The sequence below is a fragment of the Roseburia sp. AM59-24XD genome (genome assembly GCF_003478445.1).
Lineage (GTDB): Bacteria > Bacillota > Clostridia > Lachnospirales > Lachnospiraceae > Jutongia.
On record NZ_QUET01000012.1, the window covers coordinates 1 to 57,671 of the forward strand.

Here is a 57,671-nt window from a genome sequence, read left to right on the forward strand (position 1 = left end):
CATTTTTCAACTGTTATATATAACTAAAGGGCAAAAAGCTCTGACAAAGAATTTTTTGCCTTTCATTATCATAGAAGAATCTTATTTACAGACTTTTTCTCATAGTCTCAACCAGACACAGTACTGAGCTTATCGCAATGGAAAACAACCGAATTACCTTTCTCTGAAATACAGGATTTACATTGACGAAAATCAACATAAAAAAGGATATTAAGATCGTCGCAAAATTCAACTGTAAAAAATAATGAAACATAAACTCCTCCTCCCTTTTCTATCTGTAAATATGCAAATTACACATTATTATAACACAGAAAAGGGAGAATGTCTTTATAGGAACGTTCCTTTTGTCATAAAAAGTGTCCCTCTGTCTTCGTTACTCTCTTTATTTAACGTTGATGCCACTGGCATATTGCTGCAGAAACTGTTTCTTTCCACATGGTCTTCCAAAATAATATCCCTGCAGATAATCAACCTTCATTTCTTTCATTTTCAGAAGCCATTCTTTTTCCTCGATGCCTTCTGCGCATATCCTGACGTTAATACTATGTACCATGGGGATAATATTTTTATATAATTCATAATCCCTGTCATTGTTCATCGCCTTGGCAGTAAAATCCCTATCCATTTTCACGTAACTTGGATTCATATCACGGATACAATGAAGATTCGAATATCCTGTTCCAAAATCATCGATCACAAAGGGAATCCCGTTCTTGTCCAGAGTTTTACGAAATTTACAAAACGAAGGTGTCATATCCATAAATCCGCTTTCTGTCATTTCAACACATAAGCATTCCGGCTGTAATGAATATTTTTGAATTGTATCCAGAATATCCCGCTCCACATTGCCTTGCAGGATCTGAACATAGGATACATTTACATTCATCCGGAAGTCAGGAATATATTTCTGCATTTCACAGCACATTGCTGCAGCTTCGTTCAAAATATATCTTCCAGCGGGAATGATCAATCCGGTCTCTTCCAATAATGGGATAAACTCCATCGGTGAAACAAACTCCCGCCCTTCTTCCGTTATCATGGAAAAACGCATCAGTGCCTCTGCTCCAATGATCTGTTCGGACTGACAGTCCACGATCGGCTGGTAGTATACTTCAAAGCCATCATAATGGTTCACAATAGCATTACGAAGTGTTGCTACGATTCTTCCCTTTCGTAAAAAGACCTCATAGTCATCCTGGTCAAAAATATAGAAGCCATTTTTACCCATGCTTTTTGCCTGTTTCAAGGCAAATTCAAACTTTTTGCGGCATTCTTCGGTTCCCTCACAAAATGTTGCTGCATCTATAACACCAATAGAAATAGAAAATATAGCTTCATACTTTTCGGCTACTATGAAATTATGAAGTTTATCTGTAATCTTTTCTTTCAGTGCCACAGCGTCTTCTGCGGAAGAAGCTTCCAGATCCACGATCACATACTGATCCGCTACCAGATGGTAAATTCTCTGCTTATCTGAAAGGCATTCCTTCATACAGCCGGCTACACTTTTCAGGATATAATTACCATAATCAGCTCCCCTGGAGCTATTGATCGCTCCGAAATCATCAATTCCTACATGCATAAAAAAGCCCTTTGAAATGGGTTCCTTTTGCGAACGCAAGTAAGCAAGGAATTCCGGACCACCAAGCAGTCCGGTGATATTATCAGCCCTTCTCTTGTTGCCGGTCTCATTCAGACACCCGACCAGATATTCCGCATTTCCCTGCTGATCATCGATAACAATACCACGGCAGTTGATCCAGACCGGCATACCTTCTTTATCAAGCCATCTATAATGAAGATTATGTACCTTTTCTCTTCCTTCACATATATCCGCAAGATGCTTTGCAAGCATCTCACGGTCTCCTTCATATACTACCTTCATAACTTCATTAGACATATCTGTCAAGATATTACTCGGTATATTAAATCGTTTCACAGCTGACTGTGAAATCTCAAAGATATTGTTCTGCAGATCAAATATATACAGATAATCGTCCATACATTCTGTAATGATCTCAAATAAAATATCATCTGTCCGCTCTCCAAATAATTGAAATATATGATTAATCACAACAAGAACCTTCCTTCAGACTACTTCACTCTATTCCTGTCATTTTCTAGAATAGCTTAAAGATATTCACGCGGTCATGCATCTTGGCTGCTCCCTCTGCCAGATTAATACTGATTGCAGTATTCTCTTCAGAGGATGCAGCATTGTCCTGTACTACGCCGGACAGCTGTTCAATTCCCTGGCCAATCTGCTCCAAGGACTCTGCCTGGGAGTTGGCTTTCTCCATGGTGTTCTCTGCAAGCTCTGCAAAGGACTGCATATCTGCAATGATCTGATTGAATGCGTCTGCTGTTGTTCTTGTAATCGTATTGCCCTTTTCGATTTCCACTAATGTCTTATCGATCAGATCTCTTGTATTTACAGCAGATTGTGCACTGTCTGCTGCCAGCTTGCCGATCTGATCTGCCACTACTGCAAAGCCTTTTCCTGCTTCTCCTGCTCTGGCAGCTTCAATGGAAGCATTCAGGGATAACAGGTTGGTCTGGGATGCAATATTCTCGATATCTGTGATAATATTACCGATCTCCTTGGAGATTTCTGTAATGTGCTCCATTTCCATCAGCAGATCGTTCATTTTTTCTTTTTCTTCGTTCGCTTTATTTGTAGAGGCTTTTACACGTGCAGATGCGCTCTGTGTTTCCTTCGCTGTATCTGCCGCCAGATCCACGACCGTATCAATGGTGGCATTCAATTCCTCGATGACTCCTGCCTGATCCGTTGCACCGTCCGCCAGGGATTTTGATGCTTTTTCCACCTCGGATGAATTCAATGATACCTCTTCTGCCAGATTGCTGATCTCGGTCAGGGTACTGTTAAACCGTTTCAGAATATACAGCAGTGATGCCTTCAATTCCGAGAAATCGCCTAGGAAATCTGTAATGTCATCACCATTTCTGGTCAGGTCACCCTGCGCTATTGCCTTTACCTCCACAGAGATCTCGCTGACATAATCTGCCAGAATACCCATGGCTTCTTTCAGATTCCTGACGGTATCGCCAAGCTCATCCTCAGACTCATAGGTAAGCATTTCTACATTAGACAGTTCGCCCTTACGCAGGCTGGCAACTGCTGCATCTATCTGTTCTACCGGCTCGGTAATGGAATTGGTAATGATCCTTCCGATCAGTGTCGTCACTACAGCAATCGCAAGACCCGCTGCCACGATCACAATAAATATGATTACAGTGCATACATTAGCCATGGTCTTTGCCTGGTCTAATTCTCCCTGGAACGCGTCACGTAATATAGTTAATTTTTCAGCAAATGACTTATAGTCTTCATACACCTCTCCGGTCATCAGTTTCGATGCTTCCTGCTGTTTACCCTCACGGCTCAACTTCAGGATTTCATCTGAAGCATCCCTGTATTTTTCCCATGCAGCGCTTGCTACTTCGTAATCGTCCTGTCCCTTTTGAGCATCACTGTCTGCATTGATGATCGCATCCAGATTCGCACCGGTATCCTGGATCTGACTCTCCAGCTTCTGAATTTCTTCTTCGCAGGAGTTCATGATTGCTGCATCTGATTCTACCAGATGCTGATACTGTTTAATTCTGTATTTCGCAGTCATTGTCTCTAAATCCTGCAGATATTCCAATGACGGAGACCAGACCTCCGTCATCTTCTCTATATTTGAACGGATCACTAATGTCGAGATCACTGCCACCGACACTAAAAATAATGTCATAACAAGCACTGTCATTCGATATACTTTTAATTTTCCTGCAACCTTTAAGTTAGCTATACGCTTTTTGATCTTTTCCATGATCGTTTTCCCTTCCTTTGTAAATTCACATTTGTTTATCCAGAAATAGTTATAATATAGCATACTTTATTGGAAAAATCTATTAAAAAAGTATTAATTTATTTTCATACATATGCCAATGCCTATAAAAAGAAAGGCACTCCGGTAACGGAGATTTTTCAATACATGTTTCTGCTGATTTTCTCCAACAGAAATATGTATAAAAGAATCGTATCAATGAAGCGGCTGAGTTAGACAAAAGAACCGTTGGTTACAGGCGCAGAAAGCTGTCTATGGAAAAGGAAACCCATGCCATCATGCGTTCCGGCTCATTTGTTTCCCAATCAAAAAATTGTTTTTCTCTTGGGATAATACATAATACTTCACTTCCATGCTTTTATCTCCTTCCATGTTAAAAATTTACAACTCAATTGTTTCTACAATTTTCTTCAATGAATCATTGATTTCTCATCTCTCATGATCACATGCTTAGAATTTATTTTTCTCAATTCTAAGCATACGATATCCGATTCCAATATGTGTCTGGATATATTGTATCCCATTTTTTTCTGGTTCCAGTTTTTTTCGTAGTGTTGCCATAAAGACCCTAAGAGAAGCGACATCGTTTTCCGAACATCGTCCCCAAATCTGCTGGGTAATATAGGTATGTGTCAATACCTTTCCTACATTGCGGGATAAAAGGCAGAGCAACTTATACTCAATGGGAGTCAAATGCAATTCTTCTTCCTTCAGATATGTGCAGCCGGCTGCATAATCTATCTTCAATTCTCCATTTTCAAAAACAGATTTTTCCATTTGTTCCCCTGTCTGCGTTATAGCAAGCCTCCTTTGAGTAACACGGATGCGAGCAAGTAATTCCTCTACGGAAAATGGTTTTGTAATATAATCGTCCGCCCCTGCATCTAATGCTTCTATTTTATCCGCATCCTCACTTCTGGCACTGATCACAATAATCGGCATATTCGACCAAGTTCGAATTTTTTTTATCACCTCTACACCTTCCAGATCAGGAAGTCCCAGATCCAGAAGAACGATATCCGGATTGTGGGATGAAGCCTCCAGAATGGCCGAAGATCCGTTTTCTGCTGCTAGGTATTTATAGTCATGTGTTTTTAATGTAGTGATAATCAGGTTACGTATAGGTCTGTCATCTTCAACCACTAGGATTAATGTCTTATTCATTTAATGTCACCTCGCTCAAGGGTAATGTAAAAATAAAGTTGCATCCGTGTGGATCATGGTCCGTCAGAATCAGTGTTCCGTTATGCGCTTCTATGATAGAGTGGCAAAGTGCCAGACCAAGTCCCAGACTCCGATGACTATCCATAACTGTTGTTTTCCCTGTATAAAACATTTCAAAAATATGCGGTTTCATTTCTTCCGGAATTCCAGGACCATCATCTTCTACACTTATCTGTGCTTTCCCATCTTTTTTGATCCCCCGAATGCAAATAACAGAACCTGACGGCGTATATTTTATCGCATTGTCAATTAAATTTACCAGAACCTGTATAATAAGACGTACATCCATACGTGTAAGAACAAGTTCCTCACAGTCAGCCACAATTTTATAATCATCATGTTTCCTGTTAATATGACGCAGCGACTCTGAAATCACCTCATCTAAAAGCTGATCTGTAAATTTAAATTTCAATCTTCCATCATTCAGCCTGGTAATGGACAGCAGATTCTCCACAACTCCGATCAGCCATTCAGAATCGTCATAAATATCGGTGTAAATCTGATGCTTTGTAGCTTCATCCAGACGGTTACTATTGCTCAGCAACATATCTGCATTGCCGGAAATTGAACAAAGCGGAGTCCGAAGATCATGGGAGATTGCCCGAAGAAGGTCTGCCCGCAGTTGCTCGTTTTTAGCCAAAACCGCATTTTTCTCTTTTTCAGTAGCATTTTTCGCATTCTCCATTGCAAGTGCACATTCATTTATTACAGACAGCAGGATGCTGTATTCAAAAGAATCCAGAATTTCTTCTTGCAGTGGTATTCCAATTACACCGTAAACACTATTTCCGTTTCGGATTGCCAGATATAGACATTTAGCTTGTGGAAAATATTGCGTGGATGCACCGGCACGCTGTCTGTTTTCATAGACCCATCTGGCAATCCGCTGTTCTTCTGGTATTAAAAAATCTTCTGTGTCTTCTTTTTCTTCAGAAAACAGCTTTCCCCCTGATAAAGTTCCATTTTCCACAACATATGCTGTAATATTACGGTTTAGCAAACGGATCAACTGTGTACAGGTAACATCAAGGATCTCTGTTTCTCCTTGGGCCTTTTGCATCAGACGATCTGTATCAAACAGCACCTGTGTGCGAAAGGCAAGCTGTGCGGACATCTTTGCATGCGTCTTTAGCTTTGCCGCAAGTGCTCCCGTAAGTACGGATGAAATAAGCATTATAAAAAAAGTTACCGGATAACCCACCGCATAAGTATGAAAAGACATCCTGGGTTCTGTCAGAAAAAAACGAAATAAAACTACACTTAAGAACGAACCGGCTATACTGCAAAGATAACCATCTGTCACTATTGAAGTAACCAAAACACCCAAGATGTATATCGTTACAATATTCGTATCTGTGAATTTCAGCTTCTGAAACAGCAACCCAATGAAAGTGCATACTGCAAATATAAAAACTGTCAGGAAATAATCTCTTGCAGACGGTTTTTCTACATACCATGTAAATGGCTGTTTCTGATAACTCCTGGTTTTTACCGTATCTGGGATTATATGGATATCAATATCCGGTACAATTTCAATCAACTTTTCCGTCAAAGTTGACTTGCTGAAAAAATGATTCCGTCTGGCATTACTTTGTCCGATCACGATTTTGGTAACATTGGACAGCCTGGCATACTCTGCAATCTGTACTGGTATGTTTTCCCCATGAGTCGTTACAATTTCTGCTCCAAGCATTTCTGCGTACCGAATATGTTCTTCCAGATTTTCTTTATCTAAGGCTTCTGATTTTGTACCAGTCTGCACATACAGAGCTGTAAAACGTGCCTGCAACGCATTCGCCATTTTCGCCGCTGTATCTACTATTTTCTGATTCGAAGGTGCAGCAGACAGACAAACAAGGATGTGTTCATCTGTTTTTTTATTATCTCCTTCGATTCTTAAACTCATCTTTCCTGTCACCTTTTTCTACTGTTTTTGAAATTATATCATGCGACTGCCAACATACCTTCTGCCATTACCTTCACCTCTTTACCAGCCTCTTCATAACAAATAAACTATATGCGAAAGCACTTCTGAAGGGTTCTGTATTCTCCCAACACCAGTAATTTAGTATTCTCTGCCAAATACGTATCCGGAGAAATTGCAATATTGAATTCTCTCTCATTTTTTACTGCCAGAATATTAATGTTGTAGCGTTTTCTGATATCCAATTCGCCTACTGTTTTTCCAGCCCATTCCTCTGGTACTTCCACCTCAAAAATCGCATGGGAAGCATCCACTTCCATATAATCCAGAATATGATCGTCCGTGTAACGGATAGAAGCCCATTTTGCGACCTGCTTTTCTGGATAGACCACCTTATCTGCACCGTTGCGTAAAAGAAATTTTTCCTGAACATCACGCTCAGCTCTGGATATCACCAGTTTTGCTCCCAGTTCTTTCAGAAGGGAAGTTGTTTCAAGAGAATTTTGAAAACTTCCTCCAATGGTCACGAAACAGATATCATAATTTCCAATCCCTAGAGATTGTAAAAATTCAGCATTGGTACTGTCACCAATCTGAGCATTGGTCACAAATGCCAGTACTTTATCCACCCTTTCTTCATTCCAGTCAACTGCCATAATTTCATGTCCCAACTGATTAAGCTGCATGGCAACATGTCTTCCAAATCTTCCAAGCCCGATAATCAATACATTTTTCATAATATTATCTTTCTCCTTCTCATCCAACTGTAATTTTTTCCAAAGGAAGCTTTGCATTCCCCTTGTTTTTTCCGGAAAATACCGCATAAATCAAAGTCAGACCGCCTACACGGCCCAGATACATCAGTATGATCAGCACAACCTGTGAAAAAACATGAAGCCTCGGTGTAATTCCCAGTGTCAGACCTACCGTACCAACAGCCGAGGCAGCTTCATATAGGCAGTCTAAAAGAGGAATTCCCTCGTATACGCTGATTGCAATTCCTCCACAAAAGAACAAGGAAAAATAAAGCATAGCTATTGTCGCTGCATTTTTTATCACGTCATATTCCAGTCTTCGTCCAAAAGCCCCTGCATTTTCCTGGCTTCGAAACGTTGCAATCGCATTTAAAATAAGCACCGTAAACGTTGTTGTTTTCATTCCACCAGCTGTAGAGCCCGGCGATCCACCGATCAGCATTAACAATATCATAACCGCTTTTGATGCCTCACTCATCTCTGAAATATTTATGGTATTAAAACCTGCAGTTCTTGTAGTTACGGATTGAAACACAGCTGCCAACAGCCGCTTCCCCATGGGCAAGTTTTTCAGATCACAGGTAAAGAAAAAAACTGCCGGGAGCAAGATCAGACATGTGGTAGTCATGAGAATAATCTTGCTTTGCATGCGATAACGTTTAAAATTCAGTTTGTTCGTATAAATATCATCCCAGGTAAGGAAACCAATTCCCCCTATAATGATCAGCAGCATAATTACCATATTTATAAGGATGCTCCCATAATATCCTGTCAGAGACGGAAAAGCATGAACTGCTGTTCCCAGTATATCAAATCCGGCATTGCAAAAAGCAGAAACAGAGTGAAAAACTGACAGCCAAATCCCCTTTAACCCATAATCCGATAAAAAAACTGGCAGCAATAACAATGCCCCTGCAGCTTCAGTCAAAAATGTCCCCTTTAAAATAAACCTTGTCAGTCTGACGATTCCTCCAACTTTAGGTGCTGACATCGCATCTTGCATAGTACTTCTTTGCATAAGAGATATTTTTTTCCCGGAAAGAAGAGAAACAGATGCCGCCACAGTTACCACTCCCAGTCCTCCAATTTGTATAAGGACAAGAATAATCGTCTGCCCTGCCTGAGACCAGTAGCTTCCGGTGTCTTTCACCACAAGTCCCGTCACACATACCGCAGAAGTGGCTGTAAAAAGAGCCTCATGAAATGGGGTCAACACTTGCTCCGATGTGGAAATGGGAAGCATAAGCAGAACGGTTCCTAAAAAGATCACGCCTGCAAATCCCAGAATAATTAATCGAAAAGATGTCATGTGCTTTTTCTTACATAAATTTTCCGGCATAATTAATTAAAACTCCTTATTATCAATTCTAATAGCACCACCTTCGTGATGCATTTTATTATATCCAATTGCTTTCAAAGATGGTATAAGAGTCTCTACTTCTGTATTAAGATTATATAAAGACACGGAACACACCTTTATCGGCACGCAACATTTGTACTTACAAGGGGAATGTAAATCAACCTTCGCAACGCCATAAATTATTTAGTAGCCTAAATCCAAATGCTTGATACCATTTTGCAAATCCGCAATGTATCATATCCAAACTTCCTTCATATAATTCTCCTTTACATTTTATCTTCATACTATTTATTCTTTTAACGAAATGCGTTTTTGCTTTGTGTAAGCACTGTACATTTTTTTACCGCCGCTCTTCTTCCAGGTACGCACCCGCACATACAGCGAGCCCTTGGTGGACAGATAACGGATTTTAAAGGTTTCCTTTTTCTTTTTGAGCCGGTTATATTTTAGGGAAAGTCTTGTCCAGGAAGCCTTGGATTTCTTTTTGTAGCAGATTTCTACCCGGTTTCCCTGATACCGCTCCACCCGGAGCACCAGATAACGGATCGATCCCTCTTTTTTCTTCTGCATCTGCACAATGGGAGCCGGAAATTTCTTGGTGCCGGTGTTACCAACATTGGTGATGTTTCCTCCCGTCAGCTTTTCTCCGCCTTCAGGCGTTGCCGCGGGATCTGACGGATCTCCGGATGGTGACAATGGCTGAGCCGTCTGATCTCCGGTTTCCGGCGTGACAGAGGCTTGTGTCCCATCTGTCGGCTGTGGCACATCAGAGGAAACCGTTGGCTGCGGCACTCCGGAGGGCTCTGCCGGATGTGATGTACCGGAAGAGTCCGTCGGCTGCGGTGTGCTTGTGATCACCGGCTGCGGCGTCGCAAGTCTGGCGATCGCCTCCGTCCGTGTTCCTCCACATCGGCTGCAGGTATATGTTCGGACTCCATCCGTCTCACCAGTTGGCTCTGTTGTCACCACACCGTTATCCCATTTGTGACCGGTAGCCGGTATGACAGTGACGTTCTCCTTCTCATTGCAGCCGCTTCGTTTGCAATGATGTGACTTGCTTCCGGACTTCGTACAGGTTGCCTCCTGATCGATCGTCCATTCCTCGGAAATATCATGCCAACGCGGCGTGGCAAGCTCCTCCTTTTGCTCCCCACAGTTCAGACAAACGTACTTTGCCGTTCCATAGGAATCGCAGTCATCCGTGATCCAGATTGTCTCAATAAGCTGCCAGTCATGTGCCGCCTCTTCAATCTCATAAAGGGCTTTCGCCGTAATATCCTCTGTCACAACACCAGGCAGTCTGTCCGCCACACCGTCCCCGTCAAGATCCCACCTGAGATTGATCAGGCTCGTCCCGACAGGCGGATAACAATACGAATCCCCGATCAGCGGATACGGACAGTTTTCCCCTTCCTTTACGATATATTCTGCCTCCATGTAGTGACGGATCAGATAGCGTACCAGATGCCACTCTCCCTGATAGAGTGCTTTATTTCCCTCCAGCAGTGAGGAATCCGCAAGCGCCTGCTTTGCAAACGGAAGATCGATTTCTTCCAGATTATTTAAAAATCCTGTCCCTGCCTCCCGACAGACCGATTCAAAAGCTTCTGCGGAGGTGTCCGTCAAAGCCAGCTTCTTTGACACTGCTTTATCCATCATAATATCACAGACAGACTGTGTCAACTCCGGAAGTACCAAAAGCTCCATCCTCCCCTCCGGTATGTCACTGATAAAATCCTGTCCAAGAGTAACATGCCCGGCATCGATCTGCATGTATTTTAACCCGGTACAGTTCTGAAACGCTCTCGCTCCGATCTCGAGCGACTCTCCGCACAGATATACCTTTTCCAGTTGTGTCGACTGAAATGCTTCCTCCCCGATCAGACGCAGATCATTCCCGGCAAATTCAACACTCTTCAGATACGGGCAGCATGCAAACGCTCCCTCCCCGATATATTTCACACTCTCCGGCATATAAACATAATGAAGCTCTGAACTAAAAATTATAAAATTATCGGCGATCGTCGTTACTCCCTCCGGAATATTGATGATCTCCTGTTCCCATCTGTGTTCGATCGCATACTGTTCTCCCACCATCAGAATGTCATTCTTCCAGTTTGCTTCGTTATCTGTATACATTGTCTGATCGATCACATGATATCCCCATTTCCGGATATTGGGACCAGCCTTAATCTGCGTTAATCCAATGCACACATTAAACGCCTCATCACCGACAGTTTCCAGCGAATCGGGCAATATAATACTTTGGAAGCCACAATGGTAAAACGCCTTGCAGCCAATGGACCGCAGGGTATCCGGAAACTGAACCACTTCTAACTGCCCCTGCTCCTCGAAAGCTCCATCACCGATTGCCGTGATCTTTTTGCCATCAATCTCCGTCATGATCAGCTTTTTAGCATTTCCGGTGTATTTAAGGATCGTGACCTCGTCTTTGTCATCCACACTGTAAATGCAGTCTGCTGCCGTCAATGTGGAAACATCCGAAAGTGTTTGAAAACACCGGTTGTCCACCGCATTGCTTTCCTGCACATGCTCTATCTGTGCATGCACCACCGGTATCATAATGTCCGCGGCTCCTGCCAGACATAAGCCTGCTGTGAGCAGATATGCAATTTTCGCTTTCCATCGTACCTTCATTTACCGTGTCCTCCACAAATCGTCTTTTCCCATTTATCCGTCAGGCGGATCTGCTTTTGTCTCGAATACGCACTGTACACTCTCTTGCTGCCGCTTTTCTTCCAGGTCCGTACCTTCACATACAGCGAGCCCTTTGTCGAAAGATAGCGGATCCGGAATATCTCCTCTTTCTTCTTCAGCGTGTCATACTTCATTGCCAGACGCACCCAGCTCCTGTTTTCTTCTTTCGGTAACAGATTTGCACATGATCCCCCTGATATTTGGTCAATTTGATCACAAGATAGCGTAGCTTCCCCTGCTTTTTCTTTTGGATGCGGATCACCGGCGCAGAAAGTGTTTTTCTACTTATACCACCGCTCTTTTTCAATGAGACACCCGATGTGCTGTTTCTGTTTTTCTTATCGGAGGAAGCCGGCTTTACAGAAGCTGCCGGTAAAGTATTGTCTGTTAATGAACTGCCCGCTCCCGCCGTATTATCCCCGTCAGACGACGTTGTCTGCTCCTGCTGTCTGGTTGGTTCCGTCGACGGCGTTGCAGACTGCTCCGGCGTTCTGACCGGCACCGGCGTCATGGAAGCAGCCGGCGTCATGGAAGCAGCCGGCGGTTTTGTTTCCGGAGCTTTGTCGGCTGCGGTGTCGATGTCCATGAAATCTCCTCGGTGCGGATCTCCCCGCACTGACGGCAGGTATATGTTTTAATGCCCTTTTCTTTCGCGGAAGGCTGCTTCGTCACAACTCCGTTATCCCACTGATGACCCAGACTTGGGATTACCGTAACCGCTCCCAGCTTATCGCATGTACTTCTCCTGCAGTGATGCGATTTGATCCCCGCCTGCGTACAGGTTGCCGCCAGATCAACCGTCCACTCCTTCTCATAGTCATGTCCCAGTGCTGCCAACTTCTCCGTCTTCTCTTCTCCGCAGCCGCCGCAGCGATACCGCGACTCCGACGGCTCCTCACAATCTCCTTCCGGATAGGTTATATCCACTAACTCCCAGGTATGTTCCTTCTCTGCAATCTCATACAGACATTGTATAACCAGATTCTCTGTCACCTTCTCCGGCAGTTCATCCGGCTCACCATCCCCGTTCAGATCATAGCCCTTGTGATAGAGCACAGTACCAATCGGAGGATAACTATATACATCTGCCATTCCAGGCTGTGGACATGTCTCACCATCCCTGACCGCGTAAATCTCTTCCGCATGATTCTGCATCATATAACGTACCAGATGCCACTCTCCCTGATAGAATACATTACTGTCCTCCAGCAGATCGGGATCGGACAGCTCCTCTCTTGCAAACGGAACGTAGACGGCATCTGCCTTTTCCATCAGATCCGCTCCTCCGTTTTCCTTTAAGATCTTCTCAAACTGTCCGGCAGAGACATTAGTAAATGCAAGCTGTTTCGCACCGTTCCCATTTTTTAAGAAGTTGCAAATATCTTTTGTCAGGTCAGGGAGTACAAGCATATCCATTATTTTTTCGGAATCCTTAAAACCATTTTCAGCGATGATCACATTTTTCGCCGCAATCTGAAGAGAATGCACGGAAGAATAACGAAATGCCCCTTCCTGAATCTCTACCGAATCGCCGGACAAATACAATGACCGAATACTTGTCCAAAAAAATGCATCCTTACCGATCACCCGCAGATCATCGGCTGCAATTTCCATTCCCATCAGGCTGGTCATTGCAAATGCTCCTTCGCCAATATAATACAGACTTTTGGGCAGAAAAACATAACGCATATTGGGAGAATACGGTATAAAATAATCTCCCAGAGTCGTAATCCCCTCCGGGATCGTCAATATTTCCGCATCCCCCCGGTACAAGATAAGACTGCCTCCAACGATCAGCATGTCGTCCTTCCAGTTTGCCTCATCATCCATATAAGCAGTATAATCAAGTGCATTACAGCCCCATTCCCGGATGTGGTCTCCCGCCTGAACCGCTGTCAGACTGTAGCAATGGCTGAACGCTTCTTTTCCGACTTTCTCCACAGATTCCGGCAGCGCAATGCTCTCAATACCGCTTTCATAAAATGCCTTCTCTCCGATCTCCCGAAGTGTATCCGGCAGTTCAACTTTCCGCAGGCGCTTTTTCTCCTGAAAGGCTCCCTCCGCAATTGCCGTGACATTCATTCCATCAATCCGGGATATAACCAGATTCTGCGCACTTCCGGTATACTTTAAGATTGTCACCTCATCCTGCTCATTGACACGGTACAGGCAGTCAATCGCAGACATGGTAACCGCAGTCGGAAGAGGCTTTGGATTCGGTGTCACCTTCGGGGAAGCCGTTGGTGCAGCCGTTGGCTCCGGCGTATGCAGCGTCTCCTCCCCCAGAATCTGATAGGTGATCCTGTTCCCTTTACATTCCCTCTCTGCCCCACCTCCGGCGTAACAATGGATCACAAAATCATCTGCATAACAATAGGTATTCATCAGATTGATTTTGTCGTTCATCAGATAGACGTCCTTTACCGCAGGGAAACGATTAAATCCATAGTTAATCATAACCGGGGCATCCACCATGACCACCTGCACATTGTTATTCTCCTGCTGGAAGCGAAGCTCCACATAACGAACCGGATAGCCGCCGATTTCTGACGGCATACGCCAGATTACTTCATCGCCCTCATACCCTTCGATCACAGCATATTCTTCCGTGTCATCCGGATGACATTCACTGACGCCCTTCCGCCAGATCACGCCATTTTCACAGCCGGCATTCGTCGTTGCATGGAGCGAATACTGTATATCGTAATCGGTCACACCGTTCATCCGGGACACCTGAAAAACAAAACGGTATGTCCTTCCCTTACGGAAATAATGATAATGCTCCTGACTCATATGCCATACATTATTCTCATCGAGGCTTGCACCCGGACCGTTAAATATAACCACTTCTTCCCAGCTGTATCCCGTCCACTCATCCAGTTCCACATGGAAAACATACCGCCACTCTCCGGTTCCTTCCGCCTGTACATTCAGACTGAGTGCCTCGTCCTGTCCGGCTGTATAGTATAAATCCGGCATCTCCATTGTAAGCGGCAGACTGCCTGTCTCCTCCTTCGAAAGCCATACTGCATCCGAGGCAATCTCCGGCTCATGTTCTGTTTCCCCCTGCGTGTCTGCCGCCTTGACCTGCTTTGTGATGCTACCCGGATATATCCCACCGGTAATCCATAAAGAGAGTGTCAGCAGCCACACAATGCATCTTTTCCGGATTCGTTTCATGCCGATCCCTCCCTCATTCTATCCATCCTATCTCTGTCTATTCCCATATACCGTCTGTACCCACCGACCCCTCGTTATCTTTATGGTATTACATATATAATTTCCTGTTATTCATGCCCATATTTTATCATACCCCCATGACAATGACAACGTCATGTACGGAATTTACTCTGCTCTATGAGACGATCTCAGCCGCTCTGATCGTATCCTTCATTGTCTATCATCTTGGCATGTTATTTTTCTAATGAAATGTAACCGCAAATACTACGAAAAGCATAAGCTCCACGACAAAGATTACCGGAACACCGATATAAAACTTCGGCTTCTGCGTCTTGTGATGAAACAGATGCATACCGCCATATGCACCGAAAACGCCGAAAACGGCTGCCATCATCAGTGCAGCCTCCGAGACCCGCCATCGGTGGTTCTTCGCTTTCCATTTGTCCAGTCCATAGAGAAGCAGCACGGCAAGATTGATCATAAGATACGCCATTAAACATTTGTAAATCATCGTTTTTCCTTTCCGGTCAAGCTGTCAATTATTCACCTAAACTTTCCACACCCAAAATATCGATTTGCCAATAGTCTTTCAAAGAATAACCCCCGGACACTTGCGTCCGGGGGGTGTTGTTTATTTCTTCTGGTCCAGAAAATAGGACTGCCAGGACTGATGCTGGTTGGCCATATTGTGATAATAACTGTTGGCCACATGATTATTAACCGTAAATTCCTTAATCTCATGTCTGGCACCGGTAAGATACTGCTGGAACGCCGTCTTATTGCGATGTTCCTGTCCCTCTATCTGCACGCCGGTGTCCGTAATGCTGCGGATCAGATTCTGCATCTCGGTGATCTGTGTCTGATACTCATATTTGTTATTCTTGAGCGTATCACCAGCCTTCGCAAATAATGCATCAAATCCCCGATCCAATGTCTCCATATTGTCCAAAAGCTTTGCTTTCTCCTGAATGATCTCATCAAACCGATCCATATCCGGCTCCTTCTCCTTCAGGATCGCACCCTGCTCCTTTGTCAGTTTTAAAAGCTCGAGCAGCACATCCAGCTTCTTCTGTAAGGATTCCTGCAATGCAGAAACATACACTCCTATATTATCCATCATTTTCCTCATTTCCTTTGTTATGAAACATTATTCAGCTTCATAACCTCTCTCCATGTATCCCGCATGGTTTTGATATGCTTCAGTGCTTCCACCAGAATGTCCTTGTCCTTTTTCATGTTGGCTTCCACCAGACGGCGGTAAATATAATCGTAAACCACATCAAAATCCTTTGCCACCGGGTACTTCATATCCAGTGTGGAACGAAACTCTACGATAATGTTCTGTGCCTTCACGATATTATTATGAGCCTTCTCAATATCCCCCGCTTCGATGGCTTCGATCGCAATGTTTGTAAACTTCACTGCTCCATCATAAAGCATGAGGGTAAGCTTTGCCGGCGACGCTGTCTGTACGGCATTTTTCTGATACATCTGTGCTGCTCTGTTAAATGTTGCCATATGTCACTCCATTTCCCGGCAGAGATCCTGCTTTAAAGCTATTCCGAAACTCTGCGAATTATTTCCCTTTTGAATTCCTCTTATACGCACCTGCAAATCCTAGTTGCTGCCAAGATAGCTTGCCAACGAATTCTGCTGCGACTGAAGCTTGGAAAGTGCTGTCTCCATTGCGGAAAACTGCTTGTAATAACGATCCTCCATGTCAGACAGCTTCGTCTCCCACGATTTGATGTCTTTCTTGTACTGCGTCATCTGCTTTGTCATCTCTTTGTCATTGTAGAAGGACAACGCACTCTTCATCGTTGTGGTGGTAGAGATTTTCTTGTTGATATTATTGTACAGGTTCGATGCGATTCCTGACATAACCTCCATGACAATATCCGGATCACTGTTGATCATGGACTGCAATGTATTCTCGGAATCTGCATAATCAGTGTCATCCTCGTCGCCCTTGATATGAAGCAGACCATATTCCTTATAATCCTTACCGGTTGTAATACCGAGGTTTGCAAGAGAATATGTCTTACCATCGGATGCCTTCACCGTAATACCGGTCAGGGAAGTACGGAAGGTCTCCAGAATACCGCTGAGTGTTGAATCACGACGAAGCAGGGAATCCTTGATCTTTGTTTCCCACTTTTCTACCTCCTCATCGGACATTGCTTCCTTCTGATCGTCGGTCAGCGGATCGTATCCTCTGGCAGAATCTGCATAATAATACTTATTCATCTCCGATAATGCGGAGTTATACTGCTCTACAAAGTCCTTGATCGCATCATAAACTGCAGTGCTGTCATTGGATACGGTAACCTTTACTTCCCTGTCAGATGCAGAGACCAGATTCAGTGACAGTCCATTGACATCCAGTGTTGTATTGCTGCTGGTCAGCGTTGCACCATTGACCTGCACAATAGAATCAGCTGCCTCGATAACAACCATGCCGGTACCATCTGCACTCTCTTTGACCGCAGAACCGTCAATATCATCCATACCAAGAAGCTTCAGTGCTGATTCCTTTGACTGCTCTGTGCCATCCTTCATTGCCTGCGCATAACCATTCACGGCAAGACTGATCGTTGCGTAGCGTTCACTCTGCTTCTCGATGCCTGCATCCCCCAGACCGCTTGTCACTGCGTTGTCAATCTTACCGGTATATTCCTCAGAAGCGAGCTTTTCTGTCACGGCAGGCTCGATGATTTTCTGCTTCAGTACGATCAGACGATCACTTTCTGTGTAGACATTATTGTCCAGACCAGCCTCCTGCAATGCCTGCTTCACTTTACTGTAATCGATATCTCCGGCTTTATGTGCATCACCGTTGCCATCCGTGCCATCTGTCTCGTACTTGTACTTGGAAAGCATATCATCCGTAAGCTTGTTCTTATATACTCTGTTGCCTTCTCCTTCGCCGTGCGGTCTGAGATATCCTGCAGACTCTTCTCTGCATCTGCTGCAGCACTGGTATCCTGTGCGTTCTTAAGATCACTGAGGATCTTTTTGACCGTGTCCTGATCACCGGAAGACAAATTCGAGTAATCCACCGAGTCCATCAGCTTGTTCTGTGCTGCAACCTGCTCTCCGGTCATCGTCTTGCTGGTGATCGTAAACTTACCGTCTGCTCCGCTCTCCTTTGCACTGATAAAGAAACGTCCCTGCTTCTCATCAAAGGACGCATTCAGACCGGCATCCTTTAGTGCATTGACAAAATCACGGACTGTGGTAGTTTCATCCACGTTCAGATTGATCGTTTTCTCACCGGCTGTAATCTCAATCGTGGTATCTCCCTCTGTATCAAAGCCAAGAGCAGACAGCTTCGTGTCAGATGTCACCTTGCTCTCTGTTACCTTACCGGAGGCATCGGTTGACTTGGCAGAAACCTTCGCACTTGTCACATACTGTGCAGCTGCAAGCTGGTTAACCTTAACCGTGTAAGAACCGCTGGACGCACTTGACTGTGCTGTTGCTGTCAATATGGAAGCATCGGAAGATGCTGCCTTCTTGGTCTGGTAGCTTGACTGGAAACGCATCTTTCCGGCAGAATCCGTATAAAAGCTGTAGAGCTTTTTGTTGAGACCTGTCCAGATATTCTGTGTCCACTCCAGCTTCGTTTTCTTATTTTCGACCTTTGTCTTCTTGGTTGTCTGTGCCTCCATCAACGCAGAAACAATGGAATCTGTATCGAGTCCTGAAGTCATTCCCGTCATTCTAAGTGCATAATAACCCTCCCTTTCTAAAAAACCTTTATCTCTTCTCATCAACAATGATGCCGGCTAATTCCCAGATCTTCTGTAATGCCTCCAGAGACTTCTCCGGCGGCACCTCGCGGATCAGCTGATCCGTCTCCTTATCATAAACCTTAATAGAAACTCTTCTGGTCGGTTCATCATAGGAATACTCACATCTTGTCTTGCTGAGCTTCTGATTGGCTTCTGACATCATGGCATCAATGGTCTTCTGTGTCGGATCCTTTGCACCGGACTGTTCCGTTTCTCCGCCTTCCTGCCCCCCCATCGGTGCTCCCGTTTCGGTCACTACCTTCGTGACGATCGGCGCCGTTATCGGCGATGCCGTCCCTCTGCCAGTCGTACTTTCTACCGGTTTCACAGTGTCAAAATCTCCTTCCGTGCCTGTCTTAACACTTCCCAATCCTTCGATTTTCATCCCTAACACCTCCGTGTGCTTATCTAAATTTGTTACTTCTGGATACTATATCGGCAAAAAGGAGGGAAATCATTACATCTCCCTCCAAATTTCTCCACAAATACGCCTATTGCTGACCACCAAACAGATTTTTGACAGCTTCTACATCCACCTCCCGAACTGCCTGCCGGTTCTCCTCCTGGATCTGCAGGTAAATCTCCTTACGGTAGATCGGTACTGATTTCGGTGCCTTGATTCCAAGCTTTACCTGATCACCCTTGATCTCCAGAACCGTGATCTCTATGTCATTTCCAAGCATTATGGATTCATTGCTCTTGCGCGCTAATGCCAGCATATCTGCACCTCCTTAATGTTGTGCCATAAGATAATGCTTTATCTCATAGTCCTGATTGTCTGCAACAAGCTGTACACCCTTTCTGGTGCCTGCATTAATAATGAGTGGTGCCTTCAGATTCACCGATGTCTTCTGAACCTCCGGCGGAATCGTTGCCAGTACAAGAACCACCAGATCATCCTCGCCGAACTCACCGAGTGATTTCATCAGCTCATCCTCCACCACCGGATCATAGTCGGACTTTACCTTCAGCGGATTCACGACCGGAAAGGCAAGTGACTTCTCTGTCGTGCACTGCAGCCATGAGAAAAACGGCTCTTTCTCACTCTCCGAATCGTACAGAATCGTATAGTCTTTGTACTCCTCAAAACCGAATAATCCATGTTCAAAATGAACGATCTTCTTCTCGTCCATGTCGATCTCCCCAAAATATCTTGTATCAATTAACATAGTTCACCCTCTTTTCTTTGTAAAATAATACCACGTCTCACTCCATTACCGGGCAATTTGCAACGATCTGCTTTCAGCCCATCATATTAAATATAATCCAACAATGTATTGCCAAGGATCTTTGATGTGGCTGTCAGAGCATACTGATGCAGATTGTCTGCCTGAGTCAGATTGATGTAGGCATCCGAAATATCAACATCCTCATTGTTGGAAAGCTGCTCTTCAACATCAACCTTCTGATCTGCAAGCTTATCGGATGTAAGCTTCAGACGATCATAGCGCGTACCGAGATCTGCCACTGCAACATTCAGCTTCTTCTGTGTTGTATCTACCATGGTCAGTCCCTTGCCAAACGCCTCGGTCATCACCGTGACACGAAGAGACTTCTCCGTCTCCAGCGACTCCTTATACGCATTGAGCTTCTCTAACTCATCCGGATCCGTGGTGTTGGCGATCATCTTGTCTGCATTCGCAATGCGGCTCTCCACCTCATCGACATCGGCGATCGCATTGCTCAGATAATCGATCACACGGTAAATATCCGTATCAATCGCATCTCTCGCCTGTGTATTCACAGTCATATTCTGGCTGAAGTTTACTTCATACTTGATCTCCTGTCCATCCGGATCCGCGTATGTTGTCTCCTTCTTGGAAACCTTATTGTAGCTCTGACACTCGAAGTACATCTCCGGGCGTATATCGCTCTTGTCAAACTCCGTCTTGCAGTAATTTGCCTGGAAATCGGCCTGATTCTCCTGAATCTCTGTATAAACATTCTTGCCAATCAGCATCTCTCCGGTATCATAAAGATAAATGACCTCATCATCGCCAACCTCATAGGCATTCGCATCCGATGAAGCCCTTGTCACCGGGTTATAGACCTCCTCGACATTCTTTCCGTCAGCGCCCTTATAGCTTGTCGTCAGTGTCACATAATTTTCTGCTGCATCTTTGCCATCCTTGACAGAAGCATAGGAGACCGCGGAACAATTCTTATATGCAAGCTGAACTTTATAGAAGGATTTCTTCTCAATGGCAGCCATCTGGTCTGCATAATTCTGCGCATCTGCTCCTTTCTTGTACTCCACCGTACCGGTAACAACATTGACCGTTCCGATATCTGTGTACTTGAAGTTCTCCTTGATGTCATATGCCAGATTCTTCGTGGATTCATCAAACAGAAGTGATGTGTCCGTACGATAACCGGTAAACACATATCTTCCGGAATAATCCGCATTTGCCTCATCCTCAAACACAGAGGAAACATATTGCTTTAATACGGATAATACGGAATTACGCTCGTCCTGCGCCAGATAGTCATTGGCACCCTGATCAAGATATCCCTTCATGTTGACCAGAATGGAGTTGATATTCTTCATGGCAGACTCTGTCGTATCCATCCATGAAAGACCGTCCTCCACGTTCTTCTCCACATACTGCTTGATCTGGGATATGGTACTACGGTACTTTAAGGAACGTACTGCCACCGTCGGATCATCCGATGGTCTCTGGATCTTTTTCTCGGAAGTAAACTGCTCCTCGTATTTCAAAAGACTGCTCTTGGCATTTCCAATATGCGTCTGCGCACTGTTGGATATCATTGAATTGGTTACTCTCATATTTCACACGCTCCTTCTGTCTTATACACCTGTTGAATTGATCAGGCGGTCCAGTACCTCATTCATTACCGAAATGACACGATATTGATATTTCAAAAGATTCTGATACTCGATCATGTTCTTTCCTTCTTCGTCTTCATCAACGCCGGACTTGGATAAACGGCGGTTCTCGACCCCATCCACAATATTCTTGGAATTGGTGGTGCAGTCATTGATCTTTGTACCATCGACACCGACTGCTGCCGTCATAATCGCAAGGAAGTTGGATGGCATTCCCTGCTTGAACATAGTATTATCCTCCCGCAGTGCCGAAAATCTGCTGAGATTATCAAAGGAAGCTACACCGGCATTGGCTTCCGTAGAAAACGCCAGCTTCTTTCCATCGCTCAACACATCCTCCGATACCTGTACATTTAATGCGGTCATGCTGTAGTAAGACAGCTTCTGTCCTTTCTGCGTCTTCGAAGAGAAGGTATAGACCACATCCGCGCCGGCAAGACCCTTCTGTGCCTCGCCGTTCAGATAATAACAGCCCTCCGTCTTATTGTACAAAAGCTCTGCCATCTCATACTCTGTTCCATCCGCAAGCGGAGCCGCCACGAAAAGATCACAGCCCTTTTCCTGATAAAGATCATATCCGGTATTCTGGATCTGATTGACATTGGCAGAGAAGGTACGCACAAACTCATTCAGCTGTGCCATATAATAAGGAATGCCTCGAAATCCAACATCGTCTCCGATTGTGGAGGTAGTCTTGTCTCTGTTCAAGGCGGTTTCTAAATGACCACTCTGTCCTTCATTTAACGACTTCTTTAAAGTAAATGTATATTCATAACTTCCATCGGCGCTGACAGATACCTCAAAGGAATCATATTCAAATTCATAATTGTAGATCTTAAGCTTTCCGTCGCTCTCCGGAATATTAAGCTTCGACAGATCCCAGGAGCTGTCACTGCATGCGCCGTCAGCCTGGGAAGCCTTCAGCGTGATCGTTCCCGCTTTTTGTGCAGAACCCTTTGTATATCCGGTCAGCGTTGCCGAAAAGTTCTCGGAATTATTACCGTCTCTCATCTCCAACAGTGCCTGCAGCTCTCCTCCGAGAATGCTGCTGCGCATATTGAAATCCTGTCCGTTCTTCCAGCGAAGTTCATAAAGACCATCGTAATCCGTCTGGTTGTCCTTGGTCGTTTTGGCCACAAGCTCGATCTGATTCGTCATATACGTATCGACAAGTACACTGTCACCGATAAATACAAGAAATTCTTCTGTGCCCTGTCCGTCTTTCGGGACAGATGTTTCGACCTCCACATCAACCAGAGCAGAAAGATCATCAATCACCTTTGCTCTCTGGTCTCTCAGATCGTTTGCAGAACCACCATTTACCTCCAGTGTATTGATCTGCTTATTCAGGGAAGCAATCTGTCCGGCATAGGAATTGATCTTGTCCACGGCGCTTTTCACCTGTGCATTGATCTCCTTCTGTGCCGTCTGCAGATTATCGGCTGTCTCACGGATAAAATTCATCAGCGTATCGGCGGATCCGGATACCTGACGACGCATCGTGGTATCAGATGCATCTGTTGTCTGCTGCGTCACGGTCTTAAAGAAATCATCCAGTGCATTGGTAATACCGCCGGACTCTGCATCCTTTGAATAAAGATATCCCTGAATATCCTGCAGATAATGATCTAACGTACTGTATCTTCCATAAACCGAATTGCTCTTACGGTACTTATAGTCATAGTAATCATCACGGCTGCTGACAATATCCATAACCTCCACACCGGTACCAAGCATACCGTATGAAGTGCGCAGACTCAGCGGAATCCCTGCCTTCTGCTCAACAGACTGCTTACTGTATCCCTTGGTGTTGCGGTTGGAAATGTTATGCGCCGTTGTATTTAAGCCCATGTTATAGGCATTCATGCCCGATGTCGCTATATTTAATCCAAAAAATGTAGATGGCATATTCTTCCTCCTATCCGAGTCGTTCGATCAGCGTCTCTAACATACTGTCGATGGTATTAATATAACGGGACGCCGCATTGTATGCATGCTGATACTTCATCATATTGACAAGCTCCTCATCCGAGGAAACACCGGCCACCTGCTGCCTCTTGTCCTCTATGCTCTCCGCCAGAGACGTCTGGTAATCGACCATGTTATTCCAGTCGTTTCCGCGAATGCCAAGACCACCGATCATATTGGTGTAATAATCGTCGAAATTGTAGGATGCCTGTGAGTTCGGATCAAGAACTCCCAGATCCTCATCCCAGGAATGTAAAAGATCCTGAAACAGATTCTGTCCGAATGCATACGCTCCATCCAGTCCCAGCTCCGGATTCGCCTTAACCTCCAGCAGGGAGTAATCGGCGGTCAGCTCCTTGTTGATCACCATACTGTTAAGCGTGTACATCCAGTCGATATCGCTTTCATTCTCTTCATTATACAGATACAATGTATATGTCTCATTGCCGTCCGCATCTACGGTCTTTTGTGCCAGTGGAATATCGTTGCCGTCCGCATCCTTTCCATAAATCTGTCCGTTCAGGGTAATCTTCTGATAACGGTCGATCTGACCTCTTGAAAATACCTCTGTGCCGATTGTCTCATGATCATCCGCTCCGACCGGACAATTGATCACATCCAACACCTTGTACTTTCCGCCGGTAAGCTTTGTCATATCAAAGGCTTCCCCGTCTGCAGTCGTACCTGTCGTTACTGTACCAAGATTCACTTGATTGCCCTTAATCTCGATATTGGGCGCAAATGCATCATTGATCTTTGTCACAACATTATGGATCAGACGGTCAAACTGTGCCTGGATCTGCGTAATGATCGAATTGCCCGTTGTATTATTGTAAGCGGAAACCGCCGCCTCGTATTTATTCTGTGCAACCTTGTATGCGGTCTCGTCAAACACACCCTTGTTGTCAATGAAATCCTCTTTCTGCGGCTGATCCGGAATATCCGAGTAGTTAGCGATTTTAAGACCTCTTGCCGTCAAGATACCACGCAGAGAGCCGACATCAGTCTTTCGCTCCGTGGAATATGCCTCTGAGGTATCAAACGCATCACCATATCCGTTATCCATCCAGCGCACCGTGTAGAAGCCATTCTCCGGAATCTTCTCACAGCCAAGATGATAGCTGACTCCCGCATCCACAAACAATGCATTCTCGATATACACCTGAATGCTGCCCTTCTCATCCTCCTGATAATTGAAGTTCGTGTAGGTTGCCAGCTCATCCAGAAGAAGGTTTCTTGCATCACGGTAATCGTTGGCATTCTCCACGCCGCCTGCCTCGATCTTCGCAATCTCCTTATTGTAATAAGCAATTGTCTCGCCAATCGTATTGATCCGGTCGACCTGATCACTGATCTCCTTATTCAGACTGACCTGATATGTATTGAGCTGGGTGTAGATGTTCTGTGCCGTCTCCAGGAAAGACTCTGCCGTTGAAACAAAAAGCCGTCTCTTGGTGATGTCCTCCGGATTGTTTGCCATCTCCTGCATCACATTCCACAGAGACTGGAGATTATTACGAAACTCCATGCCCTCCGTCTCGCCGAAAATATCCTCGATCTCTCCAGATGTCTCTGACAACTTCTCGTAAAATGCCTTACGTCCTGTTTCCAGATGGTACTCCTTGTCCAGAAACGCATCCCTGATCTGGCGGATGGCAGAAACGGTTGTTCCAAGTCCCGTCTGGATCTGTGAGCCATCGACTGCCACCTTGACATTCTGGTAATAACGATCCGTCTGTATATTCTGCTGTCTCGTATATCCCTTTGTCTTGACATTGGCAAGATTATGGGATGTGGTATTTAATCCCGACTGGGCTGTGTGAAGCCCAGACACACCGGTATTAAAGCTGGTAAATAAGCTTCCCATACGATTACCTGCACCTTTCTATCTCTATCTTAAATTCTCCCTTATAAATGGAAAAAGCGAATGCCTCCAGCGCCCAAAATCATTGGTCTGAACCAGCGAAAGTGCTGGTTCGGAATAATTACTGCTTGGCATCAAAAGCGCCCGGCCCCATATCGATCCCGTAGCTGCTTGACGCATTGCGGTTGTAATTATTGCTCCCCGGTGACATCCGTGTACTTTGAATAAAATTCATATTGAATTCAATCATTTCAAGGGAATTTTCGATTAATTCTTTATTGCGCTGATTGACATTGACAAGCTGCTGCATCACCGGCTTCAGTGAATCATGAAGCTCGCTGAGCCGTTTCTTCTCTGCAGGCTGCCTCGCCATCAGCTTTGCCAGTGTTGTAAGATCCAGTTCCTTTGGATCCCTGTTTAAAACAACACCGATATCCGCGATGATCTTCTCCCGCTTCCTGTCTGCTGCGTATGCCGCATCCAGCAGGCTCTGCTCCTCGTCCGTAATCTTCTGAAGCTCCGGCAGATCCTCCCTGATCAATATTGCCGTCTTACGCTCGGAGATAGGGATCAGCTTCTCGTAGATCTCCTTCTCCTGTCCGAGAACAGTAATCAATTCTTCCATTAAACTCGCCAATGGGTTACCTCATTCCTCATCAGATGCTAGAATCAAAAAACTTGCTCACAACAGAATCTGCAATCTCCTGAGCAGACACATTGTAGCTGCCGGATGCAATCTGTTCCTTTAATGCTGCAACCTTCTCCTCTCTGATGTCAGGAGCTGCTGCAAGTGCCTTCTTCGCAGTCTGGTAATCCTTGCCTTTGCTGGATACCGTAAACTGATCCCTTACAGTGGTTTCGCTTTTCTTTGCGACCTTCTGCGGTCTGGATGCCTGATAAATCTGACTGACCTGATTATATGCATCAATTCTCATAAATATCACCACCTAAATTTATACATTTTCATGATCTCTATATGTGTATCGGAGTTTTTTGCAAAAAATTTAACACCTTTTTGAAAAAAGGTGTTAAATTTGAAACATTATTCCATTGGAATATGATCTTATTTCAGAATATCACAGAAATCAAAAGTTGCAAAATAGTCAGCCGGCGTTTCTGCACGACGGATCATCTGCACACTTCCATCTTCCTTCAGAAGAAGCTCTGCAGAACGAAGGCGTCCATTGTAGTTATATCCCATTGCAAAGCCATGTGCTCCTGCATCATGGATAAACAGATAATCACCCATGTCGATCTTCGGAAGCATACGGTCAATGGCAAACTTATCATTGTTCTCGCACAGAGATCCCGTTACATCATACTTGTGATCGCATGGTGCATCTTCCTTTCCGAGTACGGTAATATGATGATATGCACCATACATTGCCGGACGCATCAGATTTGCCGCACAGGCATCTACACCAATATATTCCTTATAGATATGCTTCTCATGAATCGCCTTTGTTACAAGACCTCCATAAGGTGCCAGCATGAAACGACCAAGCTCGGTAAAGATCGCAGCATCACCAAGACCTGCCGGAACCATGATCTCCTCAAACTTCTGACGCACACCGTCGCCGATGATCTCGATATTATTTGGCTCCTTATCCGGTGTATATGGAATACCTACACCGCCGGAAAGATTGATAAATGCAATATCTACACCGGTCTTTTCCTTTAACTCAACAGCAAGCTCAAACAGAATACCTGCCAATGTCGGATAATAATCGTTGGATACGGTATTGCTGGCAAGGAAAGAATGGATACCAAAACGCTTTGCGCCAAGCTCCTTCAGACGCTTAAATGCCTCGATCATCTGCTCCTTTGTCATACCGTACTTGGCATCTCCCGGGTTATCCATGATATCTGTTCCAAGTTGGAATACTCCACCCGGATTATAACGGCAACAGATCGTCTCAGGAATGCCTGCACAGTCCTTCAGGAAATCAATATGTGTAATATCATCCAGATTGATAAATGCACCAAGCTGCTTTGCCTTTACATATTCTTCTGCCGGTGTCACATTGGAAGAAAACATAATGTCACTGCCTGAAAAACCGCACTTTTCAGACATCATCAATTCTGTCAGGGATGAACAGTCAACGCCACAGCCTTCCTCCTGAAGAACCTTCAGAATGAACGGATTCGGTGTTGCCTTTACCGCAAAGTACTCTCTGTAGCCTTTATTCCATGCAAATGCTGCCTTAAGGCGTCTTGCATTCTCTCTGATCCCCTTTTCATCATAAATATGGAAAGGGGTCGGATATGTCTTTGCAATCTCCTCGACCTGTTCCTTCGTCACAAATGGTATCTTTTTCATCCGTAAAACTTCCTTCCTTTATATAATTGCACGCTTAACAAACACGGAGAAGCATTTCATTCATGCTCCCGCATCATAATATACCAAAAACATTCTCCGCTTGCAAGATAAAACACGGGCGGATCATGCGTTTTGTTGCTTTTTTTTCATTTTTATGGTATGGTGGATGACGAATGTATGTTTGCACGAAACAGAAAAGGAGTACAGTATGAGTGAGTATACCGGAAAAGAAATCGTAGTATTGGAAGGGCTGGAAGCTGTCCGGAAACGTCCCGGCATGTATATCGGCTCCACCGGTTCCCGCGGTCTGCACCATTTGATCTGGGAGATTTTAGACAATTCCATTGATGAGCAGCTTGCAGGCTTTTGCAGCGAGATACATATTACCCTGCAAAGGGACGGTGGCATCTGCATTGAGGATAACGGACGAGGCGTCCCTGTAGACATCCATCCAACCCAGAAGATCCCTACCGTTCGCGTTGTCTATACCGTTCTTCATGCCGGCGGCAAGTTTAACAGCACGGTATATAAGGTATCCGGTGGTCTCCACGGCGTTGGTTCTTCCGTGGTCAATGCCCTCTCCTCCCATATGATCGTAGAGGTCCGCAGAGACGGGAAGCTTTACCGCGATGAATACCGTGATGGAGGACATCCCGTGACGAAGCTTGAGGGCGGTCAGCTTCCTGTCATCGGCAAGTGTGCCAAATCCAACACCGGTACAAAGGTCATCTTCTATCCGGATGCCGAGATTTTCGAGACGATCACCTTTAAACCGGATGTCATCAAGAAAAAGCTCAAGGAGATTGCTTTTCTGAATAAGAACCTAAAGCTGATCTATACGAACGAGGCAGAGAACGAAACCATCACCTATCAGGAGGAGTTTGGTATTCAGAGCTTTGTCAGCTATATCAACCGCGATGCCGTCACACTTCACCCGACACCGATATATATTGAAGGAACCAGCGGCGATATTGAGGTAGAGGTCGCATTTCAGTACACGACCAGCTTCACGGAGCAGATCAATCCATACTGTAACCGTATCAACGTTGTGGACGGCGGTACTCTTGTGACCGGCTTTAAAACTGCTCTCACCCGCGTGATGAACCAATATGCCAGAGAGCTCGGCATACTGAAGGATAAGGACGAGAACTTCGACGGCAAGGACATCCGTAACGGTCTTGTTGCGATCATATCCATCAAGCATCCGGATCCGCAGTTCGAGGGCCAGACGAAGACAAAGTTAGGCAACACCGACGCCAAGACTGCCGTGGATGATGTATTCAGCACCGAGGTCCAGCGCTATTTCGATAAGAATGTTGAGATCCTGCGTACGATTCTCGAAAACTCCATGAAATCCTACAACGCCCGTAAGGCGGGCGACAAGGCAAGAACCGCTGTCTTAAAACAGCTCAACGATGTCGACACAAAGAGCAAGCTTGCCGCCTGCACCTCCCGTAAGCCGGAAGAATGCGAGGTCTATATCGTTGAGGGAGATTCTGCGGGCGGTACTGTTAAGACAGCCCGTAACCGCAAGACACAGGCTGTACTTCCGCTGCGTGGTAAGATCCTGAACGTCGAGAAGGCAACGCTTGAGAAGATCCTTCTGAATAATGAGATCAAATCTATGATCGCCGCTTTCGGCTGCGGCATTGGCGACGATTTTGATATCAGTAAGCTCCGTTATGATAAGATCATCATCCTGACCGATGCCGACGTAGACGGAGCCCATATCAGTACACTTCTGCTGACCTTCTTCTACCGCTTTATGCCGGAGCTTATTTACGCCGGCAAGATATACCGCGGTCTGCCGCCTCTTTACAAGGTCGACTATGAGACAGTCAGCCAGGCAGCAAAGCAGCGCGAGGAGGATATCGCGCTCGGACTGATCTCGCCGGATGAGGAGCCGGACGAGCCGGTCACCACAAAGAAAAAGGGCAAAAAGAAATTATCACGTTATGTTTTTAACGATTTTGAGCTGGAGAAGTTCCGCAAGAACAAATCCTACAAGATCACGGGTATCCAGCGTTACAAAGGACTTGGTGAGATGGACGCAGAACAGCTCTGGGAGACAACGCTCGATCCGGAAAGCCGTATCCTTGCCCAGATCTCGATCAGTGACACGGTCGATGCCGATGAGGTAACCACCACACTGATGAGCAGCAACGTTCCACCGAGACGTGAATTTATCATGTCTGAAGCCAAATACGCCAATCTTGATATTTAAAATGAGGTATGATTATGAAAACAACGGATTCATCCATTATACAATTAGACTTTTCTGAGGAGATGCGCAACTCCTACCGCGACTACGCCGTGAGCGTTATCATCGCCCGCGCGCTGCCGGATATCCGGGACGGCTTAAAGCCTGTTCAGAGACGTATCCTCTACGCTATGAAGGAACTTGGTCTTGCACCGGACAAGCCACATCGTAAAAGTGCCCGTATCGTCGGTGATACGATGGGTAAGTATCACCCACACGGTGACAGCTCGATCTACGATGCACTGGTACATATGACAGAAGATTTCTCTCTGTCGATCCCTCTGGTAGACGGACACGGTAACTTCGGTTCCATTGACGGTGACAGTGCCGCAGCGATGCGATACACAGAGGCACGTCTTTCCTTCGGAGCCATGACAATGCTAGACAATCTCGATAAAGGACTCGTCCCGTTTGGTCCAAACTTTGACGAAAGCGAGAAGGAGCCGCTTGTACTTCCTGCAACTCTTCCGAATCTTCTGTTGAACGGTACGACCGGCATCGCCGTTGGTATGGCAACCAACATTCCGCCACACAACCCTTCCGAAGTGATCGATGGCGTGATCGCTTATATGGATGACCCGGATATTTCCACCTATGAGCTGATGCAGTACATTAAGGGTCCCGACTTCCCGACCGGAGCGATCATTACCAATGCCGATGACATCCGCACGATCTATGAAACCGGCGAAGGTAAGCTAAAACTTCGCGCCAGAACCGAGATTGAGGACAGCGACTATGGCCGTAAGAACATCGTGATCACCGAGATTCCATATACCGTCGCCGGCAACAAGCAGAAACTTTTGGAATCCCTTGTGACTCTCACGAAGGATAAGGTTTTTGATGAGATCTATGACGTCCGCGATGAATCCTCCAAGGAAGGTATCCGTCTTGTCGTTGAGGTCAAGAAGGACCGCAACGTCGAGAACCTTCTGAATGGTCTTTACAAAAAGACAGCACTGGAGGATACCTACGGTGTCAATTTCCTTGCTGTTAAGGACAAACAGCCGTTTACATTCACGTTGAAGGGTGTGATTGATGAATTTGTTCACTTCCAGGAGGAGCTTTACACAAAGGAATATGAGCATCTTCTTGCCAAAGCAAAGGATCGTCAGGAAATCGTCACCGGTCTGATCGTTGCCACAGATGTGATCGATCTGATCATCGAGATCCTCCGCGGCAGTAATTCCGTTAAGCAGGCGAAACTCTGTCTGACATTCGGCATCACAGACGGTATCAATTTCCGCAATCCGGATTCTGAATATCAGGCACAGACACTTACCTTCACAGAGAGACAGGCAGATGCGATCCTCGCGATGCCACTCAGCCGCCTCGTTGGTCTTGAGCTGATGAAACTGCATCAGGAGAATGAAACACTGCTTGCCAACATCGCCGAGTACGAAGATATCCTTGGCAGCATCCCGAAGCTTCACAAGGTCATCAAAAAGCGTCTGACGACCTACAAAAAGCAGTTTGGCAGACCGAGACGCACCGAGCTTTGCAATATGACGGTTGCCAATTATGTGGAGGAGGTCAAGGAGGAGGATATCTATGTTCTGGTTGACCGCTTCGGCTATGCCAAGTCCATGGACAGTGCTTCCTACGGTCGTCTTGCTCCGGAAACCCTGCAGGAGATCCCGCATACGGTTATGATGAAGAATACCGACAAACTCTGTGCCTTTACCGATCAGGGCAATATGTACCAGATCAAGGCAAAGGATATCCCGAAGGGCAAAGCCCGTGACAAGGGTACTCTCGTCCATAATCTCTGTAAGATGAACAACGAGGAGAATGCTCTGTTACTCATCTCCTTCGAGGAGCTTTTCAATTCGCAGCTCTTATTCATCACGAAAAAAGGCTTCGTCAAACAGGTATCGGGCATTGAGTTTGAGACAACCAGATATATGGTCAATGCCTCCAAGCTTGACAAGGATGACTGCCTGATCGCTGTAGATCAGGTTATGCCGGAGGATGCAATCTTCGGCGACCGCAAGGTTATCATGATCACGAAGAAGGGCATGTCCCTTGGATTCCCGCTGGCAGAGGTCAACGAATTCAAAAAAACAAGCCGCGGTCTTAAGGGAATCACACTTGCCGACGGCGATGAAGTAATGTACGGTGCCCTGGTACAGCCTGACACCGACATCAAGGTATTCGATGGTAAGAAATATAATGTCAAAAAGATCCGGCTCCGCAAACGAAACGACAAACCGATGAAGAGCCAGATCCTTGTAAAGTGATAAAGAAAAGATGTGTCCTAAAAAGTGGACACATCTTTTCTTTTTGGATGATTCAATTTTGGCAAATTCTATCAAAAGTCTTCCCGATAATTTTCGAGAATGTGATTATACATGGAACGCACTGCCGGTGCCATAAACTCCGGATGAAGCGTTGCAAGCCCGATCACGCGCTCTGCATACGGCTGAACCGGATAACAGTCTACCTCATATGGAATATCGCGCATAACCATCTGCGGCATCAGACAGATTCCAAATCCGTTCGCAACCATCGCAATGGTCGACAGATCATCTACCACATGATAATTTGACTGCACATTTAACGAATTTTCTTTAAGGAAGTTCTGGATATCTGCATCAGTTGACTCTCTCTGAGTCACAAACTGATGATTCTGCATCTCCTCGATATCCATAAAATCGGACTCCTTCTGCTTCTGCATTCCTTTCGGCACAATACATAACAGAGGATCTCTCCACAATGGTTCTATCGGAATATCCTTTGCACTGGAGGTTGACAAAAATCCGAGATCAACGACTCCGTTTTTCAGCCAGTAGACCACATCATCATATGTTCCCTGAAATACCTCGATCTCGATATCCGGGTACTTCTTCTGAAAGGAACGCATGATGTCCGGAAGCCAGTTGGTACATACACTCGAGAAGCAGCCAAGCTTCACTTTTCCGCGCTTCAAACCATTAAACTCAGAGACTGCCTGCTGCAGGCTCTCATCGCTGTTTAATACGGCATTCACATAGGGGAGCAAATGCTCCCCGTAATTCGTCAGTGTCACTCCGTTTTTGCTGCGGTTTAGAACGGTAAAGCCAAGTTCTCCCTCCATCGCGGAAACAGCGTGGCTTATAGCTGATGGTGTCAGCCCAAGAATATCCGCTGCCTTGCGGAAGCTTCCCTGCTCTGCCACCGTCTTAAATACCTGATATGTCAGAAGTGTCATGATATTCCTCTCTATCTAGCACATTTGTACAACAGATCCTCCCAGCGTCTGTCAACTTCCTCCTGGAACTGTACGATCAAATCCTCGTTTCCCTTCTTGAACAGATGCTTAAATCTGCCCTGTGGACGAAGGAAATCCTCGATCGGCAGCTTCTTCTTCGGCTCATAGGTCAGCTTCCACTTGCCATGATCCACCTCAAACATTGGCCAGTAGCAGGTATCTATTGCCAGCTTACAGATCTTCATGATATCCGGCGTGTCGTATCTCCAGCCTCGCGGACATGGTGTCATGATATTTAAGAAGGAAGGCCCCTCTGTGTAGATTGCCTTGTTGGCTTTGCTATGAAGATCTTTGAAGTCAGCAGTAAATGTTGTCTGACCCACATAAGCCACATCATGGTCTGCAATAATGCTTGCCAGATCCTTGCGGTTCTGCATCTTACCATCGGACTGCTTGCCAACCGGTGTTGTCGTTGTATCCGCATACATTGGTGTTGCAGAGGAACGCTGGATACCGGTATTCATGTAAGCTCCATTGTCATAGCAGACATATACCATATCGTGACCACGCTCCATTGCTCCTGACAGGGACTGGAAGCCAATGTCATATGTACCACCGTCACCACCGAAGGTAATAAACTTAAACGTTGCATCCTCCGGAAGCTTTCCTCTCTTTTTCAATGCATTGTAAGCTGTCTCCACACCGCTTAAGGTTGCTCCGGCATTCTCAAAGGCGTTGTGGATGTAGCTGTCCTCCCATGCCGTGTAAGGATACATGAAGGAGGATACCTCCAAACATCCTGTTGCATTACCGATCACGGCATGATCATCCTCATGCAGCGCACGAAGCACCGCACGGACAGCGATTGTTGCACCACATCCGGCACACATACGATGTCCCGGTGCCAGACGCTCCGGTTTATTCATTATATTTTTCAAACTGTAATCGCTCATATTTTCCCTCTTTCTGCTGTTTCGTCTTATGATTTACAGATCCGGCTGCGATTAACGCAGACGGATATACTGGAACTGTTCAATCTCTTTGCCATTGACTACGGCATCCTCCAGCTCCTCAAATACATGAACCGCATCGCTGACGGTAAAATCACGCCCTGCCAGTCCATAAATATAATTGACTGCCTCGATCATCACCTTATGACGGAACAGACCTGCAGTTACCTCACTGCCAAGAGGTCCTCCGTTGCCGTTGTAGCTCTCGCAGCGGTCAAGGATTGCAACTGCCTTGCAGTTCTTTAACGCCTCTGCAATCTCCCTTGCCGGAAACGGACGGAACACACGAAGCTTTAAGACACCGACTTTCTTGCCCTGCTCACGCATTTCATCCACTGCCTGCTTTGCCGTACCTGCGGCAGATCCCATCAACAGCATGATATAATCCGCATCCTCTGTGCGATACTCCTCAAAAAGACCAAAGCCTCTTCCGGAAAGCTCCTTAAACTTCTCTGCCACCTCCAAGATGACCTCCTTAGAATTTTCCAGTGCGATCTCCTGATTCTTCTTGGCTTCCATCGCATAATTGGAAATAGAATACGGTCCGACGGCGATCGGCTTGCCCGGATTGAGAAGATATTCCTCCGGCTCATACTCGCCAACGAAATCCTTGACAAGCTCATCCTCGAGAAGCTCGATATTCTCTACGGCGTGGCTTGTAATAAAACCATCCTGGCAGATCATGATCGGCAGATGTACTCTCTTATCCTCCGCGATCGGATATGCCTGAATGAAGTTATCATACGCTTCCTGATTATTCTCTGCATAGATCTGGATCCATCCGGTATCTCTTGCTCCCATTCCATCGGAGTGGTCACAGTTGATATTGATCGGTCCGGAAAGTGTTCTGTTGACTAATGTAAGTGCTAACGGCATACGATTTGATGCAGCCAGCAAAAGCTCCTCCCACATCAGCGCCAGACCTGCGGAAGAGGTGGCTGTTAAGCTTCTTGCACCTGCTGCCTCTGCTCCTATCGCAGCACTCATGGAAGAATGCTCACTCTCCACCGGAATAAACTCTGTATCCATCTCTCCATTTGCAATATAGGTTGAAACCATCTGCGGAATCTCTGTAGATGGAGTGATCGGGAATGCCGGCATAACATCCGGATTCACCTGACGGATGGCGTAAGCCACCGCTTCATTACCTGACATACGTTCCTTAATTGCCATTTACGTTGCCCTCCTTCATCTCGATCGCACCAAACGGACAGACTCTCTCACAGATGCCGCATCCCTTGCAGTGGTCGTAATCAAATGCCCCTCGCTTGCTGTCCTTTACCGGAATGCTTCCATCCGGACAGACCGGCGCACAAAGCAGGCACTGCTTACATAAATCTTCATGAAAGATCGGTGTATTTGTTCTCCATTCACCGGTCTGAAACATCTTGGATGTTCCACCGGCAAATACCATCAACCTTCGGTCAGTTCGGTATGCGGAGATTTCTCGTTTATCTTTGTAATATCTGTTCTCATTGTATTCTCCATTTCGTTAATGTTTATGATATCGGCAGCAAAAGACATTCCGCCCTCAACGGATACCACAGACTGCTGTCTGCTTTTGTACCCTGTTTCCTGTTATGCTGAAATCTGATTATCTTCCTCGATAGCTGCCTCAACCACGTCATATGCACACTCAAGCGCCTTCATATTGCCCTCGATCACTTCCGGCTTCTTGGCAAACTTGTGCTGGTAAGAGGCTCTCATCTCATGGATGAACTTCTCTCTCGGCATGATGTCACTGACTGCAACGGCTGCTGCAAGCATCGGTGAGTTCGGGAAATTCTTGCCGAGTGTCTCTACAGAGATTTTTCGTGCATCGACCGTGTAAACTCTGCCCTCATAGCTGCCCAGCTCGTCCATAACTTCCTCTCTGGACTTCGGTGTGTTGATAATAATGGCACCGGTCTTCTTAAGACCTGCAGTCACGTCAACAGACGCAAGAAGTGTCTCATCAACCACAACCACATAATCCGGATGATATATATTAGAATGAACACGGATCTTGTCAGAGCTGATACGATTATATGCCGTGATCGGCGCTCCCATTCGCTCCGGACCGTACTCCGGGAAACCCTGTACATTCTGTCCTGTCTTGAATGCAACATCTGCCAGCAGAAGCGCTGCTGTCTTTGCTCCCTGACCACCACGGCCATGCCATCTGATCTCAATTCCATTTTTCATGCTGATAACCAAACCTTTCTATCAATTGATAAACTCTCTCAAATCTGCTGCTTCATTGACAAAAATGATGCAACATTAACTATTATATATGGCTCAGGCAAATTGTAAAGCGAAAATGCTTAAATTCATTCACTTTATAAATGAATAAGTTTCATTTATTTCTTTGAAACAGATATTTCCGCCCCAAATGTACAAAATCAAAGTTCAAAAAAGCTATACGATTTCAGACTGTTTTGTTATAATAGACACAGAAAAATTATATGCCGTCTGCCAGAAAAGACACCGGCTTATGCATTTAAGGAGGTTATATCATGCAGTTTAAAACATTACAGCAGGCGATGATCGCCGCAATGAAGGCAAGAGAGAAAGAACGTAAGGAGGCTATTTCCGTACTGGTATCCGCGGCTAAGAAGCTTGCGATCGATGAGGGATGCCGTGATGACATTCCTGAGGAGTTAGTCGACCGCGCAATCCTTAAGGAGATCAAGAGTGTCAAGGAGCAGATCGACACCTGCCCTGCTGACCGTACCGATCTGAAGGACGAGTATACATTTACCCTCTCCGTCATGGAGGAGTATGCACCAAAGCAATTATCTGAGGATGAGATCCGTGCAATCATCATCGATAAGTTTACCGATGTGATTGCTACCGGCAACAAGGGACAGATCATGAAGGCTGTTATGGGTGAGCTGAAGGGCAAGGCCGACGGCAAGGTGATCAATCAGGTCGTGACAAACCTTTGCAAATAAAAGAATCGGAGGATTATCTATGAATCTACAAACCGCACCAATGGGCTGGAACAGCTGGGACTGCTATGGTGCCGCTGTCACGGAAGATATTGTCCGTGACAACGCAGCCTTTATGGCAGAGCATCTCAAGCAGTACGGCTGGGAATATATTACCGTGGATATCCAGTGGGCAGAACCAACGGCACAGAACCATGAATATCATCCGTTTACAGAGCTTTGCATGGACGAATATTCCCGCCTGATCCCCGCTGTTAACCGTTTTCCTTCTTCGGCAGACGGTAAGGGCTTCGCTCCGCTGGCAGAGTATGTTCACTCTCTCGGCTTGAAGTTCGGTATCCACATTATGCGTGGAATTCCACGTCAGGCCGTTCATCAGAACACGCCGATCAAAGGAAGCACACAGACCGCCAGACAGATTGCCAAGACAGACAGCATCTGTCACTGGAATACAGATATGTACGGTGTCAACCCGGATGCCGATGGTGCCAAAGCATATTACGACAGCCTGTTTGAGCTTTACGCTTCCTGGGGCGTTGATTTTATCAAGTGCGATGACATCGCAAGAGAGCTTCCTCATGAGGAGTCTGAGCTGATCCTTTTGTCTCAGTCGCTAAAGGATTGTGGCAGAGACATGGTCTTAAGCCTGTCACCGGGACCGGCTCTGATCGAGAAAGCTGAGCTTTATAAGCAGACATCCAACATGTGGCGTATCACCGATGATTTCTGGGATTCCTGGCCGCAGCTTTATGATATGTTTGACCGTGCAAGGCAGTGGTGCATCCACACCGGCCATGGCTGTTATCCGGATGCGGACATGCTGCCGATCGGTCCGATCAAGCAGGACTATGACCCGGCTCTTCGCACCGAGTTTACGCAGGATGAACAGATCACAATGATGTCTCTGTGGAGCATCTTCCGCTCTCCTCTGATCATCGGCGGTGAGATGACCGGATTTGATGATTTCACAATGGGACTGATCACCAACGAGGAGATTCTGAAAATGCACCGCAATGCCCGCCATTCCCACCCGGTATGGCAGAAGCTGATCGACGGCACCGAACACATCCTCTGGACCGCTGTCAGCAGCGAGGGCGGACAGTATGCCGCTATCTTTAACACCGACGAGAAGGACAGTGAGATCCGGATTCCACTGGAGGATCTTGAAATCTACCATCCGGTACGATCCACAGAGCTTTGGAGCGGACAGACCGCCGAGGCAATAGAGACGATCAATGTCTCCTTGAAAAAGCACGGAGCTGCTGTTTTCTATTTAAGTTAAGGAGATACAAGCATTTTCCTTGACATGTAAGAACAAGAAGCGCGAAACAGTTTGAAATTGTTTCGCGCTTCTTATTCTTACATGCCATTAATATCCGCGGACACCGTCCAGGGAATCGTCATGGTCGATCCATTCCTGCACCATGATCTCTCTGTAATCATCCTGCGTATCACGGATCACAACCTTTTCAATGCCTGCGTTAATGATCATTTTCTTGCACATCGAGCAGCTGTTGGAGTTTTTCACATAGCGTCCGGTTGCCACCTCGCGCCCGGACAGATAAAGCGTACTCCCGATCATTTTCTCACGCTCCGCACTGATGATCGCATTGGCTTCTGCATGAACGCTGCGGCAAAGCTCATATCGCTCTCCTCTCGGAATCTCCATTTCCTGACGGATACATCTTCCCAGATCACTGCAGTTCTTCCGTCCTCTCGGCGCTCCCACATAACCTGTAGAAATGACCTCGTCATTCTTGACGATCACCGCACCGTAATGACGTCGCAAACAGGTTCCCCTTTTCGATACGACATCTGCCAGATCCAGATAATAATTTGTCTTATCTCTTCTTGCCATATTTACCAAGCCTTTCCCAAAATCTGAAATCTCCCAGCTATATTCAAAGCAAAACTTCTTACTTGTATTGCCTCAGTGCTTTCATCATATCACCCGGTTACCGGTCAACAATCTCAACGATATTACCGTCCGGATCTGCCACACATGCGGTAAACTCGCCCCACTCATTGCCAGCCGGTCCGGTCACATGCTGTGCACCGCAGCCGAGACATTTCTGATATAAACTCTCCACATCTCCGGTCAGAATACGCAGATGGAAATGATTCGTCACACCACCGCCATAACCATAACCACGGCAGGTAAGACGCTCATAATCTCTTCGTCCAACCATCGTAAGCACCATATCATCTTTCTTACAATACGCTCTGCTTCCCTGCTGTTCCATCTCAAAGCCAAGTGCATTACGGTAGAAATCCATCATCCGTCCCATATCCTCTGTCATCAGAATGATTCCTGCTATTTGAGGAGTGTTCTGTGTGTCCGTATTTTTGGACACTACGGCCTGTCCCGATACATTTTGATCAGCCTTGCTTTCTACGGCTTCTGCGTTTTCCACTGTCTCCTGTGCAGCTTCCGTCTTACCTGCTGCATCCTCCTGCGCATTTTCATTATCTTCACAGGCTGTCACCGGGTTCTCCTGTCCATTCACCGACTCTGTATCTTGATTCGCAACTGTGCCCTCCGGCTGCGTGGACATCTCTGTCTTTGAGACAGGCTGCGCGTTCCACAATCCATCATCTGCCTGCTCCGTCTCTCTCTGTCCAACATATAGTACAGTACCTGTATTGGCAGGCAGCGTCACACAAAGTCTTCCATCCTGAAGTCTGACATTCTCTGCACAACCAAGCAGGTCTGTAACCTTGCCGTCCACCGGCACGCCAAACTCCAGCACTGCCGTATTATCATCACAATTCAATGCTGTCACCATACAGCTTCCGTCTAACACTCTGCCATATGCAAACTGGCGGTTGGTCAGATGCAGTTCCTGATATGCTCCATCGGTCAGCTCCGGATATTGCTTCTTCATTGCTCCAAGCTTCGCACAAAGTGCCGTCACCGGATTCTTCTCTACGGTGTCCACAAAATCGGACAGTTCCAGATACGGACGTAAATTCCAGTCAGAGCCCTGCTCCTTCTTTCCTTCAATGCCAAACTCAGATCCATAATAAACAGAGGGAATTCCATACAACGTATAAACCAGAAGTGTTACCAGCTTTAGGTGCTCCTTCTGATTCAGCTTCGTATAAATCCTCTCCACGTCGTGATTGTCCGCAAAGGTATACAGACGGCTGCCACGGCAGATGTCATTTAAACGTCGGATCGTATGAGCGATCTCGAAATAATTGTGATCATTGTGACCGGAATAAAGTCCTTTATGCAGTTCATAATTTGTGACACAATGAAGCGTCTGGTCATTGACCCATCTGCTGTAATCGCCATGGATCACTTCGCCCATCAGCCAGAAATCCTCCTTCATCTGAGCAGTCTCATGACGCATTCCCTTCATGAAATCAAAATCAAGCACATCTGCCGCATCCAGACGGATTCCATCGATATCAAACGTATCGATCCAGAAACGAATCACATCATAAAGATACTGCATTACCGCAGGATTACGCTGATTCAGCTTCACCAGAAGATTGTAGCCGCCCCAGTTCTCATAGGAAAAGCCATCGTTATACTCATTATTGCCACCAAAATTCACATTACAGAACCAATCACGGTACTGGGAAGTTTCACGGTTCTTCTGCAGATCCTCAAAGGCAAAGAAGCGTCGTCCGACATGATTAAACACACCGTCCACAACGACCTTTACTCCCATATCATGACAATAGTCCACAAAGTCTCTGAAATCCTCATTGGTACCAAGGCGGATGTCCACCTTCTTGTAATCCGTTGTCTCATAGCCATGTCCCACCGACTCAAAAAGCGGTCCGATGTAAATTGCCGTAAAGCCCAGATCACAGGCATGCTTTGCCCACTGTTTCAACTGCCCGAAATGGCTCTCTGGGACTCCTGTGTTCTCTTTGCTGCATCCGCAAAGTCCCAACGGATAGATGTGATAAAATACTGCACTGTCATACCATGCCATAGTTTTCCTCTTTCTGCGCTCCCTGCGCGCTTTATATTATGTAGTTCATTCTGTCATTAAAATACTACCGGCTGATCGAGACATTTCTGCTCAAACTCTTCTGCCGGAACCGGCCGGGAGAAATAATATCCCTGAATATAATCCGGTTTCAGACCAAGGACACATTTAAAATCCTCCTCCGTCTCCACACCCTCATAGCACACAGTCAGATTCAGAGAATGTGCCAGCTCGGTAAACTGCTTCACCACAAGATAATCATACTTGCTGTGTGTGATATTCCGGATAAAGGACTGATCGATCTTTACCAGATCAAACGTCATATCCTTCACATAGCGAAGATTCGAATAGCCTGTGCCGAAATCATCGATTGCTAACGGGATGGATTCATCCTTAAAGGAACGCAAGACTCTTGCAGCCACGCCGCTCTCAATCTCTCCGCTCTCCGTCACCTCGATCATCAGAACGCTCTTGTCCACATTGAGCGTATCGATCAGAAACAGAATATCCTGCAGTGCATTACTCTTCTTAATCTGCACAAAGGAAAGATTTACATTCATCCGGAACCCCGGCACAACCTTCTGCCACTTCACACACTGCTGTATTGCCGTCCGCGTGATCCAGCGCCCCAGCGGAATAATAAGACCTGTCTCCTCCAGCATCGGAATAAACTGTCCCGGTGACATGAAACCAAACTTCTTGCTGTGCCAGCGGATCAATGCCTCGGCTCCAAGGATCTTTTTCTTTGCAATATTGACCACCGGCTGATAGTACAGTTCAAAGCCCTGAAAATCATTTTCAATGTCCTTTCGAAGCTCCTCCTGAACATCCAGCGCATGGACATATTCCTCGTAAACGGCATACGAATATCTCATACAGTTATTCTTGCCGCTGATCTTCGCCTGATGCAATGCAAAGCCAACATACTCGATCAGCTTTCCGACATCCCGGTCCTCCTTATGGAAATAAACACTTCCGGCAGAAATCGTGAAATAGATCATATGACCGCCCTCTGAAAAAATCTGGTCGATCTTATCACGGATTTTCTTGTACAATGCTTTAGCCGGATCCTCTTTCTTCTCATGAAAGATCCCCGGAACAAGGATTGCCATCTCATCTCCGCCCATACGGTATACCTTGCCGGTATCTCCGACAACCTTTTTGATACATTCTGCCATATTCAGCAGAACCTCATTGCCGACCTCACTGCCGCATTTCTCATTGATCTCCTTGAAATTATCGATACCGATCTGCAGCAGATATCCCTCCAGCCGATCCTCCTCAGACATTCTCCGAAGCTGATTCTTCAGGGAATGTTCCCGGTACAGACCGGTCACACCATCAATCTTACTCTTCTTGCCGATATCGGTAATTCTTCCGATCAGAAATTCCGGCTTTCCATCTGCGTCATTGACAACCTGTCCACGGCAGGATATCCATACCGGCTTTCCATTCCTTCCTACCCATCTATATTCCATATCATGTTCTGTTGACCGTCCGGTAATAATATCCTGCAGATTCTGCTCCAGCATCGGATAATCCTGCGGATATACGATACTTTCCAGTGCTTTAAACGCATTCGACATCTCTGTCGCTTCAAACGGAAAAATCTTAGTTGCACTGTCCGAAATCATATACCGGTTGTTCTGCAGATCCAGTACAAACAAATAATCATCCGTGCATTTTCCGAGAACAGAAAACACATGACTGTACATTTGCATTTCATCGCTGACTGTTTTATCTCCCATGACAACACCCGCCTTTCCTCACCGCACAGACATTGCGGTATTTATTTAATTCTTCTTCATAAGTTCATTGATTCAGAATCGTCCCTGCCCATCCAGCGTAAGCCCTGAACCCTTTATACTCTGCGTCTTGCCCGTATGCTATGATGTCTCACCTTACAATCATACATATTATCATCCGCCTTCTTCATCAGCTCGTCGATATCATCTACATCATGGATCGGCTCCAGGATCACGCCCGTGCTTGCTCCCAGCTCATACGGCTTATTCTCTGCCTGATTCCAGTCATCGATCCACAGTAGCAACCGCTTCTGAAAGCCTGCCACAAAGTCCTCCGGAACCTTTCCTTCATTCCAGAGACAGACTGCGACATACTCGTCTCCGCCAAATCTCGCACAGATTCCATTGTCTCCTGCCGCCTCGACAAGTGCATCTGCTACTGCCCGGATCGCAACATCTCCCTCTCCGTGGCCATGTGTGTCATTGATGCTCTTAAGATGGTCCAGATCCACAGATGCAAGAAAGATATAGCATTTCTTTCCTTTTAACGACTTCATGCGGCTTGCAAGCTCTCCATAAAAGCCCCTGCGGTTGTACAGCCCGGTCAGCGAATCCCTGATATACATATCATATAGCTGCGACTGGTTTCTGACAATACCAAGGATCTGAGACATTGCCATCATAAAATCCTTCAGGCGCTCATAATCAAACTCCTTATCACTGCATTCCAGCGATATATAACCATAAACCTCATTCTGCCAGTGCAGCGGAAGATACAAAAGCCTGTCCGTCTTCTCAAGGATCTCCTGCGGGATCATATCAATGCTGTGGCTTTTCACTTTAAGGAGCGGAAGTGACGTCTTTCCGTCCCTCTGTTCCAACAGAAGAAGAATATCATCCTTCCGGAAACCCTTCGATATCGGTATATCCGTGTGACGACAGAAGTATTCATTCACAAACACCTGACAGTCTCCATCTATCATATCCGGCGCACATTCCGGAAAACGCTTCAGAACATCCAGCATAGAATGTCCCTCCGTCATCTCTGTCATCATCTCGAAGATCCGGTCAATGTGAATCTGCTTTCTGTCGATACGGTCATTTAACTCCAGTACATACTGATTCGATGGCTGGAAATGGATCGGTGCGCAGCCACAGGATTCTCCCCGCAAAATATGAAATGGCACCAGCACGGACTGTGGTGCCGTCTCCGGATCCGTCTCGACACGTTTCACAATATGCATAATCTGCTCTGCAATCTCCTCCTGATCAACACGTCCGGTCGTCAGCCTCGGAATGCAGTATTTAATTAGCTCAATGCCATCAAAACCGGTCACGATCACATCCTCCGGCACATGATAACCGTTCTCCTCCAGCACATCGATTACCGCCAGTGCCATTGTATCATTGGCGCAGATGATCGCATCCGGGAAATCGTCTGTCCTCTCCATCCACTGTTCACAGACGCGGCGTGCCGGCTTTCCCCAGAAATCACCATACGCAATATGCTCCTGCACTACCGGCATACCGTTTTCCTCAAGCACCTCAACAAAAGCGTCCAGACGCTCCTCCGAAAAGGCATTGCCCTTAAACCCTGCCATAAAATACGGATTATGTCTGTGATGCCCCTCGATCACATGACGCACCAGCCGCTTAAAGCAGGACAGATAGTCCAAGCGAATGTTGAAGCATTTTTCCAGCTCGTAATCCACCGTGATCACCGGTGTTCCAACCGCTACCGCTTCATCGCGCAGTCTCAGTAACAGCTCCCTGTGCAGAATCGTCTGCCCCATGAGGATCAGTGCCTTCAGATCCTTCATCGGAATATTCTCAAAAATGGATGCCTCACCATTGGAATGCGGTGTCGGGAAATCCATCTTGGCAAAGCAGCCAAACACCATAACCTGATAACCATTTGCTCTGGCGCACTGATATATGGTATGTGTCAGACCGGACACCTCATGATTCTGAAGCTGTGAAACGCAAATGCCTATAATATTTGATTTTCTCGGATTGTTATTCTCATTTTTCATTTCAGCACTCCCTGCCTTTGGTTTTGCTTATCATTCAGTATATCATAATTCATCATTTATTCCAATGTCTGTGATTCTTCGGACATTACCACATGATACTGATGCACATAATAGCGGAAGCCCAGAATAAAACAGATCACTGCCGCTGTCAGGATATAGATCGCCGTCTTCCGGTAGAAGTCCTCTGCATATACTGCCAGAACACTAAGTCCGATCGAGGTCGCATTAAATATAATATGTGTGATCATCGAACCGATGATACTTCCTGTCACCCTCACAACCATTCCCAGTAAAATACCAAGAACAAAAGCGTACAAGCCCTGGATCACATTCAGATGGAAAAATCCAAAAAGTGCTGCCTGCATGACATTGGCAACCCAGAACGGAAATGCCGGCTTTAAGCGGTCTAAGATCACGCCGCGAAAGATCAGTTCCTCCGCCACCGGTCCGGCCAGCATAACATACGGCACGGTCAGAATACTCGCTCTGAAATCAAGATTGCCCATCAGCTTCTGATAGGAAACAAATGCATCCGGAAACAACGTTGCCGCCGCACTGACGATCACATTAAATACCATACAGGCACCAAAGCCCAGTGCGATCGCACATGGAATCCTTGCTCCCTCAAAGGCCTTCCGGTAGGAAAACGGCCGCTCCCTCCAGGTCCAGCGGTAATACAGGATGCCGCACCACACGATCGCCCCCACTGCATAGACCAGAGAAATGATCATGGAGCAATCACCCAGCGACCCCATCAGAAGCTTTGACAGATCTTCTCTCGTCCTTCCCTGCACAAACAGTACATACACTCCTGTTACGATCATGCAGAGCTAGATGCGACAAACTGCGTCACAAATGCCCCCAGCAATACAAGCAGTGCGTGAAACACTGCCGATACACGCAGCCGTTTCAGAAGAACCGCTGTCTCCTTTCCCTCCGTTTCTCTTTGTCTGATATCTTTCTGATCCATTCTATAACCTCATTTCTGTCGGTGATGCCACAATACCTTCAAAGCTGCCGCCTCACCGGTAGTTCCCATACTGCGAAAACGGGGCTGCCTTACGGCAACCCCTCTCGTTTATGTATTTTATTTCTTTCTTTGCAAGAATACCGGTATCTTTATCTCGCCACTTTCTGACGCCGGTCTGCTGTACGCAGGTGCACCCTGTGGAGCCGGTGCCGGCTGCTGAACCGGTGATACAGAAACATTCTTCTGAACAGAGGAAGCAACCTGTCCCTCTCTTGTTGCAAAGTTCGTCTTCGGAGCCACAGCTTTTGCAAAGCTTGGAATTGCTGCCGGTGTCTCTCCGTCCAGTCCTGTCGCAATTACAGTGATCTTAACCTTCTCGGTCATGGTATCATCGATCATCGCACCAAAGATGATGTTACAGTTCTCACCGGTAAGCTCCTCAATATAAGATACGGCTTCATTAGCCTCAAGAAGTGCCACATCACCGGAAATATTAACGATAACATGGGATGCTCCCTCGATCGTTGTCTCAAGAAGAGGGCTGGAAATAGCCTGCTTCACAGCATCCAGACACTTCTCATCTCCCTCACCGGTACCGATACCGATGTGAGCAATGCCCTTGTCCTTCATAACAGTCTGTACATCGGCAAAGTCAAGATTGATCAGTCCAGGCACATTGATCAGGTCGGTGATACCCTGAACACCCTGCTGAAGAACCTCATCTGCCTTCTTAAGCGCATCCTCCATGGAGGTTCTGCGGTCAACGATCTGTAACAGCTTATCATTCGGAATCACGATCAATGTATCAACATGCTCCTTTAAGCGGTCAATACCTGACTGCGCATTGTTCATACGGGTACGTGCCTCAAATGAGAATGGCTTTGTCACGATACCTACGGTAAGGATTCCCATATCCTTTGCAAGCTGTGCAACAACAGGTGCGGCACCGGTACCGGTGCCGCCTCCCATACCACATGTTACAAATACCATATCTGCACCACGGATAATATCCGTGATCTCATCCTTGTTCTCCTCTGCTGCTGCCTGTCCTACCTCCGGAGAAGCTCCTGCACCGAGTCCTTTTGTCAATTTCTCGCCAATCTGCAGACAATTCGGTGCCTTGCAGTTTAACAGATGCTGCTTATCGGTGTTGACACATACAAACTCAACACCCTGAATACCTTCCTCGATCATGCGATTTACTGCGTTGTTTCCGCCGCCGCCGACACCTATTACTATAATCTTTGCAGATGAATCTGACTCACTTGTCTTAATTTCTAACACGACTGCTCCTCCTCTTTTTCATATAATTTATCTTATCTGCTATCATCAGTTAATTCCTGTCTCAAACCGGAACAAATCAACATTCCAAACCTATTCTATATAATACTAAGAAAACACAGAATAATCAAGGAGAACATTTGTTTTATTGTTCCACGCTATCGCCCTCTGTCTGCCCGTCATCCGGCTGATCGGTCGGCTGTGCATCTGCATCTTGCGAATCCGACGCATCTGATGTTCCATCTGCCGGCGTATCCCCTGCTGTTTTCAGGATAATACGGTCTCCGGAGGTGAAATTTTCCATGTTGATCGTTCCCGCCAGATCCTTCTTGCGCGTCTTTTTGAGAACACTGGCAAGTGCTGCCATATCGTCATCATAAAAATCCTTTTGTCCCAGATAAACCTCCACCTTACCGGAATACAAAGTGACATTTCTCCCGTCAAACTTGATCTGGTCTACCTTCACCTTATAATGCCTGATGAGCCTGGACAGATTCATGATCGTTTCAAACAGCGTATCATCCTTGACTTCGAACGCTTCATTCATGGTAAATTTACCAAACTTGATGCCTGTAACCACCGGCACTCCGTCCATCGGCTCTGTCAGGCTCTGAAGCACAACACCGTCCTTATCAAAATAAATGTACTGCCCCATATATTTGACGCAGCCGCTGATGGTCTTGTCATACACATGCAGCACAATTCCGGTCGGCGAATCCCATTCCACATCAATCTCCTGCACAAACGGCAGGCAGTCCACATGTCCCAGCTTGCTCTTTGCCAGAAAATACAGTGTATGATAGGCGTATTTATCGGACATTGCCGATGCTATGATCTGCTGATCCGAGTAAATATCTCCACCCTCAACCTTCACCTGTGTGATCTTCAGGAAGAAAAAGGTTCCTGATACAATAAGCAGAATGCCGAGGATCACTCCAATGATTATCTTTATGTGTTTCAAAAAATTCCTCCTATTTCAGCTTGATCTGTCTTGAGACGCCAAGCACCAGTCCAAGCTCTAACATCATGATCGCACAGGCAGTGCCACCGTAGCTGATCAGCGGCAGCGGTACACCGGTGGACGGGATCGTGTTGGTTACGACCGCGATATTAAAAAGCACCTGGATCGCAATATGTATCATGGAACCGGCACAGACCATGCTTCCGAAAATATCCGGTGCATTACAGGAGATCATGACGATACGCCACAAAAGCACCAGAAATGCTCCCATCACCATGACAGCACCCACGATGCCAAGCTCCTCGCAAATAACCGCAAAGATCATATCATTATATGCCTCCGGAATATAACCGAGCTTCTGCATACTCTCTCCGAGTCCGCTTCCATGGATCCCGCCGGATGCGATCGCATATAAGCCCTGAAGGATCTGAAAGCCTCCCGGCGAATTTTCGATGTCAAGCCACGATGTGATTCGACCGGCACGGAAACCTCCGCCGATCATAGCATACGCCGCAGCCGCCGCAACTCCGACAATACCACAGACAATGAAGTATTTCTTACGTTTGCTCGCCACAAAACACATTCCAACAGCAATAACACCGACGATGATCGCCGTACTCAGATTCTCCGCCGCGATAAGTCCAACCACCGGTAAGACATAAACGCCGATCAGCTTTAAAAAGCCTGTAAAAGTATCCATCGAACGTCTGGACTGATAGATCGCATATGCCACAAACAGGATCACACCGATCTTGGTAAACTCTGAAGGCTGGAACTCTACACCGATCTTCAGCCATCGTCTCGCACCGTTATGCTCAATTCCGATCCCCGGGATCAGCACCGCAACCTGCATCGCAATACAGAGCCCATAGAAAATATAGATCCAGTTGATCTTCCCCAGATAAAGCTCTCTGTAATCCAGATTAGATATGATCAGCATCGCTGCCACACCAAGAATCAGTCCTCTCAGCTGCTGGGACACGAAACGAAACGGATCTCCAAAACGGCTGGTTGATGCCGTGTAGGAGCTGGCACTGTAGATCATCAGAATACCAAACAGCGCGATCGCCACCGTCATGAACAAAAGCATATAATCATACTGGCGGTAATAGCGTTCTCTTTTCTTTCTTTCACCTGCAGTGCTGTTTCTGCGGGAGGTTTGCTCCCGTCTGCCATTTTGCACTCTTGCCATATCACTTTCCATTCCTTCCGGACTAATTATAACTGATTCACATACTCCTTAAACAAAGTACCTCTCTGCTCATAGCTCTTAAACATATCCCAGCTTGCACATGCCGGCGACAGAAGAACCGCATCACCACTCTGCGCCTGTACTGCGGATGCCTCCACAGCCTCCTTCAGGGAACCGACGCGGACAATATTCGTAAACCCTGCTTTTCGTGCTGTTGCCTCGATCTTATCTGCTGTTGCTCCGAGAAGCACAAGGCATTTCACCTTGTCTCCAAAGGAAGCGATCCACTCCTCATAGGAGGACTGCTTATCATATCCGCCGCCGATTACTACCGTCGGTGTTACCATTGCCTCTACCGCTTTGATCGCTGCGTCCGGATTCGTTCCTTTAGAATCGTTATAATACTTCACGCCGCCAACCTCACGAACAAATTCGATACGGTGTTCCACTGCCTTAAATTCAGCCACTGCCTTGCGGATACACTCAACCGGAACACCCATATGCATCGCGATCGCCACTGCTGCCATCACATTTTCATAGTTGTGGACACCGAGCAGTTGCATATCATGAATCGTGCAGATCTTGATCTCCTCTCCATCCTTATAGATAATATCCTCTCCATCGAGCCAGATTCCACGCTCCAGCGGTCGCTTGCTGCTGAACCAGAAAATATCTGCCGGGATCTTTGCTGCCAGCTTCTGAAGATGCTCATCCTCATAATTCAGTACACAGATCTGAGCCTTCGTCTGGTTCTCGGCGATGCGCGCCTTTGTGTCAATGTAGCACTCCATCGTATGATGGCGGTTCAGATGATCCGGTGTGATATTTAAGATCGCACTGACCTCCGGCTGAAATGTATGAATCGTTTCGAGCTGGAAGCTTGAGACCTCGGCAACCGTCACAGAGGAATCCTTCATTTCCAGAGCGTACTCGGTATAAGGAAGACCGATATTACCTACCACAAATACACTGTCATAATACTCACGCAGAATCGCACCGGTCAGTGCTGTCGTCGTTGTCTTTCCGTTGGTTCCGGTGATCGCCGCAAGACGTCCGCTGCCACAGGCATATGCTAACTCAATCTCTCCCCAGACCGGTATCTTTTTGTCCTGAAGTTTGATTACAAACGGAAGATCCGTTGGTACACCCGGGCTTAACACAGCAAGATCCAATGTATCCATAACTTCCTCCGGCAGATTGCCGATGATCAGATCATACCCAATCCCCTCCGGAATCCTTGATACAACCTGCTCTCTGTCTGCCTTTTCGTTGCCCTCTAACACAACCGGCTTCGCTCCCTTGGCGGCCAACAGCCTGATCGCTGCAATACCGCTCACTCCTGTTCCTACTACAAGAACTCGTTTCCCTGTAAAATCCATGATTTCCTCCTATCTCATCGGTACCTTTTATAGAGCCGCCAGTGCGATCAGGCAAAACAACGCCGTCACGATTGAAAACACAGCGACTACCTTTGTCTCCGACCATCCACTCTGTTCGAAATGATGATGTATCGGTGCCATTTTAAAGATTCTTCTGCCGTGGGTTATCTTAAAATATCCTACCTGAAGGATTACCGACAGAACCTCCACCAGATAAATCATCCCTACGATCAGTATATATAGCGGCATTTTCAGAAGAAGCGCTGTCGAAGCAACAAAGCCTCCCAATGCCAGCGAGCCGGTGTCTCCCATAAAGACACTGGCAGGATACACATTAAATACTAAAAATCCCATCAACGCTCCCGCAACCGCTGCGCATACCGGTGCAACCGTACTTCCCGTACCGATCGCGACCACCGTAAAAAACACAGCAATAAGCAGCGTCACGCTGGATGCAAGCCCATCCAGTCCGTCCGTAAAATTTGTGCCGTTGACAGTTCCCACCATGACAAAAAATAAAAACGGAATAAACAGCCATCCCGGCAGAGCAATATATCTTCCGGATGCAATTCCTCCGGTAAACGGGATCAGCATCTGCATCTCGTAATGCAGGTGCTGTGTGTAATAATACACAAAAATAATTGTCACCAGAAGCTGCAGCACCAGCTTCTGCCATGCCCGCAATCCCAGAGAACGCCTCATAACGATCTTGATGTAATCATCGAGAAATCCGATCAATCCAAACCCAACTGTCGCAAAGATCACCGGAAGGATCTCCGGATAATCACGCAGATAAAGCGAGGATGTCACAACGACAGAGATCAATATGATCAATCCGCCCATTGTAGGCGTTCCTGCCTTTTTCAGATGGCTTTTGGGTCCATCATCTCTGACATACTGTCCAAACTTCAGCCACTTTAAAAACGGAATGACAATAGGACATAATATGACACTGATTGAAAATGAAAGCAGCACCGGTATCACCGTATCGAAGTAATCCATTCTTATTCCTCCTCATGCTTATTTCGGATTCTAATGGTACTTTGATACTCACACAGAGCCTTTTCATTCGTAATGATTATTGTAATCCAATCACCGCCAGAAATCAACCCGGCGCATTGGTCACGACATCACCTCTTTCGACACCCAGATAAGGAAGCGCATTGTCCAATAGTTCGGAGATCACAGGGGCTGCGATCGTGCCTCCATAATATATCCCCTGCGGCTCATCGATCAGAACCAGTGCGGCAACAACCGGATTGTCCGCCGGGGCAAAGCCCATGCAGGAGGCAATGTATTTATTGCTGCTGCGTGGAAGCTTTTCGGAGGTTCCTGTCTTGGCACCCACCTGATATCCCTCCACATACGCCTTTTTACCGGAGCCCTCAGACACAACGGACTCCAGGATCATCCGCATAGTTTCCGAGGTCTGCGCTGAGATCACACCCTCTGCGGATGGATAAGTAGCTTCTTTACCGCTGAACCATCACTGCTTTCGAGCTTAACGCCAAAATGGGGTGTAATCTGTGTACCGCCGTTAATGATCATGCTGATCGTGGACAGAAGCCGCACCGGCGTAAGCTGAAATGACTGTCCGAAGGACATGGTCGCCAGTTCAACCGCTCCCACATTCTCCTTCTGATGCATGATCGTCGCCGCCTCACCGGGAACATCGATGCCGGTTTTGCTTAAGATCCCAAGCTGGTTCAGATATTGAAACATATTGTCCACGCCAAGCCTTGCTCCCACCTCCATAAACACCGGATTGCAGGAGTTTTGTACGCCCTGTACAAACGTTTCCGAACCATGCCCGGTTGTCTTATGACAACGGATCCGGCGATCCTCCACGATCTTAAAGCCCGGGCAGTGAAAGGTATCTGTAAGCTTCACCACCCCCGCCTCAAGTGCCGAGGACGCCGTAATGACCTTGAAGGTTGAGCCCGGCTCATAGGTATCACTGACACAGGCATTACGCCACATTCCATTGAGTGCTACCTGCTTCTTTTTCTCCGAATAGGAGTCAGCCTTTTTGTCAGGCAGTGTATACGGATCGTTCAGATCAAACTCCGGCACATTGACCATCGCATAGATCTCTCCATTCTGCGGATTCATCATCAGGATGCGCACACTCCCGGCTTTCTTTGCTTCAGGACCTTTTCTGCCGCCTGCTGTGCAAACGTCTGGATATTAACATCAAGGCTTGTATAAAGATTTGCTCCCGCCACGGGTTCCACGCGTTCCTCCGCCTTGCCATCAATCTCCAGCCCTCTGGCAGTTGTCATGGTCAGGATGCTTCCATCCGTTCCCTGAAGATATTTGTCATAGGCAACCTCCATGCCGACAATGCCCTGATTGTCCGCCCCGGTAAAGCCGATCACCTTTGACGCAAATTCCGAATACGGATAATACCGCTTGTAGTCCTCATCCACCATCACCCCGGCAAGCTCCATATCACGGATCTTGTCAGAAATCTTCTTATCAACATTCGACTTGATCTTCTCAATGGAGGACACCTTTTCCACACGTTTGCGGACCTTTTCCTCCGGCAGATCAAGAAGCGTTGACAACACCTCGATCACCTTCTCCGGCTCCACAATCTGATTGTGGATCACTGAGATTGTTGATACCGGCTTATTCGAAGCAATCTCCGTACCGTTTCTGTCATAAATAATGCCTCTTGCCGCTTTAACAGCACGCTGACGCTGATGTACTTTCTTCGCTTTCTCTCCATAATAGTCTGCCCTGTTTACCATCAGATATAACAATCTGCCGGCAAGTCCTATCATTACAAGTACAACCATTGCATAGACAAAAAGGATCCTCTGTCTCTGTCTGGTTCTGCTCTGCTTGAGATATTCCGTCATCCACCGGATCACTCCGCTTCTACTGACATTCCTTAATATCTATTAGCAAAAGCGATTAATTATTCATTCCGGTATCACCCTCTTCATCATCTGCCGCCTTTTGAGCAACGCCATAGCTGCTATCCGAATAACCTCCCTCCGGAGCTTCCTCATCCAGATTGCTCTTTGCCGTAGATGGCAGCTTTAATTTACTTGCTTTTGTAATATCTGATTTCTTCCCAGATGGGTAGATCTCAAGCATTGGTAAAATATCTTTGAGCAGGCTGCTTGTAAACTCTGTCGCATAGGTACTGTGTGCCTGATCCTCGACGTTTGGCTCATCAATAACCGTATAAACGACAAGCTTTGGATTATTTGCCGGAACACAACCGATAAATGAAACAAGGTATTTGCCCTGTCCACGCGGAATCTTCTCTGCGGTACCGGTCTTACCACCGACCTTGTAGCCCTTTACGGATGCCGGATTAGCGGTTCCTTCCTCTACCGTTGCCAGAAGGAATTTGCGCAGAAGGCGGCTTGTCTTCTCTGTGATCACCTTACTCTCCACGGCATCATCCTCCGACTGTATCACAGCACCCGACTCACTGGAAACCTCCTCAACAACATGTGGACGATAATAATTACCTCCGTTGACAATCGCCGAAAATGCTGCAGCCATCTGTACCATTGTGACCGTCTGGCTCTGTCCGAAACTTGAGGTCGCAAGCTGTGTGGAATGCATCGTATCATTGTTAAAGACTGTTCCCGTTGCTTCACCCGGAAGATCGATCCCTGTCTTTCTTCCGATGCCGAACGCATCCATATAATCCAGGAATTTCTCTTTGCCAAGCTTTGCACTGATCTGCATCATCACATCATTACAGGAAACCATGAGTGCCTGTCCCAGAGAAAGCGCACCATGACCACCGTAACGGTTTGCCACACATTTAATATAACGGTCTGCCACCTGCTGTCCACCATCGCAGACATACGTGCTTTTCCGGCTTGCCTTACCCTCGTCCAGACATGCCGCAACCGTAATCGGCTTAAAGGTAGAACCCGGCTCATAGGAATCACTGATACAGTAGTTTCTCCAGAGCTCGTTGAGTGCCTTAAGCTGCTCCTCCTCGGACATCGCCGAAATCTCCTCCTGCGTATAGGCAACGGAAAGATTTCGCGGATCATTCAGATCGTACACAGAGTTGGAACCCATTGCCACAATGCCTCCTGTATTCGGATTCATCAACAGGCAGGCAATCTTCTTGGCACCGGTATTCTTCATAAACTTCTGGATATGCTGTTCCATGATCCCCTGTACATTGACATCGATCGTCGATTTAACGGTATATCCGTTGGTCGCCGCCTTGATCGTCTTGACCAGATTCAGTTCCGAATCATAATAACCGAACTGTCTGCCGTTTGTACCGTTGAGCATATCATTATAGGTATTCTCAATGCCCCAGGTTCCGCTATTGGTATCGGTACAAAAGCCGATCACATCACATGCCACCGTGGAATACGGATATTCTCTCTTGTATTCCTCCTCAAAATGAATACCGCGGATATTCTCATCCTTTTCCTGCAACTTCTCCATTTTCGTGACAATGTCCTTGTCCAATTCCCCGTATTCCTTCATCAGGTAATAACGGGATGTCGGATTGTCCTTCAGAATTTTGTCAACATCGCTGCCGGAAATGCCAAATACATTTTCCAGCGCATCCTTCGTCGGCTGAAGATATTTCTTGTCCTTTAAGATCGCCGCCGGATCGAGGAACAGATTATATACCTTCACGCTTGTTGCCAGCTTGTTGCCATTCGTATCCACAATATCCCCGCGCTTATACGGGATCGCATTGCTTGTGTGACTCTGCTGTGCCAGCATACGCTTCGTGTAATTGTCTCCCTTGACCTTATTCAGACGGATGATCTGCGCCGTCAGTCCAATGCATCCTAAAATAACAAAACCAAACACCAGCAGGATGCGAAAACGCATCCTGCGAGTGCCTGGTTTATTCTTGTAACGTGTATCTCTTGCTCTTCTTTTTGCCATTATAAATCCCTGTCCTTGTAACCCGGCCCGTTATTTTGAGCTTGCGGGAATGTCTCCGTACTGCTTCACCATGTCACTCTTTTTATTATCATATTTGTAAACCTGATTGTCAACAGCCTGGATCATACCCAGCTGACCTGTTGCAATCGCATAGACTTCGGAAAGATCTACGGAATCCATAACCTTCTGATAAGCATCGTCATTCTCCTGCTTGGCATCTGCGATCTCTGACTGCAGACTGATCACTTCATTCTTCATCTGCGTGATCCCTGACTGCACATGCAGATACATAAAGCCTGCCACAAGAACTAATGATAATGCAGCCATCAGAAATACAAAGGATGAAAATCCAATGGACGGCATCGCCACCGGCTTTGGCTGCGGATATGTCTTTGTTCTCCTTTTTCGCCCCGGCTGCTTTCTTCTCTCCGGAATCTCCTCCAGCTGATGTGCGAGATTGCCATACACATATCCGTTTCGTTCCTGTCTGTAAACGTCACGTCCCTGACCGCTCCGATACTGACCGCCACGGCGTGATCCGCTTCGATAATTTGGTGATGTCGCCATTTGTTACGCCTCCCTGCTTGATTGCCGTGTCCACCGAACACGGTTGATATCCCATCACAGATGATTCTGTGCCATTTTCTGACGGCGCCCGTAATCCGCGCCGTCAACCTTATTCAACAAACTACGGATCCCCCAATCCGCAAGAATTTGTCGTGCCGGCTGATCCGGCTTATATATGTTCAAATACTCTGAGCTTCGCACTTTTCGAGCGGGAGTTTTCCTCAAGCTCTTTCTCAGATGGAAGCACAGGTTTTCTCGTAAGCACTTTTCCTTTGGACTTTTTTCCACAGACACACACCGGAAAGTTCGGCGGACAGGTACATGGATCCTGCGCTGTCCGGAATGCATTTTTCACGATGCGATCCTCCAGCGAGTGAAATGTGATGATGCAGAAGCGCCCTCCCGGCGCCAGTAGATCGATCATCTCACTGATGTGATCCTCAAGAACGCTAAGTTCTCTGTTCACCTCGATACGTATTGCCTGAAATGTCCTTTTGGCAGGATGTCCTCCCTGTTTCTTAAACTTCATCGGTATGGACTGATCTACGATCTGTGCCAGTCTGCCCGTCGTCATAACCGGTTCCTTCCGGCGTTCCTGCACAATATGTTTCGCAATGTTCTTTGCAAATTTATCTTCCCCATACTTGCGAATCACCTGAAACAATTCGCTTTCTGTGTACTCATTTACCACAGTGGCAGCGGTTACTTCCTGACGATTGTCCATCCGCATATCAAGCGGCGCATCCTCACGGTATGAAAAGCCTCTCTCGGCAGCATCAAGCTGATAAGATGATACGCCAAGATCCAGCGTAATGCCGTTCACCTTCTCGATACCAAGGTCGTGAAGAACCTCCTTCATCGCCTCATAATTGCTCCGCACGATCGTCACACGGTCACCAAACTCAGACAGCCGCTTTGTCGCAGCAGCAATCGCATCCTCGTCCTGATCAATCCCGATCATCCGACCATCCGGTCCAAGTCTCCGGCACACCTCATAGGCATGTCCGGCTCCTCCCAATGTGCCATCCACATATATTCCATCCGGCTGCACATTCAAAGAATCGATCACCTCATGCAGCAGCACTGATTTGTGAGAAAATTCCATAATCCCGTCTCCTTTCAGCGGCTAACCACTTCCTGCTGCACCCTTCTTACAGAGAGATTCCGAGAGCATCCATTGCCTCTTCCATCGACATCTCACTGCCAAGTGTCTGTGCCTCAAAGGTATCCTTGTCCCAGATCTCCACACGGTTGATCATGCCGACAAAGACAAGATCCTTCTCAAGTCCGGCACTTTTGCGAAGCTTGGCGGGGATCAGTATTCTGCCCTGCTTGTCCAGTGTCACCTCCGAAGCAGAAGCCATTAACTGTCTCTGGATCATACGGCTCTGATGACTGGACGGCAGACTCTGCAGCTTCTGTGCCAGCTCTTCCCAATCGTGCTGTGGATATAAATACAGGCATCCGTCCACGCCCCAGGTGACATAAAAAAGGTCTCCCAGTT

General features: G+C 46.6%; 49 protein-coding genes and 1 pseudogene (1 of these 50 running past the window's edge). 4 read left to right on the plus strand and 46 right to left on the minus strand.

Annotation, left to right across the window (positions count from 1 at the left end; translation table 11 throughout):
* Positions 1-382: 382 nt before the first annotated feature.
* The 24 genes from DXA20_RS07195 to DXA20_RS07310 form a co-directional block, all read right to left on the minus strand.
* The gene (locus DXA20_RS07195; protein ID WP_118559803.1) at positions 383-2,074 is read right to left on the minus strand and encodes an EAL domain-containing protein; all 1,692 of its coding nucleotides are present in this window, start codon (positions 2,072-2,074) and stop codon (positions 383-385) included.
* 46 nt (positions 2,075-2,120) lie between these two features.
* Positions 2,121-3,839 carry a HAMP domain-containing methyl-accepting chemotaxis protein gene (locus DXA20_RS07200; RefSeq protein ID WP_118559804.1) on the minus strand — a complete coding sequence of 573 codons (1,719 nt, stop codon included), beginning with the start codon at positions 3,837-3,839 and terminating at the stop codon, positions 2,121-2,123.
* A 468-nt stretch (positions 3,840-4,307) separates the two neighbouring features.
* Positions 4,308-5,021: a response regulator gene (locus tag DXA20_RS07205; RefSeq protein ID WP_022304841.1), complete on the minus strand. Its 714-nt coding sequence runs from the start codon at positions 5,019-5,021 to the stop codon at positions 4,308-4,310.
* A complete protein-coding gene (locus DXA20_RS07210) occupies positions 5,014-6,987 on the minus strand; it encodes a DUF4118 domain-containing protein (RefSeq protein WP_118559805.1) in 1,974 nt (657 codons plus the stop codon). Before DXA20_RS07210 ends, DXA20_RS07205 begins: the two co-directional genes overlap by 8 nt.
* 107 nt (positions 6,988-7,094) lie before the next feature.
* A complete protein-coding gene (locus tag DXA20_RS07215) occupies positions 7,095-7,742 on the minus strand; it encodes a potassium channel family protein (protein WP_118559861.1) in 648 nt (215 codons plus the stop codon).
* Positions 7,743-7,761: 19 nt separating this feature from the next.
* Positions 7,762-9,099 (minus strand): TrkH family potassium uptake protein, encoded by a 1,338-nt coding sequence (locus DXA20_RS07220; RefSeq protein WP_118559806.1) that lies wholly within the window; start codon positions 9,097-9,099, stop codon positions 7,762-7,764.
* Between the two features lie 309 nt (positions 9,100-9,408).
* Positions 9,409-11,778, minus strand: a complete 2,370-nt coding sequence (locus DXA20_RS07225; protein ID WP_118559807.1) for a leucine-rich repeat protein — start codon at positions 11,776-11,778, stop codon at positions 9,409-9,411.
* Positions 11,775-11,984: a hypothetical protein gene (locus DXA20_RS07230; RefSeq protein ID WP_118559808.1), complete on the minus strand. Its 210-nt coding sequence runs from the start codon at positions 11,982-11,984 to the stop codon at positions 11,775-11,777. The genes DXA20_RS07225 and DXA20_RS07230 overlap by 4 nt, the downstream gene beginning before the upstream one ends.
* Complete coding sequence (locus DXA20_RS07235; RefSeq protein ID WP_147403715.1) at positions 11,969-12,424, minus strand: hypothetical protein; 456 nt, start codon at positions 12,422-12,424, stop codon at positions 11,969-11,971. The genes DXA20_RS07230 and DXA20_RS07235 overlap by 16 nt, the downstream gene beginning before the upstream one ends.
* The gene (locus DXA20_RS07240; protein ID WP_118559810.1) at positions 12,364-15,018 is read right to left on the minus strand and encodes a leucine-rich repeat domain-containing protein; all 2,655 of its coding nucleotides are present in this window, start codon (positions 15,016-15,018) and stop codon (positions 12,364-12,366) included. The genes DXA20_RS07235 and DXA20_RS07240 overlap by 61 nt, the downstream gene beginning before the upstream one ends.
* 241 nt (positions 15,019-15,259) lie before the next feature.
* Positions 15,260-15,529 carry a DUF1294 domain-containing protein gene (locus tag DXA20_RS07245; protein WP_118559811.1) on the minus strand — a complete coding sequence of 90 codons (270 nt, stop codon included), beginning with the start codon at positions 15,527-15,529 and terminating at the stop codon, positions 15,260-15,262.
* 120 nt (positions 15,530-15,649) lie between these two features.
* Complete coding sequence (gene flgN, locus DXA20_RS07250; RefSeq protein ID WP_158577161.1) at positions 15,650-16,135, minus strand: flagellar export chaperone FlgN; 486 nt, start codon at positions 16,133-16,135, stop codon at positions 15,650-15,652.
* A gap of 20 nt (positions 16,136-16,155) precedes the next feature.
* Positions 16,156-16,536, minus strand: a complete 381-nt coding sequence (fliS, locus tag DXA20_RS07255; protein WP_022306604.1) for a flagellar export chaperone FliS — start codon at positions 16,534-16,536, stop codon at positions 16,156-16,158.
* A gap of 99 nt (positions 16,537-16,635) precedes the next feature.
* A complete protein-coding gene (gene fliD, locus DXA20_RS07260) occupies positions 16,636-17,898 on the minus strand; it encodes a flagellar filament capping protein FliD (RefSeq protein WP_118559813.1) in 1,263 nt (420 codons plus the stop codon).
* Positions 17,811-18,791: a flagellar cap protein FliD N-terminal domain-containing protein gene (locus DXA20_RS07265; protein WP_118559814.1), complete on the minus strand. Its 981-nt coding sequence runs from the start codon at positions 18,789-18,791 to the stop codon at positions 17,811-17,813. The genes fliD and DXA20_RS07265 overlap by 88 nt, the downstream gene beginning before the upstream one ends.
* A complete protein-coding gene (locus DXA20_RS16395) occupies positions 18,778-19,197 on the minus strand; it encodes a flagellar protein FlaG (protein ID WP_199877061.1) in 420 nt (139 codons plus the stop codon). The genes DXA20_RS07265 and DXA20_RS16395 overlap by 14 nt, the downstream gene beginning before the upstream one ends.
* Before the next feature lie 106 nt (positions 19,198-19,303).
* Positions 19,304-19,531 carry a carbon storage regulator CsrA gene (csrA, locus tag DXA20_RS07275; RefSeq protein WP_022306607.1) on the minus strand — a complete coding sequence of 76 codons (228 nt, stop codon included), beginning with the start codon at positions 19,529-19,531 and terminating at the stop codon, positions 19,304-19,306.
* A gap of 12 nt (positions 19,532-19,543) precedes the next feature.
* Positions 19,544-19,981 carry a flagellar assembly protein FliW gene (gene fliW, locus DXA20_RS07280; protein WP_022306608.1) on the minus strand — a complete coding sequence of 146 codons (438 nt, stop codon included), beginning with the start codon at positions 19,979-19,981 and terminating at the stop codon, positions 19,544-19,546.
* A gap of 86 nt (positions 19,982-20,067) precedes the next feature.
* Positions 20,068-21,600, minus strand: a complete 1,533-nt coding sequence (locus DXA20_RS07285; RefSeq protein ID WP_118559815.1) for a flagellin N-terminal helical domain-containing protein — start codon at positions 21,598-21,600, stop codon at positions 20,068-20,070.
* 21 nt (positions 21,601-21,621) lie between these two features.
* Complete coding sequence (gene flgK, locus DXA20_RS07290; RefSeq protein WP_118559816.1) at positions 21,622-23,568, minus strand: flagellar hook-associated protein FlgK; 1,947 nt, start codon at positions 23,566-23,568, stop codon at positions 21,622-21,624.
* A 10-nt stretch (positions 23,569-23,578) separates the two neighbouring features.
* Positions 23,579-25,495 carry a flagellar hook-associated protein FlgK gene (flgK, locus tag DXA20_RS07295; protein ID WP_118559817.1) on the minus strand — a complete coding sequence of 639 codons (1,917 nt, stop codon included), beginning with the start codon at positions 25,493-25,495 and terminating at the stop codon, positions 23,579-23,581.
* A 118-nt stretch (positions 25,496-25,613) separates the two neighbouring features.
* Entirely contained in the window at positions 25,614-26,129 is a 516-nt protein-coding gene (locus tag DXA20_RS07300; protein ID WP_022306612.1) for a flagellar protein FlgN, read from the minus strand.
* A gap of 19 nt (positions 26,130-26,148) precedes the next feature.
* Positions 26,149-26,427 (minus strand): flagellar biosynthesis anti-sigma factor FlgM, encoded by a 279-nt coding sequence (gene flgM, locus DXA20_RS07305; RefSeq protein WP_118559819.1) that lies wholly within the window; start codon positions 26,425-26,427, stop codon positions 26,149-26,151.
* A 128-nt stretch (positions 26,428-26,555) separates the two neighbouring features.
* Positions 26,556-27,812, minus strand: coding sequence for a diaminopimelate decarboxylase (locus tag DXA20_RS07310; protein ID WP_118559820.1), 1,257 nt, complete (start codon positions 27,810-27,812; stop codon positions 26,556-26,558).
* Between the two features lie 208 nt (positions 27,813-28,020).
* On the opposite strand from DXA20_RS07310, the gene DXA20_RS07315 reads away from it, so the two are divergent.
* Both DXA20_RS07315 and DXA20_RS07320 read left to right on the plus strand, forming a co-directional pair.
* Positions 28,021-30,036, plus strand: a complete 2,016-nt coding sequence (locus DXA20_RS07315) for a DNA gyrase/topoisomerase IV subunit B (RefSeq protein WP_118559821.1) — start codon at positions 28,021-28,023, stop codon at positions 30,034-30,036.
* A 14-nt stretch (positions 30,037-30,050) separates the two neighbouring features.
* Entirely contained in the window at positions 30,051-32,309 is a 2,259-nt protein-coding gene (locus DXA20_RS07320; protein WP_118559822.1) for a DNA gyrase/topoisomerase IV subunit A, read from the plus strand.
* Positions 32,310-32,380: 71 nt separating this feature from the next.
* Here the strand turns inward: DXA20_RS07320 and DXA20_RS07325 are convergent, their stop codons facing one another.
* From DXA20_RS07325 to DXA20_RS07345, 5 genes are all read right to left on the minus strand, one after another.
* Positions 32,381-33,259 carry a LysR family transcriptional regulator gene (locus DXA20_RS07325; RefSeq protein ID WP_118559823.1) on the minus strand — a complete coding sequence of 293 codons (879 nt, stop codon included), beginning with the start codon at positions 33,257-33,259 and terminating at the stop codon, positions 32,381-32,383.
* A gap of 11 nt (positions 33,260-33,270) precedes the next feature.
* Positions 33,271-34,212 carry a thiamine pyrophosphate-dependent enzyme gene (locus tag DXA20_RS07330; RefSeq protein WP_118559824.1) on the minus strand — a complete coding sequence of 314 codons (942 nt, stop codon included), beginning with the start codon at positions 34,210-34,212 and terminating at the stop codon, positions 33,271-33,273.
* A gap of 51 nt (positions 34,213-34,263) precedes the next feature.
* Positions 34,264-35,442, minus strand: a complete 1,179-nt coding sequence (gene porA / locus DXA20_RS07335; RefSeq protein WP_118559825.1) for a pyruvate ferredoxin oxidoreductase — start codon at positions 35,440-35,442, stop codon at positions 34,264-34,266.
* Positions 35,432-35,683 carry a 4Fe-4S binding protein gene (locus DXA20_RS07340; protein ID WP_118559826.1) on the minus strand — a complete coding sequence of 84 codons (252 nt, stop codon included), beginning with the start codon at positions 35,681-35,683 and terminating at the stop codon, positions 35,432-35,434. The genes porA and DXA20_RS07340 overlap by 11 nt, the downstream gene beginning before the upstream one ends.
* 164 nt (positions 35,684-35,847) lie before the next feature.
* Complete coding sequence (locus DXA20_RS07345; RefSeq protein ID WP_022306621.1) at positions 35,848-36,453, minus strand: 2-oxoacid:acceptor oxidoreductase family protein; 606 nt, start codon at positions 36,451-36,453, stop codon at positions 35,848-35,850.
* 311 nt (positions 36,454-36,764) lie between these two features.
* On the opposite strand from DXA20_RS07345, the gene DXA20_RS07350 reads away from it, so the two are divergent.
* Positions 36,765-37,202 carry a GatB/YqeY domain-containing protein gene (locus DXA20_RS07350; RefSeq protein ID WP_022306622.1) on the plus strand — a complete coding sequence of 146 codons (438 nt, stop codon included), beginning with the start codon at positions 36,765-36,767 and terminating at the stop codon, positions 37,200-37,202.
* A 19-nt stretch (positions 37,203-37,221) separates the two neighbouring features.
* On the plus strand, positions 37,222-38,481 hold the full coding sequence (locus DXA20_RS07355; RefSeq protein WP_118559827.1) for a glycoside hydrolase family 27 protein: 1,260 nt from the start codon (positions 37,222-37,224) through the stop codon (positions 38,479-38,481).
* A gap of 87 nt (positions 38,482-38,568) precedes the next feature.
* Here the strand turns inward: DXA20_RS07355 and DXA20_RS07360 are convergent, their stop codons facing one another.
* The 17 genes and pseudogenes from DXA20_RS07360 to mraZ all read right to left on the minus strand — a co-directional run.
* Positions 38,569-39,057, minus strand: coding sequence for a deoxycytidylate deaminase (locus DXA20_RS07360; protein ID WP_022306624.1), 489 nt, complete (start codon positions 39,055-39,057; stop codon positions 38,569-38,571).
* A gap of 97 nt (positions 39,058-39,154) precedes the next feature.
* Positions 39,155-41,149 (minus strand): alpha-amylase family glycosyl hydrolase, encoded by a 1,995-nt coding sequence (locus tag DXA20_RS07365; RefSeq protein WP_118559828.1) that lies wholly within the window; start codon positions 41,147-41,149, stop codon positions 39,155-39,157.
* A 56-nt stretch (positions 41,150-41,205) separates the two neighbouring features.
* The gene (locus DXA20_RS07370; RefSeq protein ID WP_118559829.1) at positions 41,206-42,894 is read right to left on the minus strand and encodes a bifunctional diguanylate cyclase/phosphodiesterase; all 1,689 of its coding nucleotides are present in this window, start codon (positions 42,892-42,894) and stop codon (positions 41,206-41,208) included.
* 113 nt (positions 42,895-43,007) lie between these two features.
* Complete coding sequence (locus tag DXA20_RS07375; RefSeq protein WP_118559830.1) at positions 43,008-44,924, minus strand: diguanylate cyclase domain-containing protein; 1,917 nt, start codon at positions 44,922-44,924, stop codon at positions 43,008-43,010.
* A gap of 56 nt (positions 44,925-44,980) precedes the next feature.
* Positions 44,981-45,748, minus strand: coding sequence for a CPBP family intramembrane glutamic endopeptidase (locus tag DXA20_RS07380; RefSeq protein WP_118559831.1), 768 nt, complete (start codon positions 45,746-45,748; stop codon positions 44,981-44,983).
* The gene (locus DXA20_RS16150; protein WP_158577163.1) at positions 45,745-45,894 is read right to left on the minus strand and encodes a hypothetical protein; all 150 of its coding nucleotides are present in this window, start codon (positions 45,892-45,894) and stop codon (positions 45,745-45,747) included. Before DXA20_RS16150 ends, DXA20_RS07380 begins: the two co-directional genes overlap by 4 nt.
* A gap of 117 nt (positions 45,895-46,011) precedes the next feature.
* A complete protein-coding gene (gene ftsZ, locus DXA20_RS07385) occupies positions 46,012-47,178 on the minus strand; it encodes a cell division protein FtsZ (protein WP_118559832.1) in 1,167 nt (388 codons plus the stop codon).
* A gap of 142 nt (positions 47,179-47,320) precedes the next feature.
* Positions 47,321-48,136 (minus strand): cell division protein FtsQ/DivIB, encoded by an 816-nt coding sequence (locus DXA20_RS07390; protein WP_118559833.1) that lies wholly within the window; start codon positions 48,134-48,136, stop codon positions 47,321-47,323.
* Positions 48,137-48,146: 10 nt separating this feature from the next.
* On the minus strand, positions 48,147-49,328 hold the full coding sequence (locus DXA20_RS07395) for an FtsW/RodA/SpoVE family cell cycle protein (RefSeq protein WP_022306631.1): 1,182 nt from the start codon (positions 49,326-49,328) through the stop codon (positions 48,147-48,149).
* A 26-nt stretch (positions 49,329-49,354) separates the two neighbouring features.
* Positions 49,355-50,707, minus strand: coding sequence for a UDP-N-acetylmuramoyl-L-alanine--D-glutamate ligase (murD, locus tag DXA20_RS07400; RefSeq protein WP_118559834.1), 1,353 nt, complete (start codon positions 50,705-50,707; stop codon positions 49,355-49,357).
* Positions 50,708-50,734: 27 nt separating this feature from the next.
* Positions 50,735-51,709 (minus strand): phospho-N-acetylmuramoyl-pentapeptide-transferase, encoded by a 975-nt coding sequence (mraY, locus tag DXA20_RS07405; RefSeq protein ID WP_022306633.1) that lies wholly within the window; start codon positions 51,707-51,709, stop codon positions 50,735-50,737.
* 103 nt (positions 51,710-51,812) lie between these two features.
* Positions 51,813-53,571, minus strand: a pseudogene (locus tag DXA20_RS18365) (peptidoglycan D,D-transpeptidase FtsI family protein).
* Between the two features lie 55 nt (positions 53,572-53,626).
* Complete coding sequence (locus tag DXA20_RS07415) at positions 53,627-55,600, minus strand: peptidoglycan D,D-transpeptidase FtsI family protein (RefSeq protein ID WP_118559835.1); 1,974 nt, start codon at positions 55,598-55,600, stop codon at positions 53,627-53,629.
* Between the two features lie 30 nt (positions 55,601-55,630).
* The gene (locus DXA20_RS07420) at positions 55,631-56,167 is read right to left on the minus strand and encodes a hypothetical protein (protein WP_022306636.1); all 537 of its coding nucleotides are present in this window, start codon (positions 56,165-56,167) and stop codon (positions 55,631-55,633) included.
* Between the two features lie 54 nt (positions 56,168-56,221).
* On the minus strand, positions 56,222-56,350 hold the full coding sequence (locus DXA20_RS17140) for a hypothetical protein (RefSeq protein ID WP_279222359.1): 129 nt from the start codon (positions 56,348-56,350) through the stop codon (positions 56,222-56,224).
* The gene (gene rsmH / locus DXA20_RS07425; protein ID WP_118559836.1) at positions 56,337-57,272 is read right to left on the minus strand and encodes a 16S rRNA (cytosine(1402)-N(4))-methyltransferase RsmH; all 936 of its coding nucleotides are present in this window, start codon (positions 57,270-57,272) and stop codon (positions 56,337-56,339) included. Before rsmH ends, DXA20_RS17140 begins: the two co-directional genes overlap by 14 nt.
* A 46-nt stretch (positions 57,273-57,318) precedes the next feature.
* A protein-coding gene (gene mraZ / locus DXA20_RS07430; RefSeq protein WP_022306638.1) for a division/cell wall cluster transcriptional repressor MraZ crosses the window boundary here: on the minus strand, positions 57,319-57,671 show its 3' portion. 73 nt of this gene lie beyond the right edge of the window; 353 of the gene's 426 nt are visible here — the last part of the coding sequence; its start codon lies off the right edge, out of view; the stop codon is at positions 57,319-57,321.

Excerpts from the sequence above, each read along its gene's own strand:
- DXA20_RS07225 (WP_118559807.1), bottom strand. The coding sequence starts at position 11,778 with ATGAAGGTACGATGGAAAGCGAAAATTGCATATCTGCTCACAGCAGGC.
- DXA20_RS07215 (WP_118559861.1), bottom strand. The coding sequence starts at position 7,742 with ATGAAAAATGTATTGATTATCGGGCTTGGAAGATTTGGAAGACATGTT.
- rsmH (WP_118559836.1), bottom strand. The coding sequence starts at position 57,272 with ATGGAATTTTCTCACAAATCAGTGCTGCTGCATGAGGTGATCGATTCT.
- DXA20_RS07240 (WP_118559810.1), bottom strand. The coding sequence starts at position 15,018 with ATGAAACGAATCCGGAAAAGATGCATTGTGTGGCTGCTGACACTCTCT.
- DXA20_RS07220 (WP_118559806.1), bottom strand. The coding sequence starts at position 9,099 with ATGCCGGAAAATTTATGTAAGAAAAAGCACATGACATCTTTTCGATTA.
- DXA20_RS07395 (WP_022306631.1), bottom strand. The coding sequence starts at position 49,328 with ATGGCAAGAGTGCAAAATGGCAGACGGGAGCAAACCTCCCGCAGAAAC.
- flgK (WP_118559816.1), bottom strand. The coding sequence starts at position 23,568 with ATGCCATCTACATTTTTTGGATTAAATATAGCGACATCGGGCATGAAT.
- fliW (WP_022306608.1), bottom strand. The coding sequence starts at position 19,981 with ATGTTAATTGATACAAGATATTTTGGGGAGATCGACATGGACGAGAAG.
- DXA20_RS07330 (WP_118559824.1), bottom strand. The coding sequence starts at position 34,212 with ATGAGCGATTACAGTTTGAAAAATATAATGAATAAACCGGAGCGTCTG.
- DXA20_RS07350 (WP_022306622.1), top strand. The coding sequence starts at position 36,765 with ATGCAGTTTAAAACATTACAGCAGGCGATGATCGCCGCAATGAAGGCA.
- DXA20_RS07370 (WP_118559829.1), bottom strand. The coding sequence starts at position 42,894 with ATGGGAGATAAAACAGTCAGCGATGAAATGCAAATGTACAGTCATGTG.
- flgM (WP_118559819.1), bottom strand. The coding sequence starts at position 26,427 with ATGAGAATTGATGCATATAATCAGGTCAGTCAGATTTATCAGGCATCC.
- DXA20_RS07210 (WP_118559805.1), bottom strand. The coding sequence starts at position 6,987 with ATGAGTTTAAGAATCGAAGGAGATAATAAAAAAACAGATGAACACATC.
- DXA20_RS16150 (WP_158577163.1), bottom strand. The coding sequence starts at position 45,894 with ATGGATCAGAAAGATATCAGACAAAGAGAAACGGAGGGAAAGGAGACA.
- mraY (WP_022306633.1), bottom strand. The coding sequence starts at position 51,709 with ATGGATTACTTCGATACGGTGATACCGGTGCTGCTTTCATTTTCAATC.
- DXA20_RS07355 (WP_118559827.1), top strand. The coding sequence starts at position 37,222 with ATGAATCTACAAACCGCACCAATGGGCTGGAACAGCTGGGACTGCTAT.
- DXA20_RS07380 (WP_118559831.1), bottom strand. The coding sequence starts at position 45,748 with ATGATCGTAACAGGAGTGTATGTACTGTTTGTGCAGGGAAGGACGAGA.
- murD (WP_118559834.1), bottom strand. The coding sequence starts at position 50,707 with ATGGATTTTACAGGGAAACGAGTTCTTGTAGTAGGAACAGGAGTGAGC.
- DXA20_RS07200 (WP_118559804.1), bottom strand. The coding sequence starts at position 3,839 with ATGGAAAAGATCAAAAAGCGTATAGCTAACTTAAAGGTTGCAGGAAAA.
- csrA (WP_022306607.1), bottom strand. The coding sequence starts at position 19,531 with ATGCTGGCATTAGCGCGCAAGAGCAATGAATCCATAATGCTTGGAAAT.
- fliD (WP_118559813.1), bottom strand. The coding sequence starts at position 17,898 with ATGCTTTCCAAGTACAAGTACGAGACAGATGGCACGGATGGCAACGGT.
- DXA20_RS07360 (WP_022306624.1), bottom strand. The coding sequence starts at position 39,057 with ATGGCAAGAAGAGATAAGACAAATTATTATCTGGATCTGGCAGATGTC.
- DXA20_RS07415 (WP_118559835.1), bottom strand. The coding sequence starts at position 55,600 with ATGGCAAAAAGAAGAGCAAGAGATACACGTTACAAGAATAAACCAGGC.
- DXA20_RS07340 (WP_118559826.1), bottom strand. The coding sequence starts at position 35,683 with ATGGTATTTGCCGGTGGAACATCCAAGATGTTTCAGACCGGTGAATGG.
- DXA20_RS07285 (WP_118559815.1), bottom strand. The coding sequence starts at position 21,600 with ATGAGAGTAACCAATTCAATGATATCCAACAGTGCGCAGACGCATATT.
- porA (WP_118559825.1), bottom strand. The coding sequence starts at position 35,442 with ATGGCAATTAAGGAACGTATGTCAGGTAATGAAGCGGTGGCTTACGCC.
- DXA20_RS07320 (WP_118559822.1), top strand. The coding sequence starts at position 30,051 with ATGAAAACAACGGATTCATCCATTATACAATTAGACTTTTCTGAGGAG.
- flgK (WP_118559817.1), bottom strand. The coding sequence starts at position 25,495 with ATGGGAAGCTTATTTACCAGCTTTAATACCGGTGTGTCTGGGCTTCAC.
- DXA20_RS07245 (WP_118559811.1), bottom strand. The coding sequence starts at position 15,529 with ATGATTTACAAATGTTTAATGGCGTATCTTATGATCAATCTTGCCGTG.
- DXA20_RS07365 (WP_118559828.1), bottom strand. The coding sequence starts at position 41,149 with ATGGCATGGTATGACAGTGCAGTATTTTATCACATCTATCCGTTGGGA.
- DXA20_RS07345 (WP_022306621.1), bottom strand. The coding sequence starts at position 36,453 with ATGAAAAATGGAATTGAGATCAGATGGCATGGCCGTGGTGGTCAGGGA.
- fliS (WP_022306604.1), bottom strand. The coding sequence starts at position 16,536 with ATGGCAACATTTAACAGAGCAGCACAGATGTATCAGAAAAATGCCGTA.
- DXA20_RS07310 (WP_118559820.1), bottom strand. The coding sequence starts at position 27,812 with ATGAAAAAGATACCATTTGTGACGAAGGAACAGGTCGAGGAGATTGCA.
- flgN (WP_158577161.1), bottom strand. The coding sequence starts at position 16,135 with ATGGATAATATAGGAGTGTATGTTTCTGCATTGCAGGAATCCTTACAG.
- DXA20_RS07265 (WP_118559814.1), bottom strand. The coding sequence starts at position 18,791 with ATGAGAAGAGATAAAGGTTTTTTAGAAAGGGAGGGTTATTATGCACTT.
- DXA20_RS07315 (WP_118559821.1), top strand. The coding sequence starts at position 28,021 with ATGAGTGAGTATACCGGAAAAGAAATCGTAGTATTGGAAGGGCTGGAA.
- DXA20_RS07325 (WP_118559823.1), bottom strand. The coding sequence starts at position 33,259 with ATGACACTTCTGACATATCAGGTATTTAAGACGGTGGCAGAGCAGGGA.
- DXA20_RS16395 (WP_199877061.1), bottom strand. The coding sequence starts at position 19,197 with ATGAAAATCGAAGGATTGGGAAGTGTTAAGACAGGCACGGAAGGAGAT.
- DXA20_RS07420 (WP_022306636.1), bottom strand. The coding sequence starts at position 56,167 with ATGGCGACATCACCAAATTATCGAAGCGGATCACGCCGTGGCGGTCAG.
- DXA20_RS07235 (WP_147403715.1), bottom strand. The coding sequence starts at position 12,424 with ATGGACATCGACACCGCAGCCGACAAAGCTCCGGAAACAAAACCGCCG.
- DXA20_RS07205 (WP_022304841.1), bottom strand. The coding sequence starts at position 5,021 with ATGAATAAGACATTAATCCTAGTGGTTGAAGATGACAGACCTATACGT.
- DXA20_RS07375 (WP_118559830.1), bottom strand. The coding sequence starts at position 44,924 with ATGAAAAATGAGAATAACAATCCGAGAAAATCAAATATTATAGGCATT.